The 56,318-nt window shown below is 72.4% G+C and carries 36 protein-coding genes and 2 pseudogenes; 11 read left to right on the top strand and 27 right to left on the bottom strand.

The window, feature by feature from the left end:
• Positions 1 to 185: 185 nt before the first annotated feature.
• On the top strand, positions 186 to 467 hold the full coding sequence (locus tag ACFYZL_RS38275; RefSeq protein ID WP_384755111.1) for a hypothetical protein: 282 nt from the start codon (positions 186 to 188) through the stop codon (positions 465 to 467).
• Positions 468 to 525: 58 nt separating this feature from the next.
• On the opposite strand, the gene ACFYZL_RS38270 is transcribed toward ACFYZL_RS38275, so the two are convergent.
• Positions 526 to 1,710, bottom strand: a complete 1,185-nt coding sequence (locus ACFYZL_RS38270; RefSeq protein ID WP_384755108.1) for a CapA family protein — start codon at positions 1,708 to 1,710, stop codon at positions 526 to 528.
• 332 nt (positions 1,711 to 2,042) lie between these two features.
• Here ACFYZL_RS38270 and ACFYZL_RS38265 point away from each other — a divergent pair, with 332 nt between their 5' ends.
• The gene (locus ACFYZL_RS38265; RefSeq protein WP_384755105.1) at positions 2,043 to 2,582 is read left to right on the top strand and encodes a sigma-70 family RNA polymerase sigma factor; all 540 of its coding nucleotides are present in this window, start codon (positions 2,043 to 2,045) and stop codon (positions 2,580 to 2,582) included.
• Positions 2,583 to 2,799: 217 nt separating this feature from the next.
• Entirely contained in the window at positions 2,800 to 3,264 is a 465-nt protein-coding gene (locus ACFYZL_RS38260; protein ID WP_384755113.1) for a hypothetical protein, read from the top strand.
• Here ACFYZL_RS38260 and ACFYZL_RS38255 read toward each other — a convergent pair.
• A complete protein-coding gene (locus ACFYZL_RS38255) occupies positions 3,240 to 4,235 on the bottom strand; it encodes a hypothetical protein (RefSeq protein WP_388685548.1) in 996 nt (331 codons plus the stop codon). The genes ACFYZL_RS38260 and ACFYZL_RS38255 overlap by 25 nt on opposite strands.
• A 113-nt stretch (positions 4,236 to 4,348) precedes the next feature.
• Between ACFYZL_RS38255 and ACFYZL_RS38250 the strand changes: the two genes are divergently transcribed.
• A complete protein-coding gene (locus ACFYZL_RS38250; protein ID WP_384755100.1) occupies positions 4,349 to 5,029 on the top strand; it encodes a TetR/AcrR family transcriptional regulator in 681 nt (226 codons plus the stop codon).
• A 9-nt stretch (positions 5,030 to 5,038) separates the two neighbouring features.
• On the opposite strand, the gene ACFYZL_RS38245 is transcribed toward ACFYZL_RS38250, so the two are convergent.
• The 4 genes from ACFYZL_RS38245 to ACFYZL_RS38230 form a co-directional block, all read right to left on the bottom strand.
• Positions 5,039 to 5,431 carry a hypothetical protein gene (locus ACFYZL_RS38245; protein WP_384755097.1) on the bottom strand — a complete coding sequence of 131 codons (393 nt, stop codon included), beginning with the start codon at positions 5,429 to 5,431 and terminating at the stop codon, positions 5,039 to 5,041.
• A 26-nt stretch (positions 5,432 to 5,457) separates the two neighbouring features.
• Positions 5,458 to 6,318 carry an Fpg/Nei family DNA glycosylase gene (locus ACFYZL_RS38240; RefSeq protein WP_384755094.1) on the bottom strand — a complete coding sequence of 287 codons (861 nt, stop codon included), beginning with the start codon at positions 6,316 to 6,318 and terminating at the stop codon, positions 5,458 to 5,460.
• A gap of 192 nt (positions 6,319 to 6,510) precedes the next feature.
• The gene (locus tag ACFYZL_RS38235; RefSeq protein ID WP_384755092.1) at positions 6,511 to 8,574 is read right to left on the bottom strand and encodes a SpoIIE family protein phosphatase; all 2,064 of its coding nucleotides are present in this window, start codon (positions 8,572 to 8,574) and stop codon (positions 6,511 to 6,513) included.
• Positions 8,575 to 8,581: 7 nt separating this feature from the next.
• Positions 8,582 to 9,688 (bottom strand): DUF6777 domain-containing protein, encoded by a 1,107-nt coding sequence (locus ACFYZL_RS38230; RefSeq protein ID WP_388685545.1) that lies wholly within the window; start codon positions 9,686 to 9,688, stop codon positions 8,582 to 8,584.
• A gap of 327 nt (positions 9,689 to 10,015) precedes the next feature.
• On the opposite strand from ACFYZL_RS38230, the gene ACFYZL_RS38225 reads away from it, so the two are divergent.
• From ACFYZL_RS38225 to ACFYZL_RS38215, 3 genes are read left to right on the top strand one after another with little or no spacing between them, the layout of a single operon-like run.
• Positions 10,016 to 10,963, top strand: a complete 948-nt coding sequence (locus ACFYZL_RS38225) for a YndJ family protein (RefSeq protein WP_388685542.1) — start codon at positions 10,016 to 10,018, stop codon at positions 10,961 to 10,963.
• The gene (locus ACFYZL_RS38220; protein ID WP_384755084.1) at positions 10,960 to 11,493 is read left to right on the top strand and encodes a DUF1990 family protein; all 534 of its coding nucleotides are present in this window, start codon (positions 10,960 to 10,962) and stop codon (positions 11,491 to 11,493) included. Before ACFYZL_RS38225 ends, ACFYZL_RS38220 begins: the two co-directional genes overlap by 4 nt.
• 20 nt (positions 11,494 to 11,513) lie before the next feature.
• Positions 11,514 to 12,965, top strand: coding sequence for a lipase maturation factor family protein (locus ACFYZL_RS38215; RefSeq protein WP_384755081.1), 1,452 nt, complete (start codon positions 11,514 to 11,516; stop codon positions 12,963 to 12,965).
• Here the strand turns inward: ACFYZL_RS38215 and ACFYZL_RS38210 are convergent.
• Complete coding sequence (locus ACFYZL_RS38210; RefSeq protein ID WP_388685537.1) at positions 12,951 to 13,934, bottom strand: NAD-dependent epimerase/dehydratase family protein; 984 nt, start codon at positions 13,932 to 13,934, stop codon at positions 12,951 to 12,953. The genes ACFYZL_RS38215 and ACFYZL_RS38210 overlap by 15 nt on opposite strands.
• A 253-nt stretch (positions 13,935 to 14,187) precedes the next feature.
• Positions 14,188 to 14,361, bottom strand: coding sequence for a hypothetical protein (locus ACFYZL_RS38205; RefSeq protein WP_384589656.1), 174 nt, complete (start codon positions 14,359 to 14,361; stop codon positions 14,188 to 14,190).
• A gap of 338 nt (positions 14,362 to 14,699) precedes the next feature.
• Here ACFYZL_RS38205 and ACFYZL_RS38200 point away from each other — a divergent pair, with 338 nt between their 5' ends.
• Positions 14,700 to 15,188: a hypothetical protein gene (locus ACFYZL_RS38200; protein ID WP_388685534.1), complete on the top strand. Its 489-nt coding sequence runs from the start codon at positions 14,700 to 14,702 to the stop codon at positions 15,186 to 15,188.
• A 45-nt stretch (positions 15,189 to 15,233) separates the two neighbouring features.
• Here the strand turns inward: ACFYZL_RS38200 and ACFYZL_RS38195 are convergent, their stop codons facing one another.
• Positions 15,234 to 16,721 carry an SDR family NAD(P)-dependent oxidoreductase gene (locus tag ACFYZL_RS38195; protein WP_384746590.1) on the bottom strand — a complete coding sequence of 496 codons (1,488 nt, stop codon included), beginning with the start codon at positions 16,719 to 16,721 and terminating at the stop codon, positions 15,234 to 15,236.
• A gap of 269 nt (positions 16,722 to 16,990) precedes the next feature.
• Between ACFYZL_RS38195 and ACFYZL_RS38190 the strand changes: the two are divergent.
• Positions 16,991 to 17,803, top strand: a pseudogene (locus ACFYZL_RS38190) (DMT family transporter); the annotation flags it as partial.
• A gap of 24 nt (positions 17,804 to 17,827) precedes the next feature.
• Here ACFYZL_RS38190 and ACFYZL_RS38185 read toward each other — a convergent pair.
• Positions 17,828 to 19,075: a transglycosylase family protein gene (locus ACFYZL_RS38185; RefSeq protein WP_384746589.1), complete on the bottom strand. Its 1,248-nt coding sequence runs from the start codon at positions 19,073 to 19,075 to the stop codon at positions 17,828 to 17,830.
• Positions 19,076 to 19,260: 185 nt separating this feature from the next.
• Between ACFYZL_RS38185 and gndA the strand changes: the two genes are divergently transcribed.
• On the top strand, positions 19,261 to 20,706 hold the full coding sequence (gene gndA, locus ACFYZL_RS38180) for an NADP-dependent phosphogluconate dehydrogenase (protein WP_384746588.1): 1,446 nt from the start codon (positions 19,261 to 19,263) through the stop codon (positions 20,704 to 20,706).
• Positions 20,707 to 20,950: 244 nt separating this feature from the next.
• On the opposite strand, the gene ACFYZL_RS38175 is transcribed toward gndA, so the two are convergent.
• From ACFYZL_RS38175 to panD, 3 genes are read right to left on the bottom strand one after another with little or no spacing between them, the layout of a single operon-like run.
• Positions 20,951 to 21,685, bottom strand: a complete 735-nt coding sequence (locus ACFYZL_RS38175) for an arylsulfatase (protein WP_388685530.1) — start codon at positions 21,683 to 21,685, stop codon at positions 20,951 to 20,953.
• Positions 21,682 to 22,026 (bottom strand): GNAT family N-acetyltransferase, encoded by a 345-nt coding sequence (locus ACFYZL_RS38170; protein ID WP_384746593.1) that lies wholly within the window; start codon positions 22,024 to 22,026, stop codon positions 21,682 to 21,684. Before ACFYZL_RS38170 ends, ACFYZL_RS38175 begins: the two co-directional genes overlap by 4 nt.
• An 11-nt stretch (positions 22,027 to 22,037) precedes the next feature.
• The gene (panD, locus tag ACFYZL_RS38165; RefSeq protein ID WP_388685528.1) at positions 22,038 to 22,457 is read right to left on the bottom strand and encodes an aspartate 1-decarboxylase; all 420 of its coding nucleotides are present in this window, start codon (positions 22,455 to 22,457) and stop codon (positions 22,038 to 22,040) included.
• 311 nt (positions 22,458 to 22,768) lie between these two features.
• Here panD and ACFYZL_RS38160 point away from each other — a divergent pair.
• Positions 22,769 to 22,954, top strand: a pseudogene (locus ACFYZL_RS38160) (thioredoxin-disulfide reductase); the annotation flags it as partial.
• 307 nt (positions 22,955 to 23,261) lie between these two features.
• On the opposite strand, the gene ACFYZL_RS38155 reads toward ACFYZL_RS38160, so the two are convergent.
• The 14 genes from ACFYZL_RS38155 to ACFYZL_RS38090 form a co-directional block, all read right to left on the bottom strand.
• Positions 23,262 to 23,516, bottom strand: coding sequence for a hypothetical protein (locus ACFYZL_RS38155; RefSeq protein WP_388685525.1), 255 nt, complete (start codon positions 23,514 to 23,516; stop codon positions 23,262 to 23,264).
• 838 nt (positions 23,517 to 24,354) lie between these two features.
• Positions 24,355 to 25,221 (bottom strand): 3-hydroxybutyryl-CoA dehydrogenase, encoded by an 867-nt coding sequence (locus ACFYZL_RS38150; protein WP_388685522.1) that lies wholly within the window; start codon positions 25,219 to 25,221, stop codon positions 24,355 to 24,357.
• Positions 25,214 to 26,242: a 3-oxoacyl-ACP synthase III family protein gene (locus tag ACFYZL_RS38145; protein ID WP_388685519.1), complete on the bottom strand. Its 1,029-nt coding sequence runs from the start codon at positions 26,240 to 26,242 to the stop codon at positions 25,214 to 25,216. Before ACFYZL_RS38145 ends, ACFYZL_RS38150 begins: the two co-directional genes overlap by 8 nt.
• Before the next feature lie 8 nt (positions 26,243 to 26,250).
• The gene (gene ccrA, locus ACFYZL_RS38140; protein WP_388685516.1) at positions 26,251 to 27,612 is read right to left on the bottom strand and encodes a crotonyl-CoA carboxylase/reductase; all 1,362 of its coding nucleotides are present in this window, start codon (positions 27,610 to 27,612) and stop codon (positions 26,251 to 26,253) included.
• A gap of 204 nt (positions 27,613 to 27,816) precedes the next feature.
• Positions 27,817 to 28,473 (bottom strand): ATP-dependent Clp protease proteolytic subunit, encoded by a 657-nt coding sequence (locus ACFYZL_RS38135; RefSeq protein ID WP_388685552.1) that lies wholly within the window; start codon positions 28,471 to 28,473, stop codon positions 27,817 to 27,819.
• Between the two features lie 139 nt (positions 28,474 to 28,612).
• Positions 28,613 to 31,876: an amino acid adenylation domain-containing protein gene (locus ACFYZL_RS38130; protein ID WP_388685513.1), complete on the bottom strand. Its 3,264-nt coding sequence runs from the start codon at positions 31,874 to 31,876 to the stop codon at positions 28,613 to 28,615.
• Between the two features lie 173 nt (positions 31,877 to 32,049).
• On the bottom strand, positions 32,050 to 32,352 hold the full coding sequence (locus tag ACFYZL_RS38125) for a hypothetical protein (RefSeq protein ID WP_388685510.1): 303 nt from the start codon (positions 32,350 to 32,352) through the stop codon (positions 32,050 to 32,052).
• On the bottom strand, positions 32,349 to 33,143 hold the full coding sequence (locus tag ACFYZL_RS38120; RefSeq protein ID WP_388685507.1) for a thioesterase II family protein: 795 nt from the start codon (positions 33,141 to 33,143) through the stop codon (positions 32,349 to 32,351). The genes ACFYZL_RS38125 and ACFYZL_RS38120 overlap by 4 nt, the downstream gene beginning before the upstream one ends.
• Entirely contained in the window at positions 33,140 to 33,370 is a 231-nt protein-coding gene (locus ACFYZL_RS38115; RefSeq protein ID WP_388685504.1) for an MbtH family protein, read from the bottom strand. Before ACFYZL_RS38115 ends, ACFYZL_RS38120 begins: the two co-directional genes overlap by 4 nt.
• A 54-nt stretch (positions 33,371 to 33,424) precedes the next feature.
• Positions 33,425 to 36,661, bottom strand: a complete 3,237-nt coding sequence (locus ACFYZL_RS38110; protein ID WP_388685502.1) for an amino acid adenylation domain-containing protein — start codon at positions 36,659 to 36,661, stop codon at positions 33,425 to 33,427.
• Positions 36,658 to 42,348 (bottom strand): SDR family NAD(P)-dependent oxidoreductase, encoded by a 5,691-nt coding sequence (locus ACFYZL_RS38105; protein ID WP_388685500.1) that lies wholly within the window; start codon positions 42,346 to 42,348, stop codon positions 36,658 to 36,660. The genes ACFYZL_RS38110 and ACFYZL_RS38105 overlap by 4 nt, the downstream gene beginning before the upstream one ends.
• Positions 42,345 to 48,671 carry an SDR family NAD(P)-dependent oxidoreductase gene (locus ACFYZL_RS38100; protein ID WP_388685498.1) on the bottom strand — a complete coding sequence of 2,109 codons (6,327 nt, stop codon included), beginning with the start codon at positions 48,669 to 48,671 and terminating at the stop codon, positions 42,345 to 42,347. Before ACFYZL_RS38100 ends, ACFYZL_RS38105 begins: the two co-directional genes overlap by 4 nt.
• Complete coding sequence (locus ACFYZL_RS38095; RefSeq protein WP_388685496.1) at positions 48,668 to 54,682, bottom strand: amino acid adenylation domain-containing protein; 6,015 nt, start codon at positions 54,680 to 54,682, stop codon at positions 48,668 to 48,670. The genes ACFYZL_RS38100 and ACFYZL_RS38095 overlap by 4 nt, the downstream gene beginning before the upstream one ends.
• The coding region (locus ACFYZL_RS38090) for an acyltransferase domain-containing protein (protein ID WP_388685494.1) at positions 54,679 to 56,318 on the bottom strand (1,640 nt) is incomplete at its 5' end. The genes ACFYZL_RS38090 and ACFYZL_RS38095, both read right to left, overlap by 4 nt.

Below are 56,318 nucleotides of genomic sequence, written 5' to 3'. Positions count from 1 at the left end.
ATCAACACCAGGCAGCAGGGGTGCTATCCGCTCCCACGCCACATCCGTCAGCTCACCACGACCCACCACAAGATCAATTATCAGACAGTGCCTAGGGCCCTTTTCCGGATGGGGCCCTCGGCGGGGACGTGCGTACGCGGCGCAATCGCCTTGCCGTCCTGACGCCGGCGCGCGATTCTGGGCCGATGCCAGGACAGCGGAGCAGACGGCGACGACGAGAGGCCGAGCAGCAGCGGCTCGCCGCGCTCACCTCACCGGACGCGGGACGGTGGGAACTGGTGCTCGTGACCGGTGACCAGGAGGAGCTGCGCACGCAACTGCGCCGTCTTCGGCAGGTGGGAGTCGACGAGCGGATGATCCGGATCGACACACTGTGCGGGCGCCTGGCGGCGCCGACCGTTCACCGGCTGAGCCGGTTCGTCACGAACCCCGAGCGGGAGTCCGGGCACGAGCACTCCGGTCCGTGATCTCGCGGCAGGTCGATGCCGCCCGGACCGGGGCCCGGTGCACGGACCGGAAGGCCCCTCACTTCGCCATGGTGAGCCCGTCCTTCGCGGCGCCCCGGCCCAGGACCGCTTCGGTGACGGCCTCCTTGGCGCTCTCGTGCTCCTCCCCTTCGGAGTGGAGCGCGAGGTTGACGACGCGGCCGGTGGACAGGTCCATCATCTGCGGGACGAACTCGGCCTTGGTGACCTGCCAGCGCTGCCCGGCGGCGGCCGGCGGCGCGAAGGTGAAGCGGCCGATCGAGCCGTAGTTGCCGCGCATGTCCCGCGCGCCCGAGTAGTTGAACATCTCGCCCGCGACCTGGTCGCCCATGCCGTAGACGATCCACGTGCCGTTGACCTTCTCGTACGCCTGCGGGATGTGCGCGTGGGTGCCGAGGATCAGGTCGATGTCGGGGCGGCCTGCGGTCTGCGAGGCGGTCAGCGCCTTGCCGAGGGAGAGCTGGGTCTCGTCCGGCTCGGTCTGCCATTCCGTGCCCCAGTGCACGCTCACCAGCACCACGTCCGCGCCGGCCTTCCGGGCGGCCCGGGCGTCGGCGATGATCTTGTCCTGCTTCATCAGGTTGACCGCCCACGGCTGGCCTTCCGGCATCGGGTAGCCGTTGGTGTCGTAGGTGTAGGCGAGGTGCGCGACCTTCGCGGAGCCCGCCTTGTACATGGTCACGGTGGTCGCCTCGGCGGCCGTACGGGCCGAGCCGGCGTGCTTCAGCCCGACCTTGTCGAAGCGGTCCAGGGTGCGGCGCAGTCCGTCGCCGCCGTCGTCGAGGGTGTGGTTCGAAGCCGTGGAGCAGCCGTCGTAGCCGGTCGCCTTGAGCGCGTCGGCGACCTCGGGCGGGGAGGTGAAGGCCGGGTAGCCGGAGAAGGGGCCGCCCTCCTCGCCGTAGATGGTCTCCATGTGGCAGAGGGCGAGATCGGCGGCCGAGACCACGGACTTGACGTCGGAGAACATCGGCTTGAAGTCGTAACCGTCGCCGTTCGCGTCGTTCGCGGCGCGCTGGATGACCGAGGTGTGCGGCAGCACGTCACCGCTCGCGACGAGGGTGAAGCCCTGGGCCGAGGGGGATCCGGCGGCGTGGGAGGGCGTGGGTCGGCCGGTGTCCGCCAGGCGGGCCGGACCGGACTTCCCGGCGGCCGAGCAGCCGGCCGCGGCCGCCGACAGCAGGAGTGCGGACAGGAGGGCGGCCGTTCTCCGGGTGGGCTTGGTCATCTGCCCCAGCTCTCGTTAGTACGACTATCTGATATCCGATCACCTGCAATCCACATAACAGGACGTCCCAAGTCAAGGAACGGATCCGTCCGCCTGCCGCGCACTCACCCCGACGGCCGATGCGGAGCCCTCCCGCGCCACCCCCCGGCCCCTCGGCCCCCTGCCGTTCGCCGCGCCGTTCGACCGTTCGCCGACCGGCACTGCCGCCCACCGGCCGACCGGGGTGCTTGGGCGCACGGACTGGACGGGACGGTTCCGAGGCGGCCCGCCGCAGGTCAGGGTGAACGGGACGCCTGACCGTCGGCCCCCACACCCCCCGGAAGGAGCCCCTCGTGCCGCTCTCCCCCACCCGCCGGCACACGGCCCCCGAGGCCCTGGCCGAACTCCAACGCGAACACGGGCGGGCGCTGTTCGGATTCCTGCTCGGACTCACGGCCGGTGACGCCCAACGCGCCGAGGACCTCGTACAGGAGACCCTCGTACGGGTCTGGCAGCACCCGGAGGTCCTGTCCACGGAGCACGAATCGATGCGGCCCTGGCTGTTCACGGTCGCCCGGCGGCTCGCGATCGACGCACGGCGGGCCCGGCTGTCCCGGCCGCAGGAGGTGGACCCGGAAGGACTGGAGCAGGCGCCCGCCCCCGAGGACGCGGTGGCCGGCTCGGTCACGGCGATCGACGTCCGCCGCGCGGTCGGCTCACTGGGCGCGGAGCACCGAGAGGTGCTGATGCAGGTGTACTTCCAGGACCGGTCCGTGGCCGAGGCCGCCGCCGAACTCGGCATCCCGGCCGGCACCGTGAAGTCCCGTACGCACTACGCCCTGCGCGCCCTCAGGAAGGGCCTGCAAGGGTACGGGTACGGGCTCGGCGCCTGACGGCCCCGGTCAGGGAGTGCCTCGAACGTACGTGAACCGGACAGAAAATGCATCGAATTCGGCATCAGAGCGCGCAAGTTGAGTAAACATCCCCCGCTCCACGAGCCGCCGGGTGAAGGCTCGTGGCTGACGGCGGGACGCTGGACGCGTGGGAGAAGGTGGAACGGTGCAGCCCGAGGGTACGAACGGCACCAGTGACGGCGGGCTCGCGGTGCCCATGGCGTGGCTCTATGCCGAGTACATCGCGGACGAACTGCTGCGCACGGGCCGGCTGATCCCGGTCAGCACGTTGGAATTCCGGGCCGGCCGCGACACGCTCGCCCTGACGATCTACCTCTCGGACGCGGCCGGCGAGCTGTCCGGGATCCGGGTGGTCTCCCAACTCGACGAGTGGCTGTCGCTGACGGCGTACGGCCATCCGTGGCGCGACTGGGTCCACACCCGGTTCCTCGCGCTGGGCGAGGAGGCCAGGGAGCGCGGCCGCGGCGAGGACCCCGATCTGGAACTGGCCCGGGCGGCCTGGCGCTGGCTCGACAGCACCGAACTCTTCGCCACCAACCTCGACCCCGGCCGCCACGGCCACGCGGACACCCCGGCGGGCCTGGACGAGAACGCCCGCGTGTGGACCCCGGCCTGGCAACTCGGACTGCCGCTCGGTCACTTGGCGATGCACTTGTTCTGACCTACCGGGCCCACGGCAGTCGTCGCGGCGCGGCGGGCGGCGGCGACCACGCGTACCGCCGCCGCGGCGCAAGCCGTCAGGACCGCGGCGAGGGCCGCGAGGGTCGCGGCGTCCGGGTGGATCAGTGACTGGCCGCGACCGGCCTGCCAGGTCACGACCGCGACGAAGCCGGCGTAACCGAGCGCGGCGATGCCCACGAGGCGGGCGCGGACGCGCTCGTCGCGGAGCCAGGCGTGGCGGGCCGAGAGGGCGATCAGCACGGCGGTGAGCACGAGCAGGATCTGGATGCCGTGCAGGGCGAAGAAGTGCGGGACCCTGAAGTCGCCGCCGGTGACGCTCCAGTTGGTGAGGGGCATGCCGTGCCCGTCGGGGTCCCCGATGCCGTGGCCCTGGTACATCGGGATCCCGTGGCCGTTGGCGTCCGTGACGGTGCGCTCGTGGATGCCCGTCACCATCCAGTACACCGGGATGAGCATGCCGGCGGTGGCGAGGCCGATGCCGGCTCGGATGGCCCGGTTCAGGTCCCTGCCGCCGGTGCGCTGGACCAGCACGACGACGCCGACGACCAACTGCGCGATGACGATGACCATCACGCCGAGGGTGAGGACCGGCACCAGGGCCAGGGTGACGGGGTCGCCGCGGTCCGCGTTGAAGTGGCTGATCGTGCCGCGCGCCGCCTGCACGGTGATGGCTCCGACCTCGGCGGTCGTGGCCAGTGCGAAGACGGTGCCGGCCCACCATGCGAGGCGCCTGCCCTTGTGGAGCCCGGTCAGCAGCCGGGCGAGCGTTGCTCCGTAGAGGGCGAAGGCGAAACCGAACTTCATGGGCTTGGCCCACACCGACTCGCCCAGCAGGGTCCGCCCGTCCACGGCCATGGCGACGCCGCAGAGGAGCACGAGACCCGCCATCAGGGCCGCGCAGGCCGTGAGCGGGCGGTGCCAGGTGCGCCGGACTTCGGTCGACGTACTCACGAGAGCTCCTTTTACAGTGTTCAACTCGGCGACTTGCACACCGTAAAAGAAGCCCCACCCCCACCACAACCCCTTTGTTGAACACCGTGCAAGACGTTGGCTACCCTGTGGCCATGCCGCGTGAGACCTTGAGCCGTGACCAGATCGTCCGGGCCGCCGTCGACCTCCTCGACAGCGAGGGCATCGACGGCCTGAGCATGCGTCGCCTCGGGCAGCGGATGGGCTCGGCGGCGACCGCGATGTACTGGCACGTCGCCGGCAAGGAGAGCCTCGTGGTCCTCGCCGCCGACGAGGTGTGGGGCGAACTGGACTTCCGGGACCCGGCCGTGGTCGGCTGGCGGGCCGCGGCCCGCGCGCTGGTGCACGACACGTACGCACTGGGCCGACGCCACCCGTGGCTCGTACCCGCCATCAGCACGCACTTCGTCTACGGCACGGGGATGGCCGCCTTCCAGGAACACTCGTACGCGATCTACGAGGCGGCCGGGTTCAGCGGTCGGGAGCTGGACCGGGCCGTGAACGCGTCCTTCACCTTCGTGGTCGGCACCCTGCTCGCCGAAGCCTCCCGGGCGACGATCGCCGACGCCCGGGTACCCCGCGGAAAGGGCGACCAGGAACCGCCGCCGAGCGTCGCCGAGTGGGCGCGGGACATCGCGTCGCAGTTCCCGCGGCTGCGCGCCCGCATGGAGGAGCAGCAGGCCGAGGACCCCGCCGTGGCGGCCGCGGAGGCGTTCGAGTTCGGCGTGGAGGCCATCCTCGACGGCCTGGAGGCCCGCCTCGGCGCACGCGGTTGACGGCCGGCGCTACCGGTCCGGGGAACGCTCCGCGGGATCCATCACCAGGCCCGTGAAGTCCGCCTCGTTGCGCTCCGCCCGGGTGACGTACCAGCGTGCGACGAGCCACATCACCGGATACACCAGCACGCCGAGCGCCGGCCAGACCAGCGTCCGCGAACTCCCCCTCGGCAGTACGAACACCAGCGGCAGCGAGCCGACCAGCAACCCGAGCGCGGCCAGCGCGCCCAGTCCGGCCCGGAGCTGGCTGCGCATCAGGGCCCGTACGTAGGTGGCGCCGAGGGTGGTCTGCTCGGAGATCTCCGAGCGCGCCGGCGCGTGCGCGGGCGGCCGGCGGCGATCGCCCCGGGGCACCCCGGTGACGACCTCACGCCGGGGCGGCGACTGCTGCTCCTCGGGCATGGTGCCGGAGTCTACGCAGCGCGGGGCTATTTGAGGAGGCGGGAGAGCCGCCGGTCGGCGAGCGGCTTGCCACCCGTCTGGCAGGTCGGGCAGTACTCCAGCGAGGAATCGGCGAAGGACACCGACCGGACCGTGTCCCCGCACACCGGACATGGCTCCCCGGCCCGGCCGTGCACGCGCAGGCCGCTCTTCTTCTCCGCCTTCAGCTCACCCGCCGCCAGCCCGTGCGCCCGTGCGACGGCCTCGCGCAGTGTGTCCCGCACGGCCGCGTGGAGCTCGGTGACCTGCTCGTCCCCGAAGGACGCGGCCAGTTTGAACGGGGAGACCTTGGCCCGGTGCAGGATTTCGTCGCTGTAGGCGTTCCCGATGCCCGCGATGACGCTCTGGTCCCTCAGCACGCCCTTGATCTGGCGCCGCTCCCCCTCCAGGAGGGCGGCGAAGGCGTCCCGGTCGAAATCCTCGGCCAGGGGATCGGGGCCGAGGCGGGCGATTCCGGGCACCTCCTGGGGGTCGCGCACCACGTACACGGCGAGACGCTTCTGGGTGCCCGCCTCGGTGAGGTCGAACCCGCCGCCGCCCTCCAGTACGAGGCGCAGCGCGAGCGGCCCCTTGCCGGGGCGGGGCGGCGCCGCGGGCAGGGTCTCGTGCCAGCGCAGCCACCCGGCGCGGGCCAGGTGGGTGACCAGGTGGAGCTCCCCGATCCGCACGGCCAGGAACTTGCCGAAGCGGGAGGTACCGGCGGCGGTCCGCCCTTCGAGCGCGGTCAGGGGCGGGTCGTAGGTCTTGAGCACGCTGACGGCGAGCGGATGGACGCGCTCGACCGTCCGGCCGGGCAGGTGCGCGTCGAGGTACTCCCTCAGGGCCTCGACCTCGGGCAGCTCGGGCATGGCTCCAGCCTGCCGCCGGCCAGCGCGAAGCGCGAGCGGGCCGGCGGCGGGCAGCAGGCGGCAGGCGGCAGGCGGATCCGGCCTCGCCTGCGTGCGAGGCGCGGGGTCCGGCGCGGAGCCCCGAGGACGCGGCGCGCAGGCCGCCCTCCGCGCACGGCCCCCGACACCTTTCCGCACCCCGCAGGGGAACGGTCAGCCCATGACGAACTCGCACCACACGCACTTGCCGCTCCCCCTCGGCTCCACCCCCCACACGTCCGCCAGCCGGTCCACCAGCATCAGACCCCGCCCCGAGACCCCCGCCTCCCCCGCCTCCCGGCGCCTCGGCAGGGCGCTGGAGCGGTCTTCCACTTCCACTCGGAGCCGGCGCTGCGGGCCCTCCAGGACCCGGAGGGTCACGATCGCCGGGCCGTCCGTGTGCATCAGCGCGTTCACGATGAGCTCGTCCGCGACGAGCTCGATCTCGTCGGCCCGTTCGCGCGCGCCCCACGCGCGCACCGCCGCGCCGATCATGTGCCGCGCCGCGACGAGCGCCTCCGGGTCGCCCGGGGCCACGTGCTGCTGGAGGCGGCCCCCGCCCCCCGGGGTGGTCGGCGCGTGGCGGCGCAGCAGGAGCAGCGCCATGTCGTCGTCGCCCCCGCGTTCGTCGATGACCCCGCACAGCAGGTCCGCCAACCGATGGAGGTCCCCGGGGCCGCGCCGGACCAGCGAGGTCAGCAGCTGGATCCCGTCGTCGAGGTCGGCTCCGGGCTGTTCCACGAGGCCGTCCGTACACAGCAGGAGCGTTTCTCCCGGGTCCAGTTCCACCGTGGTCACCGGGTATTCGAGGCGGCCGAATTCCGCGGAGAGCCCGAGCGGCATGCCGCCGCTCACCGGGAGGCGCCGGCAGTCCCCGTCCGGGGTGCGCAGCAGCGGATCGATGTGGCCGGCCCGTACGAGTTGCAGCACGCCCGTCGAAAGGTCGGCCTCCACGTACGTACAGGTCGCGAAGCGGTCGGTGTCCAGTTCGTGCAGGAAGACGGAGGCCCGCGCCATCACCGTCCCCGGCGAGTGCCCCTCCGCCGCGTACGCGCGCAGCACGATCCGGAGCTGGCCCATCACCGCCGCCGCGTGCGTGTCGTGGCCCTGGACGTCGCCGATGACCGCGCCGACCCGGCCGCCCGGCAGCGGGATGACGTCGTACCAGTCGCCGCCGATGTCCTGGCCCATCCGGGCGGAGCGGTAGCGGACCGCGATCTCGCCGCCCTGCACCGACGGGATCCGGCGCGGCAGCATCGCCTGCTGCAGCCCCTCGGCGAGGTCGTGCTCCTGCTCCAGCAGCATGGCCCGCTGGAGGCTCTGCGCGATGCTGCTTCCCAGGGCCACGAGCAGGTTGCGCTCGTCCTGGGTGAAGCCGTCCTTGTCCTGGTAGAGGAGGCCGATCGCGCCGATGGGCCTGGCCTGGGCGATCAGCGGCAGGTAGGCGGCCGCCGAGATGTCCATGTACGAGATCTTCGCCCAGAGCTCGGGATAGTCCTCGGCGAACTCCTGCGCGGAATCGAGGAACCGCGGCTGGAGCGAGCGGACGACCTCGCTCATGGGGTACTGCTCGTCGATCCGGGTGTAGCGGGTGCCGGGGACGAAGCTGCCTTCGGGGCCTTCGGCGACGAGGTGGATCCGGCCGGCCTCCACGAGGCCCATCACCATGCCCATCGAGCCGAGCCGTTCCAGGCCGTGGGCGTCGCCCAGGGCGTCGATGACGTCCTGGACGGTACGCGCGTGGGCGAGGGCGGCGGTGGTGGACTCCACCACCGAGGTCTGCCGGCGCCGTTCCTCGTCGAGGCCGAGCCGCTCCGCCGAGTGGCTGAGCTCCTCGGTGGCGTCCCGCACGATGCCGATGATCCGGTACGGGCGCCCGTCCTGGCCGCGCATGACGCGGCCCTGCGTGTGCGTCCAGCGCAGCCGTCCGTCGTGGCAGCGGATGCGGAAGTATGCGCCGTAGCTGTCCACGCCGCTCTTGAGGGCGGAGGAGACCAGGGCGTCGAGCCGGGCCCCCTCGTCGGGCGGGACGCGCGGAGAGAGGGACTCGGGCCGGCCTTCGTACTCGTCCGGGGTGGTGTCGAAGACGTCGAGGGCGGCTTCGTCCATGTGCATGAGACCGGTGATCAGGTCCCAGTCGAAACTGCCCATGCGGTTGAGTGACAGCGACCGGTCCGGGTGTGCGGGCCAGTCGTCCGGCAGCGATACGGTGGTCGGCACCGATCCACCATGACACACCCGCCGGTCAGGCGCTCTCCAGCGGGTACCCCGGGTCCGAGGGCGGTGGCATGAGGTTCGGGTCCGCGTTCGGGTCGCCGTTCGGGGTGGAGTACGGGTCCGCGTAGGGATCGGCGGGCGGGTTGGCGAAGGGGTCGCCCGGGTCGGTCGGCAGCGGCGTCGAGCCGTCGGGCTCCAGGGGGGCTCCGGACTCGGACGGGAACTGCGGCGGCAGGTCGGACGGGATGTCCGTCGGCGTGTCGGAGGGCGGCAGCGGTTGTGGCTGCTGCTGTGGGGAGGCCGGCTTCGACGGCGCGGCCGGGTCCTGCGAGAGCGGTGCGCCCGGCGGGCAGTCCGTCGGCGTGGGCGCCGGGGTGGCCGGCGGGGAGGTGCGGGCCGGACCGTTGTCGCCGGGGCCCGTGCACGGGTCGCCCGGTGCGGTGCCCGGCTGTCTGCCCCCCGGGTCGGTCGAGGGACCGGACGGGATGCCGTCGGCGGGATCGAACGGGGGCACCACCTGCGGCGGGCGGTCCTGGGCTCCGTCGTCGCCGTGCTTGCGTTCGAGCCAGGTGTTGTCGGCGATGTTGACGATCACCAGGTGGTTGATCACGTGGATGGTGGGCTCGATGACGACGACCTGGTTCGGCTGGTAGCCGTTCCACGCATCGCCCTTGTGCACCGGGGCACCCTTCGCCGCCCGCGGGGAACCCAGCGGGTTCCCGCATCCGCAACGGACCCGGGGCATTCCGTGTTCGTCGACGAGCACGGCCGTGCCGGCCTGGAGGACGGACTGGTAGCCGTCGGCGCGGCCGTCGCGGAATCCGTGGTTGGTGACCCGGGTGTCGGCGCGGAGCACGACCGGGGTCAGGCCCCGCAGGAACTCGGGGATCTTCGCCTGTTCGATGTCGGCCGCCTCGGCGAAGGCACGGGCCTTGGCGTTGTCCTCCGTGAGGTGGCGGACCTGCTGTTCCACGTCGCAGCTGCCCAGCCGCTGGGTCCCTCCGTACAGGCCGGGGGTGTCGGCGCTGACGGTGCGGATGCCGCGTCCGGTCGGATTCGGCAGCGGGGGCTGTACGGGCGCGGACTCGGCGGTGGCCGAGGAGGTGGTGAAGGGGTCGGGACCGGCCGAGGCCACGGGCTGGAGGTATACCTCCTGGCTCTCGGGTCCGGCGTTCGCCGTGGCTTTGTCGTGTCCGCCGCAGCCTGCCGCGAGCAGGCCCAGCGCGGCGAACAGGGCAGCGCCCGCCGGTACCTGACGACGTGGTGCCTGACGAGGTGTCGGAGGTGTCGGTCCGTACACGTGGGTCTCCCTTTTCGCCCCGGTTGCTCACTCTTGTCTGACGCATGCCCGGGAGTGTCGCAACCGGAGAGCCACTTGAACATGTTCAAGCAACCTCGTAAGGTCAGCATCGCGAGTTGAACGCGTTCAATGCGTTGGCCGCGCACATGGGGGGAGTCCAGGGTGACGGTACTGGTGAACACGATCGTCACCCTGGGCATGTTCTACGTGGTCCCCGCAGGCCTGCGCCTGATCGACCCGGCCGGACTGCGCCGGGTCGCCCGGCTCTGGCCCCTGCCGGCCGCCGCCGGGGCCGTCTCCCTCTGGCTGCCGCGCGGGGCGGTCGCCACCGCGCTCGCCGCACTGTACGCCGCGGCCTGCCTGGCCCTCGCGGCGCGGGCCCCGGCCCGGCTGCTGCGCGGCCGCTCCCTCCCCCGCCCGCCCGAGATCGCGGTGGCCACCGCGCTGGTCTCGCCCTCGATCGCCGGGACCGCCCTGGTGGCCGAGCGCGCCGGGATCCGACTCTTCGGCTTCGACCTCGACGTCCTGGCGCTGACCGTTCCGCACTTCCACTTCGCCGGATTCACGGCCGCCCTGGTCGCCGGGCTGGTGTGCCGGGCGGTCGGCACCGGGTCCCCGGACCGGCTGTCGCGAGGGGCGGCGTACAGCGTCCCCGCCGGTACCGCGCTGGTGCTGCTCGGCTACTTCGTCGACGACTGGGCCGAGCTGGTGGGCGCCGTGGTCCTGACCGCCGGCATGTGGGCCGTGGCCCTGCCGACCTGGCGGGAGATCCGGCCCGGGGCGCGCGACCGGACCACACGGGCGCTCCTGTCCACCTCGGCGGTGGTCCTGGTGGCGACCATGCTGCTCGCCCTGTGGTGGGCGGCCGGCGAGGCCACCGACATCGTGCACCCCACCCTGACCTGGATGGCCGCCACCCACGGCCTCGGGAACGCCCTCGGGTTCGCCCTGTGCTCGCTGCTTGCCTGGCACCGGCTGAGCGCGGAGACCGCCCCGAGCGGGGGCCCGGGCGAAGGCCCGGACACCGGACCGGTCGTCCACCGGAACGTCCGCTCCGGCATCCACCCCGACACCCACCCGACCGCACACTTCGAGGAGTTCTCGCCATGACCCGCCTCATCAGCGCCGGACGGGAAACGGTCTGCTACCCCGACCGGGGAGCCACGGCCCGCCTGCCGCTGCCCGCCGGCTACAACCACCTGCGTCACCGCACCCGGGTCGGCCACGGCCGGGCCGCCTTCGAGGCCGCCGGCACCGCGGTGACCACGTTCCACGCCCACCGCACCTCGGGCATGCGGGTGCGGGCGGCGGACGGCGCCGTCCGCCCCGGCAGCCGGGCGGTCGTCGGGATAGGAGTGGGGCCACTGCGGATCGAGGCCCCGTGCGAGGTGATCTGGACCGCGTACGAACCGGCCCGGGTGGGATTCGCGTACGGGACCCTGACCGGCCATCCGGAATGCGGCGAGGAGTCCTTCGTCGTGGAGATCGACCCCGACGGCACGGTGTGGTTCACGGTGACCGCCTTCAGCCGCCCGAACAGCTGGTACACGCGGCTCGCGGGTCCGGTGATCCCCTTCCTCCAGCTCCGCTACGCCCGATGGCTGGGCAGGCACGTGCGCAGGCTGGCCGCGGCCGCCTGACCCGTCCGATACTGGAGGCGATGGACTGGTTCACGGCGCCCGGCTACTGGCTGGCCCGGTTGGTCTTCCAGCGGGCCCTGGCCGGCGTCTACGTCTTCGCCTTCGTCGGAGCCGCCCTTCAGTTCAGGGCCCTGATCGGGGCGCACGGCATGCTGCCCGTGCCGCGCTACGTGCGGTACGTGCCCTTCCGGCGCGCGCCCAGCCTGTTCCAACTGCGCTACTCGGACCGGCTCTTCGCCTGGTGCGCCTGGGCCGGGGCCGCTCTCGCCGCGGCCCTCGCCGTCGGTGCGGGCGACGAGGTGCCACTGCCTGCGGCCATGGGAATGTGGGCCGTGCTGTGGCTGCTCTACCTCTCCATCGTGAACGTGGGGCAGACCTGGTACTCCTTCGGTTGGGAGTCGCTGCTGCTGGAGGTGGGCTTCCTCGCCGTCTTCCTCGGCAACGCGCGCGCCGGGCCGCCGGTGCTGGTGCTGTGGCTGCTGCGGTGGTTGCTGTTCCGCGTCGAGTTCGGGGCGGGGCTGATCAAGATGCGCGGGGACTCCTGCTGGCGCAAGCTCACCTGCCTGTACTTCCACCACGAGACGCAGCCGATGCCGGGGCCGCTCAGCTGGTTCTTCCACCATCTGCCCAAACCCCTCCACCGGGTGGAGTGCGCCGCGAACCACGTGACCCAACTGGTCGTCCCGGTCCTGCTCTTCACCCCGCAGCCCGTGGCCTCGTACGCGGCCGGGATCGTCATCGCGACGCAACTGTGGCTGGTGCTGTCGGGGAACTTCGCCTGGCTGAACTGGATCACCATCACGGTGGCGGTCGCCGCCGTGGACTTCACCGGGATCGCGGGGGCTCCCCCGGCCGCCGCCTCGCGGGAGGCGCCGCTCTGGTACGTGGTGGTGGTGTGCGCGGTGACCGCCCTGGTGCTGTTCCTCAGCCGTCACCCGGTGCTCAACATGATCTCCCGCCGGCAGGTGATGAACCGCTCCTTCGACTCCCTGCACCTGGTCAACACCTACGGGGCCTTCGGCTCGGTCGGCCGGGTCCGGATGGAGGTGGCGGTCGAGGGCACGAGCGCGGGCAGCGCCCACCGGGCGCCCCTGGACGAGGACTCCTGGCGGGAGTACGGCTTCAAGGGCAAGCCGGGGGAACCGCACAGACTGCCGCGCCAGTTCGCCCCCTACCACCTGCGGTTGGACTGGCTGATGTGGTTCGCGGCGATCTCTCCCGGTTACGCGGAGGACTGGTTCGGGCCGTTCGTGGAGCGGCTGCTGGCGGGCGACCGCGACACGCTGCGACTGCTGCGCCACAACCCGTTCCCCGACGCCCCGCCCCGGTACGTCCGGGCTCGGCTCTACCGCTACCGCTACACGACCTGGCGGGAGCTGCGCGAGACGGGCGACTGGTGGCACCGCACGCTGGTGCGCGAGTACCTGCCGCCGACCCGGCTCGCGCAGGCCGCCCGGTCAGAGCCCCAGTAGCGCCGCCTCCCGCTCGGCCGATATGCCCTTCTGCGGGCGGTCGGACCGTTGCGGGGCGACTCCGCCCAGTGACCGGAGCCAGGCCCAGGTGTCGGCCACGGTCTCCTCCACGGGGCGGCAGACGAGACCCGCCTCCAGGGCCTTGGTCACGTCACCGCGACACATGTAGTCGTGCAGCTCGCCCTCGGGGAGCCAGACGGGCAGCTCGGTCCACGGCTCGATGCCGGCCTTCTCGATGACCGCGGCGTCGGTCCAGCGCGGTTCGGCCTGCGCGCCGGTGGCGGTGACGCAGGCGTCGAGGAAGCCGCCCATGGTGGTGTGGTCGGCAGGGGAGACCACGTTGTAGGCGCCACCGAGCCCGGCCGCGCCGGCATCGAGGGAGAAGCGCGCGAGGTCGCGCACGTCGATGTACTGGAGCGGCTGCCCAGGGCGTCCGGGCGCGAGGAAGGGGCCACCGCGGGCAATCCGGTTCAGCCACCAGGGCAGTCGGCCGACGTTCTCGTAGGGGCCGAGTATCAGCCCGGCGCGCACCAGCAGGGCGCGCTCGCCGAAGGCGTCCAGGGCGGCGAGTTCACCGCCCCGCTTGTCCTGCGCGTAGGCGGTCTCGGGCGCGTCGGGCGAGCCGTCGACGACCGGCCCGTCCTCGGCGAGCCCGGGCGGAGCGGGATAGGCGTACACGGAGCGGGTGGATATGTAGACGTACCCGCCGGCCCGGCCGCGCAGCAGTCGGGCGCTGTCCCGTACGGCGGTGGGGGCGCCGCCCCAGGTGTCGACGACGAGGTCCCACTCCCCCTCGGCGAGGGCGTCCAGGCCTCCGGGGGCCGTCCGGTCCCCGTGCACGGCGGTGGTGCCCGGTGGGGGCGCGTGGTGTCCGCGGTGGAAGACGGTCACCTCCCAGCCCCGGGCGAGGGCGTCCTCGGTGATCGCGCGTCCGACGAATTCGGTACCACCCAGCATCAGGAGTTTCATGCAGGCAGCCTGCCCGGGCGGAGGGGGCGACGGAACCCGTGATCGCTCTGGGCGATGACGCTCACGGCGTACGGCTTCGGGGAACTCGACGGCCCGCTCGGACGATCGACCCTCGCGCCGACCAGGCCTGACCCCGGGCAGCCCGGGAGTCGGGACGCCCTGGGACGGGACGCCGGGGTGGGGACGGTCGGGGTCCGGGCAGGGGCAGCGCCCCCGGCGCGGGAGGCACGGGGGCGCTTGGTGCTGCTTCGCGTCAGTCGATGCCGGGCAGGATGTGCGATTCCGCCAGGTCGTCCTCGTACCCCGCCAAACGGATCGGGGCGGAGCGTGCCCACACTTCGAGGCTTCCGAGCTCGTCGGACCGCGTCTTGCGGCGCGAGGCCGGTCGCTCCAGCAACTCCGGTTCGGGCTTCGTCTTCTCAGTCACCGCGCACTCCTTCGTGTCGCGTAACCCGGCGGGCTGACCGCGCCGGGCAGGGAGGGAATGGGTTCCGGACGCGGTGGCGCCTTTATGGAGCGCGGCCCGGATGGGGCCGTCTTGATGCCCCAGAGTACACATATGAGCGGACCCCCGCTCGATGGAAAGGCAAAATCCGCTCCGTCCACCCAGTTTCGCCGCGAATTCAGCAAGTCGTAGGACGGCGGGTCCCGGGCGGGTGGTCTGCTCGATGGCGGGTGTACGCGGTGCTACGGAGAGGAACGGCAGTGGCCAGGTCCGGGGTGTCGGGGTCCGAAGTCCCTTGCGTCACAAGCGTGGTGGAGCTCATGGATCTTCTGCACGCGTGCCGCGGCGGCCGGGGTCTCGGGACCGCCGCCCTGTTGCGGCGCTCGCATCCCTTCGACAAGGAACTCCAGGTCGCGGGCTTGGTGCACGAGATCGGAACGCTGCTCTGTCCGGGTGACCGCGCGTTTCGCGCCGACTACGCGGCGGCGATGGCGGTCCGGCCCCTGCTCGGCGCACGGGTGGCCCTGCTCCTCGCTCTCGCCGGGAACGCCGGCGACGCCGGGATCACGGGGATCGAGCCGGCGGGAGCGACGGCGGAGGTCCGGGAGGCGGCCGCGACCCTGCGCCAGGCCCGGGACGTCGCCGCGGCGACCGGCCTCGACGCGGGCGTGCTGGAGGACTGGCAGCCGGTACTGGAGCTGGTCGCGGCCGGGGCCTACCGGCCCGCCCGGCACGCCCGCCCGGCACGGCCCCTGAACGGCGACGACCCCCTCGGTTCGCCGAGGGGGTCGATCGCGGGGATCCCGTAGGCCGGGGGCCGGGCCCGGGGCCCGAGGGCCGGGGGCCGGGGCGGACTACCAGTTCGCGGGGGCGTAGTCCTTCAGGAAGACGCCGAACAGGTCCTCGCCGGCCTCGCCGCGGACGACCGGGTCGTAGACGCGGGCGGCGCCGTCGACCAGGTCGAGGGGGGCGTGGAAACCCTCCTCGGCGAGGCGCAGCTTGTCGAAGTGCGGGCGCTCGTCGGTGATCCAGCCGGTGTCGACCGAGGTCATCAGGATGCGGTCGGTCTGGAACATCTCCTGGCCGCTGGTCCGCGTCACCATGTTCATGGCGGCCTTGGCGGCATTGGTGTTCGGGTGCCCCGCGCCCTTGTAGCCGCGGCTGAAGACGCCCTCCATCGCCGAGACGTTCACGACGTACGCCCGCCCGCTGGCCGCCTTGCGGGCGGCCTCGGCCATCGACGGCCGCAGCGCGCTGATCAGGATGAACGGCGACGTGTAGTTGCACAGCTGGGTCTCGAGCAGCTCCACCGGGGAGATCTGGTCGATGGTCTGCACCCAGGTGTTGGTGTCGACGACGTCCGGCAGCAGGCCGCCCGCGTCGATGGCGGTGCCGGCGATGTGCCGTTCCAGGCTGGCGTTGCCCGCGACCAGGGCGAGGTCGGCGACCTTCTGCGCCTCGAGTCCGCTCACGCCGACGGGCAGCGCCGCCAGGCCGTCGACCGCGCCGGAGTTGAAGGCGCCGATGACGTGGTGGGCGGGGAGCTCGCCGGCGGGCAGCGGGGCGCTCTCGCCCTCGACCAGCGCCGCGTAGGCGGTGGGCAGGCGGCGCACGGTCTGCGTCGCGTTGTTGATCAGGATGTCGAGCGGGCCGGCCGCCGCGACCTGCTCGGCGAGCGCCACGGACTGGGCCGGGTCGCGCAGGTCGATGCCGACGACCTCCAGGCGGTGCATCCAGTCCGCGGAGTCCTCCATCGCCTTGAAGCGGCGGATGGCGTCCTTGGGGAAGCGCGTGGTGATCGTGGTGTGGGCGCCGTCGCGCAGCAGTCGCAGCGCGATGTACATGCCGATCTTGGCCCGGCCGCCGGTGAGGAGCGCGCGCTTGCCGGTGAGGTCGGCGCGGGCCTCCCGCTTGCCGCGGTTCTCGACGGCGCAGCCCGGGCAGAGCTGGTGGTAGAAGTAGTCGACCTCGACGTACCGCGTCTTGCAGATGTAGCAGGAGCGCGGGCGCTGGAGTATCCCGGCGATCCGGCCGGCCTCGGTGACCGAGGAGGGCAGGATGCCCTCGGTCTCGTCGTCGATGCGCTCGGCGGAGCCGGTCGCGGTGGCCTCGGTGACGGCCTTGTCGTTGGCGGTCTTGGCGGCGCGGCGCTCCTGGCGGCGGCGCTGCTTGACCGTCCGGTAGATGCCCGCGGTGGCGCGGCGTACGGTGATGGCGTCCGGGTGGTCGACGTCGATCTTGTCGAGCTCGTCGAGCACGCTGAGGCAGACGGCGAGGCGCTCGGGATCGATGCCGGGCCCGTACGCCTGCGCGTGGTCGTTGGTTTCGTCGGTCACCGTCATGGCCGCTGCCCGTTCCTTGATCACTCGTCCGCATCCGCCTGCTGCGGAAGTCCCAAAAGGGAAACTGTACGGATCCGATGCGGCCGGAACCAAACCCGTCACGCGACCCTCACGCACCGCGACCGGAGCGTCACCCCGTGCGCCGGATCCGGCGCCGCGCGCCCTTCCGGGAGCGCGTGATCGAGTACTCCTGTACTACGTCCGGAGTACGACTCGTGACCCCCTGTGGGCGGAGGAATAGCGCAGTTGGGTCGGGCATTGTGGACTTCATGAGTGCACTGGCGCTGTCGGTCCTGCTCTGTCTCGTGTCCGCCGTCGCGTACGCGGGCGGCGCGATCGTCCAGGAACGGGTGGCGGTGAGCACGCCGGACCGGCCCTACGCGCCCCTGCGCCGTGCCGGCTGGTGGGTGGCGGTCGGGCTCAACGGCCTCGGTGCGCTGCTGCACGTGGCGGCCCTCGCGTACGGTCCGCTCAGTCTCGTCCAGCCGCTCGGCGCCCTCACCATCGTCTTCGCGCTGCCCATGGCGGCCGTCTTCGTGGGGCGCCGCGCGGGTGCGGCGGCGTGGCGCGGTGCGGTGCTGGCCACGGTGGGTCTGGCCGGCCTGTTGGCCCTGACCGGCGGGAACGCACGCGCGGAACGGACGCCGGCGCACTCCGAGTCGAGTCTGCTGCTCGTGGTGACCGCGTCGGTCGTGGCCGTGCTGTTCCTGGCGGCGCACCGGGTGCACCGGGCGGTGCTGCGCGCCGTGCTGATGGCCGCGGCGGCGGGCACCTCCTTCGGCATGGCCTCGGTGTTCACCAAGTCCGTGGCCGAGTCCGCGGGCCGGGGTGCGTTCGGGGCGCTGTGGCCGGACCTCGCGGCGATAGCGGTACTGGCGGCCGGCGGCCTGCTGCTCTCACAGGCCGCCTACCGGGGCGCCGGGCTGACCGCGCCGCTGGCCACGGTGACCGTGGTCAATCCGGTGGTCGCGGCAACGGTCGGCATAACGCTGTTCGGCGAGGGCTTCCGGTTCGGGGCCCTGGGCACGACGGCGGCGCTGTTCAGCGCGTTGACGGCGGCCGCGGGCCTGATCCTGCTGACTTCGGTGCCGCCGCACGTGCGGGGGTCAGATGTCGACCCCGTGCGAGCGGAGGTACTTGAGCGGGTCGATGTCGGTGCCGTAGCCGGGTCCCGTGCGCATCTCGAAGTGGAGGTGGGGGCCGGTGGTGTTGCCCGTCGAGCCGGAGCGGCCGATGCGCTGGCCGCCGGAGACCTGTTGGCCGGCCTTGACGCCGAGCGCGGAGAGGTGGGCGTACTGGGAGTACCGGCCGTCGGTGTGCCGGATGACGACCTGGTATCCGTAGGCCCCGGCCCAACCGGCGGAGACGACCTGGCCCGGGCCGACGGACTTGACGGTCGTACCGGTCGCCACCGGGAAGTCGACGCCCGTGTGGTAGCCGCTGGACCACGAGGATCCCGCCACGTGGTAGCGCGTGCCGATGGCGGCGTCGACGGGGGCGGAGAAACCGCCGGCGGACTGCTGCTTCGCTGACTCCGGCTTTTCGGCGGGCTTCTCGGCCGGCTTTTCGGCGGGCTTCTCGGCGGGTTTCGCGGCCGCAGGCTCCACCGGTTTCACGGGTTCCGCGGTGCGCGGCGGCTTCTCGGGGTTCTGCGACGGCGGCGCGGCCGGCGCCGGGCCGGCGGTCACGCGCAGGGTGAGGCGCTGCCCCGGGAAGATCAGGTCCGGGTTGCCGCCGACGGTGGCCCGGTTGGTCTCGTACAACGCCTGCCAGCCGCCCTCGACGTGCTGTTCGGTGGCGATCGCGGAGAGCGAGTCGCCGGGCGCGACGACGTACGGGTTCGGCAGCACGGAGGTCCCGGTGGGGCGCGGCGTCGTGCCCTGCGCCGGGACCGCCTTGGTCTGCGGCCGCGCGGACTGCCCGTTCTGCTGCGGCTGCGGGGACTTGCCCTGGGGGGTGACCGTGGGTGTCTGTCCCCCTCGCGACAACCCGGCCGCCTTGCCGCAGTTCGGCCAGGCTCCCGGCCCCTGGCCCTTCAGCACCTTCTCCGCCACCGCGATCTGCTGGTCCTTGGTGGCCAGGTCGGCGCGGGCGGCGTAGGCGGTGCCGCCGAAGGCCCGCCAGGTGCTCTGGCTGAACTGGAGGCCGCCGTAGTAGCCGTTGCCGGTGTTGATGTGCCAGTTGTTCGACGACTCGCAGGCGGCGACCTTGTTCCAGGTGTCCACGGAGGCGGCGTGCGCGGATCCGGCGCCGATGAAGGGGAGCGCGATCCCGGCCCCGCCCGCGGTGACGACGAGCGAAGCGCGGTTGATGCTGCTCGGCTGATACCGGCGGTGCCGGCCCCGTACACCCATGGGAGCCCCCATCGAAGACATCAGGAATCCCACAACCTAACGATCCGACCAGGGCATGACAAGGGGCGCAACAGGGCGCACTCCAGCGGGATTTGACCCCGCCACGACGCGTTGGAGATCCATCGGGCCCGGCACCGGGGTAGCGTCGGTGTTCCCCGCACACCGACGCACGCAGGAGCGCAACGATGAGCACGAGCACAGCCCAGATCGGCGTCACCGGGCTCGCGGTCATGGGCAGCAACCTCGCCCGCAACTTCGCCCGCAACGGTTTCACCGTGGCCGTCCACAACCGCACCGCCTCGAAGACCACGGCCCTGGTCGAGGAGTTCGGGCACGAGGGCACCTTCGTGGCGGCCGAGTCGGCGAAGGAGTTCGTCGACGCGCTGGAACGCCCCCGCCGCCTGGTCGTCATGGTGAAGGCCGGCGAGCCGACCGATGCCGTGATCCGCGAGTTCGCCCCGCTGCTGGAGGAGGGCGACGTCATCATCGACGGTGGCAACGCCCACTTCGAGGACACCCGCCGCCGCGAGAAGGAGCTGCGCGAGCAGGGCATCCACTTCGTGGGCGCGGGCATCTCGGGCGGCGAGGAGGGCGCGCTGCTCGGTCCGAGCATCATGCCGGGCGGCTCGGCGGAGTCGTACGCGTCGCTCGGTCCGATGCTGGAGAAGATCTCGGCGAAGGCGAAGGACGGCACGCCGTGCGTCTCGCACGTGGGCCCCGACGGCGCCGGACACTTCGTCAAGATGGTGCACAACGGCATCGAGTACGCCGACATGCAGCTGATCGCCGAGGCATACCACCTGCTGCGCGAGGTGGCGGGCTACTCCCCCGACAAGATCGCGGAGACCTTCCGCACCTGGAACCGGGGGCGCCTGGACTCGTACCTGATCGAGATCACGGCGGAGGTGCTGGCGCACACGGACGCCGCGACCGGCCGCCCGTTCGTCGACGTCGTGGCCGATGCCGCCGAGCAGAAGGGCACCGGCCGCTGGACGGTGCAGATCGCCCTGGACCTGGGCGTTCCCGTCTCGGGCATCGCCGAGGCGGTCTTCGCCCGCTCCGTTTCGGGCCACGCGGACCTGCGCGCGGCCTCGCGCGGGCTCCCGGGACCGGCCGCCGCCCCGCTGTCCCCGGAGGCGGCGGACGCGTTCGCGGCCCAGGTGGAGCAGGCCCTGTACGCATCGAAGATCGTTTCGTACACGCAGGGCTTCCACCAGATCCGGGCCGGCAGCGAGGAGTACGGCTGGGGCGTGGACCTGGGCGCGGTGGCCTCGCTGTGGCGCGGCGGGTGCATCATCCGGGCCGCGTTCCTGGACCGGATCCGCGCGGCGTACGACGCGCGGCCCGATCTGCCGAGCCTGCTGGCGGACGCGGAGTTCGCGGGCGAGATCGGGGCGGCGCAGCAGGACTGGCGGGCCGTTCTGGTCGCGGCCGTGCAGCACGGCATCCCGGTTCCCGCCTTCTCCGCCTCACTGGCGTACTACGACGCGCTGCGCGCGGAGCGGCTCCCGGCCGCCCTCACCCAGGGGCAGCGCGACTTCTTCGGGGCGCACACCTACCGGCGCACCGACCGTGCCGGCTCGTTCCACACGCTCTGGAGCGGCGACCGCTCGGAGGTCCAGACGAACTGAGCGTCCTCGGCTCCAGGGCCCGGGTTGCGGTACCGGCGCGGGTCCTGGCGGCGGAGGCACCGGGTCCGGCTCCGGGAAGGGGCCGGGCACGGGTGGGACCGGGCGCGGGATCGGCCCGGGGTCCGGGAAGGGGTTGGGGTCCGGAGTCGGCTCGGGCTCGGGGACCGGCGGCTGCGTCTCTTCGGGTTTTCGCACCATTCGCACCATAGGAACCACCTTCCCGCGTTGCCCCGAGGAATGCCCCCTACGACGCCGCCACCTGGCGCAGCCCCTCCGCCAGGCCGGCGGCGGGGCTGGACAGGACCGGGATCCGCGTGGCGGCGAGCTCCGCGGCCCCGGCCATGGAGACCTGGGCCAGCACGATGGCGTCCGCGCCGGTGACCGCGTCGACGGCGGCCGCCACCAGGGCGAGGGAGCCGACGGCGTCGCCGGCCGCGAAGCGCTCCCAGGCCCCGTCGACCAGGTGCGTACGGATCGACACGGGCCGCCCGCCGGCCTCCTCGGCCAGCAGCTCCGCCGTCGGGGCGAGGGTCGACTCCACGGTGGCCAGTACGACGATCCGCGCACCCGTGCGCACGGCGGCGGCCGCCATGGGCCGGTCCACGCGCAGCACCGGGGCGCCGAGCGCCGGAGTCAGGCCCTCCGCGATCGCCCCGATCGTGGAACAGGTGACCAACACGGGCCCGCAGCCACGCCCGGCCACGGCACCCGCCCCGCCCCCGGCTCCGACCCCGGCTCCGGCTCCGACTCCGGCTCCGACCCCGGCTCCGGCTCCGGCTCCGGCTCCGGTGAGCACTTCCCGCAGCGCCGGAGCCACCGCCCTCGGCCCCTCGACCCGGGCCCGGTCCAGCAGCTCCGGAACCACCAGGTGGCGCAGGACGGCCCCCGGGTGGTTCCGGTCCCGCAGGGCGTCGAAGACCGGGACGTGCGCGGCCGAGGTGTGCAGCAGGACGAGACCGGGGGCCGTCGGGTCCCTCACCAGAGGTCGGAGTCCGCGTCGAGCCGGGCCTTGGCCGCCGCCACGACCTCGGCCGGCGCCTGGGGCGCCTGGTCGGGGTGTTTGGCGGCCCACCCGGCCGCGTACGGGCAGAGCGGGACCACGGGCACCCCTTCGGCGGCGGCGATCCCGTAGAAGGTCTTCACCAACCCCCCGGCGATGCCCCGGCCCTCGTGGTCGGGCTCGACGATGGTGTGCACCGCCACCAGGGCGTGGGGCGCCTCGGCGAGCACGAAGTAGGCGATGAATCCGACCACCGCCCCGTCCTCGACCGCGAAGAGCCGCCCGGCCTTGCGCTCGTCCTGGAACTCGATCGCCACGATTCCCGCTCCCCTCAGACAGCGACCGCGTGGGGGCTGCGCTCCTGATCCGTACCCGGCACCGGAGCGGAGGGATCCGCACCCAGCTCGATGATCCGGTTGTCGCCGTCGACGTGCACGACACGGGGCTTGAGCGCCCGCGCCTCCACGTCCTCGACCTGCGCGTAGCTGATGAGGATGACCAGGTCCCCGGGGTGCACGAGATGCGCCGCGGCCCCGTTGATCCCGACGACCCCCGACCCGCGCTCGCCCTCGATGACGTAGGTCTCCAGCCGCGCGCCGTTGGTGATGTCCACGATGTGCACGAGCTCACCGGGCAGCAGGTCCGCCGCGTCGAGCAGATCGGCGTCGACGGTCACGGAGCCGACGTAGTGCAGGTCGGCCTGGGTGACGGTGGCCCGGTGGATCTTGGACTTGATCATGGTGCGCAGCAATTTGAGCTCCTAGAAGACGGCTCCCTGCCAGCTTTCTGCAGGTCAAGGGCGTTCTGCACTCTACACCGGCAGGCATCGGAACGGAGATCGAAGGGAAAATCCACTGCCTCGGACGAGAGGGCTTCTGGCCTGCGCTTCCGTGGACACCAGGCCGTTGTGACGCTGCCGACCGGGCTTCCTATCGGCCAGCCTGTCCGGAACGTGGGGGGACTGTTGCTGACCAGATGCTGACTTATCTGACGGCACATCACGCAGGTGTGTCGGTCCCCAGCGGCCGACCGTAAGGGCCCACAGGACCGGTCCCTGTGCCTGCCTCCCCCTCCACCCGTACGAACATCCCTGGCGTCTTCGCCGCAGGCGACATCGTCGACTACCCCCACCGCCAAGCCATCACCGCAGCCGGCTCGGGCTGCGCAGCCGCCCTGGACGCCGAGCGCTGCCTCGCCGCCCTGTGCGACAGCAGCACGGACGCCGGCATGGCGGAGGACAACGCCTGACTGGCTGGCCCCGGCCCAGGGTGGGACCGACTCCGACGATGTGCGCGCTTACGCCCTTCATGCGCCCCTGCTCCCCCACGTAACTTGCGACACCGGCCTGTACCACCCGTACGAACGTAGGGGGAAGCAGCTTGAAGCGAGCAGCGTGCTGAGGGATCTCGCGCAGCCGTGGACCGTCGCCGTTCACTCGACATCGGACCTCGCGGGCAGCGTTGCCAAGGCTGCGACCGCGGACGACAAGGCCAAGCGGGAGAAGAACCAGGCCCCTCTGCGCCGCAAACCAGAGCTTCGGCCGCTGCCCGTGAAGTCACTCGGTCTGTCGCTCCAACTGACTCCATGGGACGTACTCCACGCTCTGGGCCCGGCACCGCGCCAGACCCGCTCGCGGGACACCACCCGCCCTCTGGAAGCCCAGTGAGCCGTCGTTGGCCATCCCGATCGCCTTCAAAGGCAACCAGAGCAACGCCGCAATGTCGCACACCCAGCTGGCGTCCGCTTCCGCCCATGTCCAGGCGGTCCACATCGGCGCATGGAACCAGACGCTGGCCTTGGTGTTCAGCACGGAGCTTCCGGCCGAGGGCCCCTCACGGTGCACGCCTTGCAGCCGCGTGGAACCGGCGGCCGACTGAGCAGCGCGCTGGACACTCCCGACAACCACCTCGATCAACCCACGGACGACGAGAACATCTACCCGGGAATCCAGCGACCCCACGAGGGCGACGACCGCCTGCGCCCGAGCCGGGTTCCACGTCCAGCCCCGAGCACTATCCGTGGTTTCGGTGCGTCCTCGCCCGGACTGCAGCCGTCGGCCTGACGGCCCTCGTCGGCGATGGCAGGGCCACCGCGCACTACCTGACCAAGAGGCAGGGACAGCGCCGCTTCACGGGCCTGATCCATGCCGCCAGCGACACGTCCAAGACGCCTACGCTCAGCTCCAGGGCATCGACTTCGTCGGCACCGATCACGTCTTCCGCCTCAACAGGACCCGGGGCGAGGCGTTCTCCGGAGCTACCAAGGACCTCTTCCACCGTCTCGAGAACGGCCAGTTGGAGCGGTACCGCACCGAGGTCCACGCCCAGCGGAGGACGTGGCCCCTTCTCGAATGGGACTCGAAGTGGGAGGGCCCCGTCTCCATCCATCAGGAAGGCTCCGTACTCGCGATGCGCGTCCTGCCCTGCCCCTGCCCGGACAGATGTGATGGTGTCGCGCCCGGGTCACTCGGGCGCGACACCCGTCCATCGCCGCTGGTGTGAGTGGCAGCGAAAGGGCTCCGACCGGGAAGAGTGCCAGCAGCTTACGGGACCGGCTGTCAGGCGTCCCGTCGCTCCAAGTGCCCGGCCAGGGCGCGGATTAGATCTTCACTCCTGGATGCGGATCAGGAACGTCCTGGTGGGTCGCCATTATGGCCCGTACCGGAAGAAACCGTGGCCGGCCTTGCGGCCGGTCCGCCCCTCCTCGACCATCTCGATCAGCGACGGCGGCACCTCCGCCACCAGATCGTCCGAGCCTGCGATCATGCTCTGGACGACCGACACCATCGTGTCCAGACCGATCATGTCCAACAGTGCCAACGGCCCCATCGGGTGGCCACAGCCGAGGGTCATGCCCCGGTCTATGTCCTCCGCGCTGGCCACGCCCTGCTCGTACATCCGCACGGCTGCCATGAGGTAGGGCACCAGCAGGGCATTGACGACGAAGCCGCACCGGTCCTGAACGTGGATGACTTGCTTTCCGAGGAATTCCCTGACGAAGACCTCCGCCGCGGCCTCGGTCTTCGCACTCGTGTGGGCCGTCCGGACCACCTCGACCAGTGGCATCGCAGTGACTGGGTTGAAGAAGTGCAGGCCGATGACCGACGGGAGACGGGTGGTGCAATCGGCCAGGTCGGCCACCAGGAGACTGGAGGTCGTGGTGGCGAGCACGGAGTCGGGGTCCCCCAGGACCGCGTCGAGCGCCTTGAACACCGAGCTCTTGACCGCCGGGTCCTCGACGACCGCCTCCACCACGAGTTGCCTGTCCGCCAACTCGTACAGGTCCGGGACGATGCTCAGCCTGTTCTCGCAGTCGGCGCGCTCCTCGGCGGTCATGCGCTTCTTAGCAACGGCACGGTCGAAGGCCTTGGAGAGCCGGTCCCTCGCACGGCCGACGGCGTCCGCCGAGGATACGGCGACGCGGACGTCCAGCCCGGCCGAGAGAGCGGACTCGGCGATACCGGCACCCATGGTGCCGCACCCGACCACACCGATCCGCTGCAACCGGTCATCCATCGGAGCCTCCGTTCGGCACGGACCACCGGAGCAGTCCCGCCCCCGCTGCCATCCCGGCACCGAAGCCCGCGAGCAGAACGACGTCGCCGGTCTTCAGCTCCCCGGACCGGTGCGCCTCGTCCAGGGCGACGGGGACCGAAGCGGAGCCGATGTTGCCGGTGTGTCGCAGCGGAAGGTGCATCCGGGCGCCGCCCAGACCGCTCCTCTCGGCGAGTTCGCCGAGGAGTACGGCGTTCGCCTGGTGCGGGACGAAATGGTCGACGTCAGTGGGTTCGTAGCCGGATCGTTTTATCAGGTCCGTGAGGACGGGCGGCACCTCGGCCAGGACGAACTCACTGACCGCTCTTCCCTGCATGTGCAGCACATGGCCGCCGTCCGACACCGTCGCCGCGGATGCCGGCCGCCGGCTGCCGCCGGCCGGCATTCCGATCAGGTGGTGGGCGTCACCGCGGCCGACCAGCTCGATGTCGAGGATCCCGGGCGCCCCGGCCTCCCGGCTGCCCACGACAACGGCGCCGGCGGCATCGCCGAACAGCACGGCGGTGGCGCGGTCCTGGAAGTCGACGAAGCGGGTGTAGACGTCCGTCCCGATCACGAGTGCCCGTGTCTCAGGACGGACTCTGACGAAGGCCCGTGCTATCTCCAGGCTCGTGAGGAACCCGGTGCAGGCGATGTTGACGTCGAAGGCCGCTGCCCTGTGCGCACCCAAGGCGTGTTGCACGAGGGAGGAGGTGGCGGGGATCGGCGCATCGCCGGTGGTGGTGGAGACGATGATGTAGTCGATCTGTCCCGCGTCGAGTCCGGCCCCTGCAAGGGCCGACCGGGCCGCGTGCACCGCGAGGTCCGACGCGGCCTCATCGGGTGCGGCGTACCTGCGCTCGACAATGCCCGTCCTGCGGCGGATCCACTCGGCGTCGGTGTTCGGAACCCGGGCCGCGATGTCGTCGTTCGTGACGACCTTCTCGGGTAAATAGGAGCCGGTGCCGAGGATATGGACCGGTTGGGTTCCCGGCGCGTCCACGGCCGCCCTCATATCGTCGCTCCGGCCGCCGCGGCGAACGAGCGGAGCCGGGTCAGCCGCTCCTCCCCGATCCGTTCGCGCAGCGCTCGGTCGGTGACGCCGAGTCCGGACTCCTCGGCCATGCACAGGACCCCGACCTTGCCGATGTGCTCGTTGAGCTGGACGAGGCGGGTCGCCTCGCCGACCTGGTCCAACGGGTACAGGGCGGTCAGCGCCGGAACGATGCCGCCCTGCGTGAACAGCCGTGCGCACTCGACCTGTTCCTGGAGGTTCGCGACGTGGCTTCCGATGATGCGCTTGAGACGCATCCACAGGTAGCGGTTGTCGAACTGGTGCTGGTATCCGGTGCTCGACCCGCAGGTGACGACGGACCCGCCTCTCCGGACGACGAACACGGAGATACCGAAGGTGGACCGTCCCACGTGGTCGAAGGCGATGTGGGGGTCCTCTCCGACTCCCTCACGTATCAGCCGCCCCAGCGCCCGTCCCTGAGCCAGGACTTGCTCGGGGTCCTCACCCGTTCCGTCGCCGATGCCGATCTGCTGTCTGTTGATCACGAGATCGCAGCCCAGCGCCTTCGCCGCCCGCGCCTTCTCCTCGGAGCCGACGACCCCGACCGCTACGCCACCTCCGTTCTTGACGAGCTGGACCGCGTAGGCTCCGAGACCACCGGCGGCCCCCCAGATCAGAACGACATCGCCCTGCTTCATCCGGGCACCGCGATCGCTCACCAGCATCCGGTAGGCGGTTCCGGCACAAGCGGGTGTGCTGGCCGCCTCCTCCCACGTCAGGTGAGCGGGCTTGGGTATCAGCTGGCTGGCACGGGCCAGGGTGTAGTGCGCCAGGCCTCCGTAGTTGGTTTCGTAGCCCCAGGCGAGCTGATGCTCGCCGAGCATGCCGTCCGCCTGGACGGCGGCCTCCTGGTCGTCCACGCAGGCGGCGTTGACCATGACGTGGTCGCCCGGCTTCCAGCGGCGCACCGCACTGCCGGCCCGCACGACCACACCCGCCGCATCGGACCCCAGGACGTGGAAGGGCTGGTCGTGCCTGGACGCCCAACCCCCCTGCTTGCCAGTCGACCTGAGGAACCTGAAGGTGGACATCGGCTCGAACGTGGCGGACCAGACGGTGTTGTAGTTGATCGAACTCGCCATGACGGCGATCAGCACCTCATCGGGCGCCGGCTCGGGCATCGGCACCATTCCGACGTGCAGGGTCTTGCGGACGTCCCGGTCCTCGACGCCATCGAACACGGTCTCGTCCTCAACCCGCAGGTGGGCGGCCGTGAACTCGTCCGGCAGCGGCGTTCGGGCCAGTACCTCCGGTGGCGCACCCGCGTGTATCGCCTCGGACATGGTCATTGCTTGCATCCCCTTCTCCGGGCAGCACGGAGCCGGCCCGTGGAAGACGGGCCGAGCCGTGCGCCTGCTGGGCTTCGGTGACGTATCGGTGGCCGGAGGCGCCGCAAGACACCTCGACAGCGAGGAGAGAAGCCCCGCCCGCAGCCCTCGTGAGGCCGCACACGTCCGGCCGAGCGGATGACGGACTCGGCCGGACGGCTTGCCGGGGCGGCTCTAGCGCGCGGACATCGCCGCGTCGCGCGTGCTGAGGATCTGGTCGATCAGGCCGTAGGCGAGGGCCTCTTCGGCGGTGAGAATCTTGTCACGCTCGATGTCCGCGCTGATCTCCTCCTCGCTCTTGTAGGAGTGCCGGGCGAGCATCACCTCCAGCTGCGAGCGCATCCGGATGATCTCCTTGGCGGCGATCTCCAGGTCGGACAACTGCTCCCGGCCGGTGCCACCGGAGGGCTGGTGGATCAGGACCCGCGAGTGGGGCAGTGCCATGCGCTTGCCCGGTGTACCAGCGGCGAGCAGGACAGCCGCGGCGGACGCCGCCTGCCCCATGCAGACCGTCTGGATGTCCGGCTTCACGTACTGCATCGTGTCGTAGATCGCGGTCAGAGCGGTGAATGAGCCGCCGGGCGAGTTGATGTAGACGGAGATGTCGCGGTCCGGGTCCATGGACTCGAGGCAGATGAGCTGAGCCATGATGTCGTTCGCCGACACATCGTCGATCTGGGAACCGAGAAAGATTACCCGCTCTTCGAACAGCTTCGCGTAGGGGTCGTACTCACGGATTCCCTGCGAGGTCCGCTCCGTGAATCGCGGGACGACATATCGCGCGGCCGGCCCTAAAGCGTTCCGGTATCCACCCGAACCCCACGGCTGCATTTCGGCCATTTCCTTCTCCTCCTGTACGTAGAACACGGGTTGCCCATGTCGAGCACCCCCACGAGGTGACCCCTACCCTAGTCACGGGTATGCGGACACGCTGCCGCCGGGCAAGATATTTCGCTCTGGGCTCAGTAGGTCACGCCGAACCCCCAACCGTGCGATCAGTACGCACCCTTGCCCTGGAGAGCCCGGCACGGCGCCTCTCCTGCCATTGGTGTCCTGCCTGTTCCGCCACCGGCCCGCCCGTTCCGGAACCGGCCTCCGTTACGCTCCGGGCGTAAGCTGCCAGAGCAGCCACGGTCGGATACTGAAAGAGCGCCACCACGGGTACTTCACCGCAGATTTCACGCAGTCTGGTCTGGACTTGCAGTGCAAGGAAAGAATGCCCACCCAGGTCGAAGAAGTTTTCGTGGGCGCCGACCCGGGCCGTACCCAGGACACTGCACCATATCTCTGCTATGCGCTCTTCCAAAGGGCCCCGCGGAGGTTCGCTGTCCGCGGCCTCATCGAGGACGGACAGAGAATTGCCGAGTGCTCGGCGGTCCAGCTTGCCGTGAACGGTCAGCGGCAGCACCTGCTCGACGGTGAAGCGGCTCGGCACCATGTACGACGGCACCCGGTGCCGAAGGTGCTGGCGGAGTTCCGTCGGCGAGGGGACCGACGCCTCGTCCCGGGGGACGACATGACCGGTGAGGGTGCGTTCCCGTGTGTCCCCGTCCCGGAGCGTGACGGCGGCGTCGGCCACGGCGGGGTGGCTCCGCAGCGCCGCCTCGACCTCTCCCAGCTCGATGCGGAAGCCGCGGATCTTCACCTGCCCGTCGCTGCGGCCGACGAACTCGAGCCGGCCATCCGGCAGTAGGCGCGCGTGGTCCCCGGTGCGGTAGAGGCGGCCGCCGTCGGTGCGGAACGGGTCGGGGACGAAGCAGTCGGCAGTCTGGCGGGGAGCGCCCAGGTAGCCTCTCGCCACCTGGGCACCGCCCAGGTACAGCTCTCCCACCACGCCGGCCGGCACCGGCCGCAGACGTCCGTCCAGAACGTACGCCTGAGTCCCCGCTACGGGGCGCCCGATGTCTGGCCGTGGCCCGGCGGCGGACCCGCCCACCGCCACGGCGCCCGCCGTCGCGACGACGGTGTTCTCCGTGGGGCCGTAGTGGTTGATCAGGCGGAAGGGCGCGTCCGGCGCCGGCCGGGCGGCCAGCGCGTCACCGCCGGTCAGCAGCGCCCTCAGTGTCGACCCGGCCGGCCACGCGCGGTCGAGCAGGGCCTCGGCGAGTGGGGTGGGCAGGAAGCAGATTTCGACGGACTCGTCGGCGAGCCAGCGGGCCAGCGCATCGGGGTCCGCGCGTACGCCGTCGTCCGGGACGTGGAGAGTGGAGCCGGCCACCAGGGCCGGCCAGATCTCCCACACTGCCGCGTCGAAGCCCGGGCTCGCGACCAGTGTGGTCCGGGTGCCGCGGCGCAGCCCGTAGGCGTCGATGTGCCAGGAGACGAGATTGGCCAGATTGCGGTGGGTCACGGCGACGCCCTTGGGCCTGCCCGTGGAACCGGACGTGTGGATCACGTAAGCCAGGCGGTCCGGATGGGTTCCGTGCGGGATCGGCGCACTCGCCGTCGGCTCTTCGGCCGTGGGCGCGGCCGTCTCCGGCTCCTGCTCGTCCACGCACAGGACCGAGAGCCTGGCCATCGGGAAGCGGGGGCGCAGCCGACGGTCGGTGACCACGACGGCAAGGCCCGTGTTCTCGCGGATGGCGCCGAGCCGGTCGGCCGGGTACTGCGGATCCAGCGGTACGTAGGCCGCTCCGCTCATGAGGACGGCGAGGCAGGCGACGATCTGCTCGGCGGACCGTTCCAGACAAACGCCGACGAGCTGTTCGGGGCCGGCTCCGTGTTCCCGCAGCCGGGCGGCCAGAACCGCCGCGCGGCCCTGCAGTTCGGCGTAGGTGATGCTGCGGCCGCCTGCGACGACGGCCGGGGTGTCCGGAGCCTCCCGGGCGATCCGGGCCACGTGCTCGTGCACGGGTGCGGAGACCGACGGGACGAGATCGCTCCCCCGGCCTGCGGCGAGCAGGGCGTGCGTCTCCTCCTCCGTGGTCATCGTCAACTCCGCGGCGCGTGCCATCGGCGTGCGCACGGCGCTGCCGAGCAGGGTAAGGAAGTGTCCCGCGAAACGCCGTACGGTGGCTGCCTCGAAGAGGTCGGTGCTGTACTCCAGTTCGCCGGTCAGTGCGCCTTCGGTCTCCAACACGGTCAGCGACAGATCGAACTTGGCGGTGGCCCCCTCCATGTCCAGGAACCTCATGGAGGTCCCGCCCATCTGCAGGTGCGTGAACGGCGGGACGTTCTGCAGGGTGAAGGTGGTCTGCACGAGCGGGTGACGGCTGGGGTCCCGATGCCCGTCCAGTACGTCGACCAGGCTCTCGAAGGGCGTCGACTGGTGGTCGTGGGCGTCCAGCAGGGCGTCCGCCGCGCGTTCGACCACCGTTTCGAAGGAGGGATCGTCCGACAGATCGGTGCGCAGGACGAGGGTGTTCGCGACCAGGCCGGCCATCGTCTCCAGTTCCGGGGTGACGCGGCCCGCCACGGGTGTGCCCACCGCCGGTGCGAGCCGTCCGCTCCAGCGGGACAGGGCGATCTGGTACACGGCCAGGAGCACCGGGAAGAGGGTGGTCCCGGTGCGGTCGGCGAGGGCTCGGGCCCCGGTCGCGAGCGCGGCCGGTACGTCGAAGCGGATACGGGCGCCCGCCCACCCCTGGGTCGGCGGCCTGGGCCTGTCGGCGGGGAGTTCCAGCGGGGTGACGTCGCGGAGGTTGCGAACCCACCAGTCCAGGTCGGCGCGTGCGTCGGGGCCGGAAAGCCATGCGCGTTCCCGCAGCGCGTGCTGCGGGTACTGGAGCGCGGGTGCCGCGAGCGAGCCCTCGTCGTATCCGGCGGCGAACGCCTCGTAGAGGTTGACGCATTCACGGACGAGCAGGCTCAAGGTCCACCCGTCGGTGTAGATGTGGTGAAGCACCAGCACGAGGCGATGGGTGTCGGGGCCGGTGCGGAGCAGCGAGGTCCGGAAGAGCGGTCCGCGGGCCAGGTCCATCGGCTCCTGGTGCTCGGCGGCAGCCGCCCGGTGCAGCCGTTCGGCGCGCTCGGCCGGTGCGAGGGAGGTCAGGTCGGCGTAGCCCAGCTCCACCGGCTGCGGGTCGCCGGTGATCTGGAACAGCTCGCCGTCGCGCTCTTCGTAGGTCGTACGGAGTGCCTGATGGCGCCGCACGAGCTCGCTGAGCGCCCGTTCCAGGACGGCCCGGTCCAGGGCTCCGTGTAACTCGAACGCCGCCGGGACGAGGTAGGCGGGCGATCCCGGCTGGTACCGGTCGAGGAAGTACAGGCGGCGCTGGGCCGACGACGCTGGCACCAGGCGTCCGTCGGCTGTTCGGGCCGGGTCCGCGGGTCCTTGCTCCGTCGTGGGGCGCGCGGCCCGGAGCCTCGCCGCCAGCACCGCTCTCCGGGCGTCGGCGAGCGGGCCGCGTGCGGCGGATGAGGCGGCGGGCCGGAGAGGGTCCGGTGCCTCGGCGGGTCGCTGTGTGGTCATCGGCCTTCCTCGGGAATGGCGAGGCGCTGCACGCGGCGTGCACCGTCCAGCTCTCGGATAGCCCGCAGCAGAGTGGAACTGAAGACCTCGGTCTCTCCCCGGGTGTGCATGGTGATGAGGGCGTCCCGCAGTGCCTCGGCCTCCCGGACGAGCGTCTGAGCGGCACGCAGGGCAGCGTACGTGTGTTCCGCGCGGGTCGGGTTGACCCGGGCCAGGGAGTCGATCACGGCGAGGTACCGGTCGATGAATTCGCCCTCGGCCTGGGTCAGGGGCGGCAACGGCCGCTGTTCGTCCTTCATGCTCGTACCTCCGGACGGGTCCAGCGCTGGAACAGCGGCAGGATCCGGTCGCTGTGCGAATCTGCGAAGAAGTGGCCGGCGCCGTCGAGCAGCCGGTACTCGAACGGGCCCTCGGAGCACTCCTCCCAAGCAGCCACGTCGTCGGGTGCGACCAGGTGGTCCCGGGCTCCGGCGAGGGCGATGAGAGGACAGCGGACCTTCAGCGCCTCGGACGGTGCCCGGTAGGCGTCGAACAGGGTGAAGTCCGCTTCCAGCACGGGGAGTACGACACCGAGCAGTTCGTCGTTGTCGAAGACCTCTGCCGGCGTGCCCCCGTAGTCACGCAGGACCTCCACGAGATCGGCCCTGGTGTGGCCGTCCGGCAGTCTGGGCCGGAGGCCGTCCCTGCGCTGCGGGGCCGCGGTCGCGCCGACCACGAGGCAGCGGGGCTCGGGCAGGCCGAGACCTGTCGTCGCGCGGTAGACCTCGTACGCCAGCATGCCTCCCATGCTGTGGCCGTACAGGCACCACGGTGCCGGCTCGAGTCGGGCCAGGACGTCCACGATCTCGGCAACCGCTTCGGTGTGGTCGCGGTACGGGGTCTCCCGGACCCGCGATTCCCGCCCGGGCAGCCGCACGGCACAGAGTTCGACGTCCGGCGGCAGGTGGCGGATCCAGGGGGCGAAGGCCCCGGCTCCGCCCCCTGCGTGGTGCAGCGCGACGAGGCGGTACCGCGGCGTGCCGCCGGCGGCACGCTGGATCAGGACCCGGTCACCGACGTCGGCGCGGGTGGGAAGTGCGAGCTCGCTCATGCGTGGGCTTCCTCGACGACGTCGCCGTCCATGGCCTCGCGCAGGCTGCGCGGCCGCATGTCCGTCCAGAGCTCGTCGATGCGGTCCAGGCAGTGGGTTCGCGTTCCCCGGACGCCCACCTCGTGCCAGCCGGCGGGAACGGTCCGGCCGACGGGCCAGACCGAGTACTGCTCTTCGCCGTTGATGACGACCGCGTACTCCTCGAACGGGTCCTTGTTCTGGTCCATCCTGCTTCTCCTCGTCACTGCGTCGTGTTTAGGGTCTCGCCGGGACTGCCGGGGCTATGACAGGTCCCGGGTGAGGGACTTCAGTTCATCCTCCGTCATGTCCTGCAGCTCCAGGGCGAGGGCTGCGTCGACCAGAGCTGCACAGTTCTCGATGGTCCTGGCCTTGAGGACGTCGCGCAGGGGGATGTCCACCTGTACGGCCCTGCTGATGCGCGAACTCATCTGTGTGGCCTTGATCGAGTTGCCGCCCGCGGCGAAGAAGTCGTCGGTGACGGAGGGGTCCTGCACACCGAGTACCGAGCACCAGATCTCGGCGACGAACTCCTCGGTCTCGTTGCGCGGGCCGATGCGGTCCGGTCGTCCGGCGGCCCGGTCGGGTTCGGGCAGCGCGGCGCGGTCGAGTTTGCCGTTGACGGTGAGCGGCAACCGGTCGAGGACGACGATGGTGGAGGGAAGCATGTGGTCGGGCAGACGGGTTTCCAGACGCTCCCGCAGACCGGCGCCGTCCTCGCTGTCCGCGGCCACGGCGTAGGCGACGATGCGGGAGCCGGCGGACCCTTCCTCGGATGCGCCCCCGGCGCCGGACCCGCGTACGACGGCGACGGCTTCGCGGACTCCGGGGAGGCCGGCCAGGGCCGCCTCGATCTCGCCGAGCTCGATCCGGAATCCTCTGAGCTTGACCTGGTCGTCGGACCGGCCGACGAAGTCGAGGGTGCCGTCGTCGCGCCACCGCACGAGGTCGCCCGTGCGGTAGAGGCGGGATCCGGGCGGTCCGTACGGGTCGGGGACGAACGCGGCCGCGGTCCTGACGGGCTGGGCGTGGTAACCGCGCGCGAGTCCGACGCCTCCGAGGAACAGCTCACCGACCGCGCCGACGGGCACGGGCAGCAGGCCGGAGTCGAGGACGCGGCAGCGGAAACCGGGCACGGGAGTACCGATCGAGGGAGCCCGACCGACGACGGCCGTGTCTGCGGTGGCCCAGACGCTGGTCTCGGTGGGACCGTACGCGTTGAGCATGCGCCTCGATCCCGCCCAGCGGTCGACGAGGGCCTGCGGGAGGGCCTCTCCCGCGGCGACGAGCAGGCGGAGGTCCGGCAGGTCCGCCTCCGGGAGTGCCGCGAGTGCCGTCGGCGGGATGGTCAGGGCGGTGATCCCGGCTTCCCTCAGGAGGGTCAGCAGTCCGTCTCCCGGCATGACCTCGTCCGTGCCGGCCAGGTGCAGGCGCGCGCCCGCTCCAAGGGCCATGACCATGTCGAAGATGGACGCGTCGAAGCTCGCGGAGGCCCACTGGAGCACCCGGTCCTCGGGGGTGATCCCCAGTTCTGTCCGCTGGGCGCTGATCAGGTTCGCCAGTCCGCGATGGGTAAGCATGGTCCCCTTGGGCGTCCCCGAGGAGCCGGAGGTGTAGATGAGGTACGCGAGGTTGTCGGGGTGGACGCCGGTGTCGTCCAGAGGATCCGCGCTCTCCCGCCTGATGGCCCGGGCGTGCGCGTCGAGGAGCACCGTCCTGCGCCCTTCCCTCGGGAGTTTGTCGCGCAGCCGCTTGTGGGTGAGGACGACGGGCGGGTTGGCGTCCCGGAGCATGAGGTGGAGGCGTTCGTCCGGGTACGACGGGTCGAGCGGCATGTAGGCGCCGCCTGCCAGCAGTACGGCGAGGAAGGCGACGGGAAGGTCCACCCCCCGCTCCAGGCAGACCCCGACTGGGGTTTCGGGGCCCACACCCAGTCCTCGCAGGTAGCGGGCCAGGCGGGCCGAGCGCTCGGACAGCTCCCGGTACGTGAGACGGTCGCTGCCGTGAACGAGAGCCGCGGCGTCCGGCATGCGGCGCGCGATGTCCATGACCGCCTCGTGGGCGGCGCTGCCGGCGGTCTCCGGGACCGGATCCGCGGCTCGGTCTGTGGCGTCGCCCCAGGTGTCGAGGAGAAGGTCTTCCTGCTCAGTCGGCACGACGGGGATGTCGCGGAGCAGCACCAGCGGGTCGTGGACCACGGCCTCCAGGATGGTCCGCAGCTGCTGGACGAGGCGTGCGGCCCCCGGCTGGTCGTACTGCGCCCGGTCGTAGCCCAGGCGGAAGGTGAGCTCCGTACCGGGCAGCACCATCACGGACAGCGGGTAGTTGGTGCGGTAGCGGTATGCGCCGCCGGTGACGTGGAGCTCTCCTTCGCGGCCGTCCAGCACGCTGATGCCCGGCACGTTCAGGAAGGTCATGATGGTGTCGAACAGCGGGGTGCCGGAAGGCAGATCGCTCCAGGACTGCACTTCCATGAGCGGGCTGCCGTCGAACGCCCGCCGCTCGGCCTCGGCCTTCTGGAGGCGCTCGCAGCAGTCCGCGAACGTGACGGAGGGATCCAGGCCGACGCGGACGGGGAGCGTGTTGATGAACAGTCCGGCGGTGCGTTCGATGCCGTCGAGCTCGACCGGGCGGTTCGCCACGGTCGCTCCGAACACCACGTCGTCGCGGCCGCCGTGCCGACCGAGCAGGAGGCCCCACGCCGACTGGAGGACGGTGTTCAGGGTGAGCCGCCGCTCGCGGGCCATGTCCACCAGCGCGGAGGTCAGGGATGCGGGGAGGCTGAGCACTTCCTCCGGGTTCTCGCGCTCGCCGGCGCCGGTGGCGCGGGTGGCGGGGTCGGGCGCGGGGTGGAGACGGCCGGGCAGCGGCGTCGGTTCCCCGAATCCCCGCAGTGCGGTGCGCCAGTGCGCTTCCGCCTCCGTCAGGTCGCGGCTGTGCAGCCAGGCGACGTACGAACGGTAGGGCGGAGGCGCCTGACGGTCCACCGGCAGACCCGCGCCCTCCCTCTCGTAGTCGTCGAACACTTCGTCGAGTACCAGCAGCGCGGACCAGGCATCGAGCAGCAGGTGGTGATAGCGGAACGCGAAGGCCCACTGCTCGTCCGCGAGCCGCACCGTACTGAGCCTGAACAGGGGGTGGCTGTCGAGGTCGAAACCGCGTAGGCGGTCCTTGGTGAGGAAGTCCTCCAGATCGGCTGTCTGCTGCCCGGTGGGGCGGTCCCGCCAGTCGAGGCGCTGGTAGGGCAGCTCGCAGGACGGGTGGACCACCTGGACGAGTTCCTCGATGTCCTCCCAGTGGAAGGACGTGCGCAGGGTCTCGTGTCGCTGCGTCGCCCGCTGCCAGGCGCGGGCGAAGCGCTCCTCGTCCAGGTTCCCGTTCAGGGTGTACAGGACTTGGTCGACGTAGAAGGCGGCGTCGGGGTCCGCGAGGCTGTGGTAGAGCAGCCCCTGCTGCATGAAGGAGAGACGGTACATGCCCGTCGTGGGCTCGGGGGTCATGATGCCCCTCCGTTTTCTTGCGTGGGCTGGATGGAGGTCCGCAGGTGCGCGGAGTTCCCCGGACCGGCGGCCGTGCGCAGCCGGCGCGCCAGGAACGGGTGCGGCGGCGCGCTCGCCGCGTCCTCCGGGACGGCGTCGCCACTGAGCAGGCGGCGGCTGGCTTCGGTCAGAACGGGTGTCGCGCTGTCGCCCCCACCGGCGGGCCGTCCGGGGCCGCCGCCGGAGGCACCGGGTTCCGTTGCGCGGTCCAGGGCCCGGACCAGGTCGCGGATGGTCGGATGGCGGAAGAAGTCGGACTCCTTCAGGGGCAGGCCCTTCCGGCGGAGCCTGGCCGTGACGGTGAGCGCCAGCATGGAGTCGCCCCCCAGGGCGAAGAAGTCGTCCTCCACCCCGAGCGGCCTCATCCGGAACGCGTCTTCCCAAACGGCCGTGACCAGTTCCTCCTGAGGCCCGTCGGGCTTCACCCGCGGTCCGAGCCCCGCGTCGCGCGGGTGCCAGTCCGGCTGCCGCCCCGCCGGTTCGTGCCCGGCCGGCCCGGCGGGCTCGGGTGCCGTGCGCAGGGCGAGCACATGAGCCGGCACGGGTCCGGCCAGCACCCGGTCGAGCAGGTCGAGTGCCTGGTCCGGATCGAGTCGGCCCACGCCCTGTCCGGCGAGCCGCGCGATGTCCGCCCGGTCCAGCCCGGCTGCCATCCCGGTGTCCGCCCAGGCACCCCAGCCGATCGAGGTGGCGGGCAGTCCTTCCTGCCGCCACCGCTGTGCGAGGGCGTCGAGTTCGGCGTTCGCCGCCGCGTAGGCACCCTGCCCGAGGGTTCCGGCCCATGCCGCGGCGGAGGAGAAGAGCGCCAGGAAGTCCAGGCTGCGCCCGGCCAGTGCCTGCCTCAGATGTACTGCCCCCGGCGCCTTGGGGGCGCGGACCGCGGAGAGCCGCCCGGCGTCCTGGCGGACCAAGGTCGCGTCGTGCAGTACTCCCGCCGCGTGGACGACCCCCCTGATCGGCCATGCGTCCGCCTCCAGTGCCGCGATCGCGGCGTCCAGTGACGCACGGTCGGTGACGTCGGCGTGGACCACGTGCACCCGGACACCGGCGGCCCGGAGCTCCTGGACCGCGCGTTCGGCCTCCGGACCCGGGGTCCGCCGTGCCAGGAGCGCGAGGTGGCGTGCCCCGCGGTCCGCGAGGCGGCGCGCCACGTGCAGCCCGACCCCGCCCGTGCCTCCGGTGACGAGGTACGTGGCGTCCGGTCGCAGGACCGGTGCCCGCTCGGGGCCGTGCGGCAGGGCCCGCAGCCGCCGGGTGTAGCGCTGTCCGCCGCGATGGGCGATGCGGAGCGGGACGGACGGCGCGGCCCCGGTCAGCTCGGCGAGGAGCAGGAGCAGGTCGGCGCTCCCCCGGGGGTCGAGGTCGACGAGGTCGCAGCGGAGGTGCGGGGCTTCCGCCGAGGCGACCGCTCCGAGGCCCCACAGCGCCGCGAACTCCGGGCGCGGCCCGGCTTCGTCCGTCGTGACGAGCTGGCCGCCGCGTGTGACGAGCGCGAGACCGGGCGCGCCGGGCGCCTCGGCGACCGCCTGGATGAGGTGGAGGGAGGCCGCGGCGGCGGGTGAGTTATGGGGCGCGCCGTCCGGGGAGAGCTCCGGAGCGGCGGTCAGCCAGAGGCCGACGACGCGGTCCAGCGGACCGGCGGCGGACGCCCGGGCGACGAGCTCCCGTACGTCCTCGGACCGCGTGGGATCGAGCCCGGGCCGGCCGTCCGGTCCCTCCGGAACGGCCGTGGCCCGTTGGACGTCCGCGGCGCAGGTCTCCCGGAGCAGCCGGGCGAGTTCACCGGCCGCTGCGGGGTCATCGGCCAGGATCAGCCACCGCTCGGTGGCGCCCGCGCGGCGTGCACGGCCCGGGGTTCCGGCCCGCTCCCAGTGCACGGTGTGCAGGCCTGCGCCAGGCGGAGCGGTGGGCCCGTCGACGAGTGCCGCGCGCGGTACCCTGCCCAGCCGGACGGCCGACATCTCCAGCACGAGGCCGCCGTCCTCACCGCTCAGGGTTATGTCGACGACCAGGCCGTCCTCGTCACGGCCAGCCGGCTGTTCCTCGATGTGGAGCCAGAGGGTTTCCGCGGGGGCGGGCGTCCGATGGTGGCGGAGGCCGTCCATCCGCAGCGGTACGTGCAGGGACTGGGATTCCCCGGCCGTGCGCTGGAGAGCGTGCGGGACGAGCACGGTGACGGCCTGGAAGCAGGCGTCGATCAGGCCCGGGTGCAGCGGGTGGCTGCCATCCGCCGCGGCGGGGCGGCGGAGTTCGGCGATCGCCTCGCCGTCCCGGTGCCGTACGGAGCGCACCCACTGGAAGCCGGGGCCGAGGCCGTAACCGGCCCGCAGCATCCCCTCGTACAGCTCGTCCCCCGAGAGCAGGGTTCGGCAGCGGGCGAGGACGGCGGGCACCTCCCCCGCAGTCCGCCCGCTGCGGGTCGGCAGGGGGCCCGTCGCCACCGCTCCGGAGGCGTGGGCCGTCCAGTCGGCCTCCGCGTCTTCGGCGGGTGCGGACACGACGCGGAAGGACCGCGTCTCCTGTCCGGGTTCAGCGGGCCCCAGTATGACCTGCACCTCCCGGGCCCGGTCCGCCGGAAGCACGAGGGCGTGAGGGAAGACCACCTCGTGCACCTGGGTGGGACTGTCTCCCCTCACCTCCCGTACGGCGCCCAACAGGCAGGCCAGATGGGCGGCGCCGGGGACCACGACCGTATCGAACAGCAGGTGGTCCGCGAGCCAGGGGGGCGACGACGCGTCGTACCGGTTGTGGAAGACGGTGTCCGCCAGGCCGGGCGAGCGCAGCCGGTGACCGGGGAAGGGGGCTTCCGCCCTCGCTCCCGAGGCCCCGGGCGCCACCGTGCCGGTCCGGCCGCGCGTGTCGCGCCAGTGGCGCCGGCGCTGGAAGGGATAGGTGGGCAGCGCGACTCCCGGGGACGGGGCCCGGCCTTCGCCGTCCGGCCTGACTGCGGCGCCCAGGACGTAGAGGCGGCCCAGCGATCCGAGGATCCGCGCGTGGCCGTCGCCTTCCGGGGTGAGAGCGCCGACCCAGTTGTCGGGCCGGTCTCCCTGGAGTCCGGCGCGGCGTGCCGTGCCGGTCAGGACCGGGCGGGGGCCGATTTCCACGAAGGCGTCGCAGCCGTCATCGAGGAGGGCGCTCAGGGCCTGTTCGTAGCGGACGGGTTCGCGGATGTTGCTCAGCCAGTAGGACGTGTCCGCCACATCGGCGGGTGCGGTGCGGGCTCCGGTCACCGTGGAGTAGAAGGGCAGGGCGGCGGGCCGGAGCGTCACCCCGCCGAGGTGGTCGGCGTAGGGGCCGAGTACCGGCTCCATCAGCGGTGAGTGGAAGCCGTGAGAGACCTCGAGACGCCTGCCGGCCACGCCTTCCTCGTCGAGGAGGCCGAGCAGGGCGTCGAGTTCGTCCGCGTCGCCCGACACCACGGTCTCCGCCGGTCCGTTGTGGGCGGCCACGGCGAGCCGGTCCGTGCGCCGCAGCGCCAGGAGCCGTTCCACGTGGTCCGTGTCCGTGCGGACCACGGCCATCGCGCCGCCGACCGGCAGTCCGGCCATGAGCCGGGCGCGTTCGGCGACCAATCGTGCCGCGTCACGCGGGTCGAGCACGCCGGCGGCGCACGCGGCGGCGTACTCTCCCACGCTGTGGCCCAGCACGGCGGCGGGCCGCACCCCCCAGGAGGCCCAGAGTTCGGTCAGCGCGTACTGGAGGGCGAAGAGGGCCGGTTGGGCGAGCCCGGTGCCGTGCGGATCCGGGGCGGCGGGTCCACCGCTGCCGGAGATCACGCTGGTGACGTCCGCGCCCAGCGGGTCGCCCAGCCACTGGGCGCATAGGTCGACGGCCTGCCTGAAGACCGGCTCGCGGCGATACAGGTCCTGCCCCATGCCGAAGTACTGGGCACCCTGCCCGGTGTACAGGAAGGCGGTCCGCGGCGGGCCCCCGGGCGGGACCGTGCCGTGCAGCACCCCCGGCCGGACGGTACCGCCGGCCCAGTCCGCGAGTTTGCTCCTGGCGTCGGCACTGCTGGACGCGACGACGGCCAGCCGGTCACCGAAGTGGTCGCGTCCGGTCGCCGCGGTGCGCACCACGTCGGACAGGGGCTGGTGATCGTCGAGCCGGTCGGCGTACCGTGCCGCCAGCGAGTCGAGTGCGGGCCGGCCCTTCGCCGAGAGGAGCAGCAGTCCCGGTACGTCGCCGGCCGTGGGGTGGGCGTCGTGCGGGCCGGCAGGGGTCTCCCGGACCGTCGGCCCCGGAGCCTCGGCGACCACGAGGTGGGCGTTGGTGCCGCCGATCCCGAACGAGCTGATCCCGGCGGTGCGGGGACGCTGCGCCCGGCGCCAGGGTGTGGGTTCGGTGGGGACGCGCAAGGCGAGGTCGGCCCAGGGGATGTGGGGGTTCGGGGTGTCGAAGTGCAGGTGGGGCGGGATCTCCTCGTGTCCCAGTGCGAGTACGACCTTGATCAGCGAGGCGATCCCGGCAGCGGCCTCCAGGTGGCCGATGTTCGTCTTGACCGACCCGGCCAGCAAGGGATCGCGGCGCGGCCGGCCAGCCGCGAGGACGGCGCTGAACGCGGCCGCTTCGACGGGGTCCCCGAGCCGGGTTCCGGTGCCGTGCGCCTCCAAGTAGCCGATGTCGTGCGGTCGCAGGCCGGCATCGGCGAGGGCGGTGCGCAGCAGAGCCTGCTGTGAGGTGCCGTTGGGCACGGTCAGCCCGGCGCTGGGGCCGTCGTGGTTCACGGCGGAGCCCCGGATGACCGCCAGGACCCGGTCGCCGGCGGCGCGGGCGTCCGAGAGCCGCTTCAGGACGACGGCGCCGCATCCCTCACCGCGGGCGTACCCGTCCGCTGCGGCGTCGAAGGTGCGGCACCTGCCCTCGGGGGACAGCGCCCTGGCCCGGGACAGGAACAGAGTGATCTCCGGAGAGAGCATCAGGTGGACACCGGCGGCCACGGCCATGTCCGACTCGCCCTGCCGCAGGCTGCGTACCGCCAGGTGTACGGCCACCAGGGAGGACGAACAGCCGGTGTCGACAGCCATGCTGGGCCCGGTGAGGCCGAAGACGTGGGAAATCCGGCCAGCTGCCGCGCAGAACAGGTTGCCCGTTCCCGTGTAGGCGTCGATGGCTTCCGGGTCCGCCGTCTGCAGCGTCTTGTAGTCGTCGATGCCGATACCGACGTAGACACCGGTGCGGGAGCCCTTGAGCCCGGCGGGGGCCGTGGCGGCGTGCTCCAGCGCCTCCCAGACGACTTCCAGCAGCAGCCGCTGCTGGGGGTCGAGGCTCTGCGCCTCCCGGGGGCTGATCCCGAAGAAGGCCGCGTCGAAGCCGTCCACGGGCTCGGACAGGAATCCGCCGCGCCGGGCGTAGATCCGCCCCGGGCGCTGCGAGTCCTCGTCGTACAGCCGGTCGGCGTCCCAGCGGTCCGATGGAACGGGGCCGGTGGCGTCGACGCCCTTGCGTAGCAGTTCCCAGAACGCGTCCGGGCCGTCCGCGCCACCGGGGAACCGGCAGCCCATCCCGATGACGGCGATCGGTTCGCCGGCCGGGTCCGCGTCACCGTCCGGGTTCGCTCCAGGGGCCTGGGAACGTACCCGGTCCAGCAGTGCCCGCTTCTCCGGTGACAGTCCCGCGAGCCGGGCAGCCAGGTCGTTCTTCGTCATCGCCCCTCCTCTCCTGTGAACGGTGCGTGTTCTGTGAGTGCTTGCAGCCTGAGGGCGGCCTCGCTGTCCGAGAGGTCCTCGATCTCGCTCAGCAGCGCCTCCAGAGCGGCCTGTGCGGCGTCCTCGGGTTCGGCAGCCGGTCCGGCGCCCGCTCCCGCGCCCGTGGCCAGGTGCGCCGCGAGGGCGCTGACGGACGGGTGGTCGAACACTGCGGTGGGGGCCAGCGCCGACCTCTCCCCGAGGTCTTTGGCAAGACGCTGGGCCAGGGTCATCGCGCCCATCGAGTCGAGGCCGAGGTCGAACAGCCCGGCATCGCGCTCCAGCCGCCGGGCGTCGCTGATCCCCAGGGCCTCGGCGACCCTGCGGGCGACGTGGTCGGCGATGAGCCCGTGGTGCTCCTCCGCCGGCGCTCCGTCGAGGATCAGGGCGAGTCCGGGCTGTGCGGGGGCACCTGTGCGGGGGCGGCCCTCCCCGGTGGTCGGCTCCCTCACCAGGTGGAGGAACGGCCGAGGGCCTTTGTCCCCGAGGAGGGCGGCGTACGCCTCCCAATCGGCCGCCAGCACCATCTCGTAGCCGTTCGTCCCGCCGGACAGCGCCCTGTCGAACACGTCGAGGCATGCGATCGGGGTCAGTGGCTCCAAGCCGTGCCGCCTCCACCGCTCCGCGTCGTCGCCGCTGGTCATGCCGACGCCCTGCCACGGGCCCCAGCCGAGGCTCGTCGCCGGAACGCCGTGCGCGCGCAGGTGCAGCGCGGTGACGTCCAGGACGGCGTTGGCCGCGGTGTACCCCGCCTGGCCGCCGGCCCCGAGGGATCCGGAGTAGGAGGAACAGAGCACGAAGAAGTCCAGTCGGTGCGGTTCGGCCAGGTCCAGGAGGTGGCCCACGCCGTCCGCCTTGGGCGCCATGACGCGTCGCAACCGGTCCGCCGTCTGGTGGATCAGGATCCCGTCGTCGAGGACGCCCGCCGCGTGCACGATGCCCGCCAGCCGGCCCCCTTCCTCGCCGAGCCTGCGCGCGAGATGCTCGACGTCGGAGCGGAGCGCCAGGTCCGCCTGTACGACGACGACACGCACACCACGCTCGGTGAAGCCGTCCAGTTCCCCGCGGGCCCTCTGCGACGGCTCCGAACGGCCGGCGAGGACCAGGGTCCGGGCTCCGCGGTCCACGAGCCGGCCAGCCAGGTGCAGTCCCACCCCTCCGAGGCCGCCGGTGATCAGGTAGACCGCCTCCGGGTCCAGCGCCGGCCATTCCCGGGCTGTCCGCGGGGAGTCGGACGGGATCAGCCGGGCCCCATGGCGGGCGCCTCCCCGCAGGGCGATCCGGTCCTCTCCGGAGCCGTCGTCGGTGAGCTCACGGGCCAGCAGGTCCGCCGTGTGCTCCGGACCCGTCCCGTCGGTGTCCACAAGGGCGCCCCAGAGATCGGGGTGTTCGCGGGCGACAGTTGCCCCGAAGCCCCAGAGTGCCGCCGCGTTCCGGCGCGGGGTGGAGAGCCGCTTCCAGGGGGCCACCGTGCCGCCAGCGTCGGGCCGGACGTCCCGGGTGACGAAGGAGAGACGGGCCGGGGCGGTGCCGGGCCGGCGGGCCATCCAGTGGACGAGGGTCAGCGCGGACTGCAGGACGTCGTCAAAGGCGTCGGACGTGTCTCCGTCCGAGTCCTGCGCGCAGTGCAGGTGGACGGCCTGCAGCGGGGCGTCGGCTTCGGTGCCGAGGGCGGCGAGGACGTCGGCCAGTTCGGCCGGTTCGGCCGGCGCCGTGGTCACTGACCACGCCCCCGCCGCGTCGAGCCTGCGGGCCAGGGCGTCGGTCAGCGGCCCCGTGCCGACCAGGAGCCAGTGACCGGCGGGGGTACGCGGTGCGGCGGGGGGAAGCTCCCGCCAGGTCCAGGTGTAGGTCTGCGGACTCGCGCCCGCGGCGGAGCCGGTGGCGGCACCGGCGGAACGAGCTTCCTCAAGGAGCTCCATCAGCCTCGGCAGCAGGGCCTGCTCGTCCGCGGAGAGCGGGTGGCGTTCCACGACCGTCGCGAAGAGCGCCCGAAGGCCGTCCCCGTCCACCGCAGGCCGGCCGGCTGCTGCGGGCGCCGCCGTCGCCCCGTGTCCGACGGGCGCCTCCTCGATCCAGTGGCGTTCACGCTGCCACGGGTAGGCAGGCAGGCGCACTCCATGCGCGGGTGTACGGCCGGCCGTGGAGGCCGGAGCCGCACGGCCCGCCGACCACAGGGCGGCGCGCGACACGAGCGGGGCGGACGTGTCGTCGCCGCGCCGGAGGGTGGGCACGATGAGCAGCTGCCGATCGTCGGCGTCCGGGCCGGCCGGCGACGTACCGAGGGAGGCGGCGACGGACGCCCCGAGCACAGGGTGCGCGCCGATCTCGACGTAGGCCGAGCATCCCAGCCCGGCGAGGGCGGTGACGGCGTCGGCGAACCGTACGGGTTCTCGCACGGACCGCGCCCAGTGGGCGGCACCGGCCCGCGTCCCTTCCAGGATCCGGCCGGTGACCGTGGATACCAGGGGCACGCGGCCGGCCCCGGGGGTCAGCCAGAGCAGCCTGTCGTGCAGCTCCGCCTCGAAGGTGCCGGTCAGCGGGCTGTGGAAGGCGTAGTCGACCGGCAGGCGCCGGACCCGCAGTCCCCGGGTCCCGGGAGCGGCCAGCAGCTCCTCCACGGCCACGGTGTCGCCCGCGACCACCGTGTCGTACGGGGAGTTGACCGCCGCGATCCCGATCCGGTCCGTACGCCCGGCGATCAGGGCCTTGGCCTCCGCCTCGGGCAGAGCCAGCGACACCATCAGCCCGCGGCCCGCCGAGCCCTCCATGACACGGCCCCGCTCCACGGCGAGCCGGAGGGCTTCCTCTGTGGTGAGCACACCCGCCGCGCTCGCCGCCGCGATCTCGCCGACGCTGTGGCCGGCGACCGCGTCCGGGGTGACGCCCCAGTCCTGCCACAGGTGCACCAGAGCCAGCTGAAGTGCGCACAGGACGGGCTGCGCGTACGCCGTCTCGCCGAGCCGGGACGGTGAAGCTCCGAGTTCCTCCCGCAACGACCATCCCGCAAGCTCACGGAGGATCTCCTCATGGTGCTCCATCGCATGCCGGAACGCCGGCTCGCGCCGCATCAGGGCGAGGCCCGCTCCGGCCCAGAGCGTCCCCTGTCCGGAGAACACGAACGCGGTGCCCGCGTGGGCGCGCGCGACGGTACCCGTGCGCAGCTGGGGGTGCTCCTGCCCGGCCGCTGCCGTGCGCAGGAGCCCCGCCGCTTCCGTCCGGTCCCGGACGACGGCCGCGATGCGGTGCCGCCCGTCGGTCCGGAGCTCCGCCGTCGCCTCCGTCAGGGCCTCCAGGTCGGTCGCCGGTGCGGTGTCCAGGAGGTGTGCCACGTCCTTCGCCTGCTGCCGGACGGCGTCCTCACTGTGCGCGGACAGCATCATCAGCCTCTCGCGCCGTTCGTCCCCGGGCAGCGGCGGAACCGGGTTCAGCCCCGCCTCGTACAGCCGTGCCGCTGTTTCGAGGAGACAGGTCCGCGCGTCGCGGTGCCGGCGCAGCGTGGGCAGTACGGGTGTGCCGACCGGGTCGTGGCCCAGGGCCTCGGCGGTTTCGGCCAGCGGGCGTCCCAGCACGGGATGCGGGCCGATCTCCATGAAGACGGCCGGTCCGTCGTCCAGGACATGGCGCACCGCACCGGAGAACCGCACCGGCCGGCGGAGGTTGCGCTGCCAGTACTCCGCGTCCGGCGGGCCGTCGGCTGGGCCGGCGGTGACCGTGGAGACCATGGGGATCCGTGCGGGGAGCGGACGGAGGGTGGCCAGGGCGTCTCCGAGTTCGGCGAGCAGCGGGTCGCAGTGGTCGGTGTGCGAGGCCACCCGCATGTCCACGAGGTGGCAGTCGACACCCTGTCGCCCGAGGGCGGCCAGGCAGTCCTGCAGTGCCTCCGGGTCGCCGGCGAGAACCGTGGTGAGGGGACCGTTCTCGGCGACGGTCACGACCCGTCCCCGGCCGTGCCGGGCCGCGGCCTCGGCGGCCCGGAGCGGGTCGAGCCGGACGACCCCTACCGCGCCCTTGCCGTCGATCCGGGCCATCAGTCGGCTGCGGTGGTGCACGACGCGGACCGCGTCGCGGAGGCCGAGCCGTCCCGCCGCCCAGGCGGCGGCCGCCTCGCCCAGGCTGTGTCCGAGCACCGTGTCGGGCCGGACTCCCCAGAAGTCCCACAGCGCGGTGAGGCCCACCTGGACGGCGAAGACCAGCGGTTGGAGCACGTCGGTCCGGGCCAGGCGGGCGGGATCCGCGGTCCGCAGGGCGTCGACCAGCGACCAGCCGGCCAGTTCGGCGAAGGCGCGGTCGCAGTCCTCCACCGCCGTGCGGAACACCCGGTCCTGCCGGAGCAGGTCCCGGCCCATCCCGGGCCACTGCGAACCCTGGCCGGAGTAGACGAACACCGTACGGGGCGTGGGCCGGTCGCCCCGGCCGGGGTGCGCGGACGCGCGGGCCGTGCTCTCCACGTCCGTGAGGGCGCCCAGCGCCCCGGCCCGGTCGGTGACGACGGCAGCGGCCCGGCGGGCTCCCGGAGCGGCCGGTCCGTGCCGCCGCGCGAGGAGTTCGTGGAGGGGCGTGCCCGGGGCGGACCGATCGACGACGTGGCGCAGTTCGGCCGCCGTGGCCGCGAGGGCGTCGTCATCGGAGGCCGACAGGGTCAGGAGGGCCGCAGGAGTCGCTGCCGCCTCGAGCACGACGTGGCAGTTGGTGCCACCGAAGCCGAAGGAGCTGACGCCGGCGAGGAGGCGGCCGTCGGCGTCCCGGCGCGGCTCGGGCCAGTGCCGTGCTTCCGTGACGACCTCCAGGCCGTCGGCGCGGAAGTCGATGTGCGGGTTGGGCTGTTCGAAGTGCAGGCTCGGAGGCACGGCCCGGTGGTGGAGGGCGAGTGCGGTCTTGATGAGTCCGGCGGCCCCGGCGGCGGCTTCGAGGTGGCCGAGGTTGGTCTTGGCCGAGCCGACGAGGAGCGGCTGGTCCTGCGGTCGTCCTCGGCCGAGGACGCGGCCGAGGGCACCCGCCTCGATCGGGTCGCCGAGGGGTGTGCCCGTGCCGTGTGCCTCGACGTACTGGATGTGGCGGGGGTCGACTCCGGCCCGGTCACAGGCCCGGCGCAGCATGTCCTCCTGGGCCTGCGGGTTCGGGGCGGTCAGGCCGTTGCTGTACCCGTCGTTGTTGACGGCGCTGCCCCGGATCACGCAGTACACCCGGTCGCCGTCGGCGAGCGCTCTGGAGAGCGGCTTGAGGACGAGCAGCCCGGCGCCCTCCGCACGGACGTAGCCGTCGGCGTCCGCGGCGAAGGCCCGTGAACGGCCTCTGGGGGACATCGCCCCGAACTTCGTCATGGCGACGGTGCTCTCGGGTGCGAGGAGCAGGTTGACGCCGCCGGCCAGCGCCACCTCGGACTCCCCATCCCTGAGGCTCTGGCAGGCCAGGTGCACCGCCACCAGGGATCCCGAGCAGGCGGTGGTGACGCCGATGCTCGGGCCGCGCAGGCCCAGTGCGTAGCTGATCCGCGCGGGGATGATGCTGAGGTCCTCGCCCGTCGCGGTGTGCTGTCCGATCGCGTCGAGGTCGCGGCCGGCCAGCCTGGCGTAGTCGTTCCACAGGGCGGCGGTGAAGACCCCGATCCGCCGGTCGCGCAGACCGCCCGGCGCTCTGCCCCAGTCCTCCAGGGCGGTCCAGGCGAGTTCCAGCATGATCCGCTGCTGGGGGTCCATCAGCCGGGCCTCGCGTGGCGAGATCCCGAAGAAGGCCGGGTCGAACCGGTCGACGCCGTCGAGGAACCCGCCCCACCGGGTGGCGGCCCTCCCGACGGCCGCCGGATCCGGCGCGTAGAGGGCGTCGGCGTCCCAGCGGTCGGCCGGTACGTCGGTGACGGCGTCGCCCCCGTTCAGCAGCAACTGCCAGTACGATTCGAGGTCCGGTGCACCGGGGAACCGGCAGGCCATGCCGACGACCGCGATCGGCTCGCGGTCACCGTCGGCGGCCGACCCGTCGGCCGGTGCCTCGGCGGGCGGGCGGCGTCGGCCGGCGTCGGCGAGGTGCCGGGCCAGGGCCTCGGGGGTGGGGTGGTCCCAGCCGGCGGTGGGCGGCAGCTGGACGCCCAGGGTGCGTCCGACCTCACTGCCCAGCGCGGTGAGCCCGAGGGAGTCCATCCCGAGCTCGGAGAACCGGGCGTTCGGGTCGAGTGTCTCCTTCGCGGTCCCCGTCCTGGCCGCGACCGCGGCCAGGATCCGGTCCAGGGCATCCGCGGTCGAGATCCCGGGGGTGTGCCCGCCCTCGGACGGGTGTCGTTCGGTCATTGTTCGGCTCCGAGAACGGGGGATTCGTCGAGCTGGCCGACAGTCAGCTCCCCTTCGACGATGAGGCGTGGTGTGCCCGGCAGGGGGGCCGTGCCGGCGCGGACTCCGGACACCAGGGTGGCCACCGTGCAATGCGGCTGCGCCGTCGCGGCAGCCAGCACCCCGGAGAGGTCGGCGAGCACCCGCCGGGCGCCCGCGTCGCTCAGGACCTCCCGCCGATAGGAGAGCGCGATCCCGATGCTGCGGCCCGGGAAGACGTCCAGCCGCAGCGGGTGGGTCATGCGGGAGAAGAACGCCGGGACTCCCGCCGTGGAGCCGAAGGCCGCAGGGTCGAGGTTCTGGAACACCACGTAGTTGTCGAACAGTTCGGCAGTGTCCTGGCAACCGGCCCAGCGCGCGACGTCCGCGGGCGGGGTCTGCGCGTGCACGTCCAGGTCCAGGGCCTGGCGTGCGAGGGCGTCGACCGAGTCGGTGAACGTGCCCCCGGTGAATTCCCGTACCCGGACGGGGAGCATGTTCATCGTCGGCCCCCTCAGGGCGACGATGCCTTCCACCGCTGCGGGGCGCCCGTTGACGAACGCTCCGAAGACCACATCGTCCCGCTGGGCGTAGGCGGCCAGCAGAACCGCCCATGCGGCCTGGAAGAGGGTGTTCGGCGTGCGCCGGAGCGTGCGCGCGGCCGCCAGCAGGTCGTCGGTCAGGCTGGTCGGGAGCCGGACGTCCAACCTGACGAGTCCGGTGCCGTGCCCCGGCAGGTTGTGGGGCACGGTCGGTGCGAGCGCGGTCTGCGGGAGGTCCCGCAAGGTGCGCCGCCAGTGGCTCTCGGCGTCCGTCCGGGTCCCCTGGGTGCGGACCCACCCGATGAACTCCCGGTAGGCCGGGCCCTCGTCGACGGTCGTTGGGGAGCCGCCGGTGCGCCGGGCGTAGTCCGCGAGCAGGGCCTCGGTGAAGAGTCCGAGGCTCCAGCCGTCCACCCTCAGGTAGCTGAAACTGAGCACGACGACGTGGCTGTCGTCACCGGTCCGGGCAGTGAGGAGGCGCATGGAACCCGGGCGGTCGGGGGGCAGCCCTTCGGCCTTGTCCTGGGCGAGGTACGCGCGCAGGGCTGCGTCGCGTTCGGCGGTGCCGAGCCCCGTCCAGTCCTCGTTACGGACCGGCAGCGTGCCGTCGGCGTGCACAACCTGGAAGGGCGCGGCGCCTTCCCCGTGGACGAACCGGGTGCGCAGGATCGGGAACCGGCCGGCGAGCTCCCGCCACACCGCGGCGAACGCCTCGGTGTCCAGCGGTCCGCGCAGGATCTCGACCCGCTGGACGAGGAACTGGTCCGGTCGGGGATCGGCCGCCCAGTGCGCGAGCATGTGTTCCTGAAAGGGGGAGAGGCCGTAGGCGTCGCTGTGCCCCGGCAGCCCCGCCAGTTCGATGGCGCGCTGCCGGTCCGGCTCGTCCAGTCCGGCCAGGGCCGGGTCGAGCGCGGACGGCTCGGGCCGCTGTCGGTCTTCCCGGGCGGTGACGGCCGCGGCCAGTTCGGCGACCGTCGGGTGCTGGAACAGGTCCCGCAGCTCCAGTTCGAGGCCTTCGCGGCGGGCACGGGAGACGACCTGGATGCCCCGGATGGAGTCCCCTCCCAGTGCGAAGTAGTTCTGGTGCACACCGAGAGCGTCCAGGCCGAGTACGTCGGACACCACCTTGGCGAGCAGGGTCTCCTCGGGGGTGCGGGGCTGGACCGCGTCGGCCCGGTCGTCCCGGGGGCCGGAGGTGAGCCCGGGCAGCGCGTTGTGGTCGCACTTGCCACTCGGGGTCAGCGGGAGCCGCGGCACGACGACGAAGAACGATGGCACCATGTAGGCTGGCAGCCGCTCCTTGAGACGGGTCCGCAGGTGCGCGGACAGCTCCTGGGTGAGGCGCTGGTCCAGCGGCTTGTTGACCAGACCGGTAGAGCCGGGGCCTGCCGTGGCGGGGGCCGCTTCGGGGAAGGCGGCCGGCGAGCGGTCCTGCGGCGCGTGGAAGAGGATGTCGTAGCGGTCTGCCCGGTCTCCCGGGGAGCGCCGGATCTCGGTCTCCCAGCCCTGCTCGTCGCCCAGGGCGCGCAACGACTCCGGATCGGGTCCGGCGGGAGCCGAAGGCACGGGGGCGATCCGCGGTTCGCCCGCGCGGAGCGCGGCCGCGGTGGCGACGTGCGCCGCGGTCCGGGGATTAAGTACGCCCAGCACACCGAGGGACCGGCCGGAGGCCGAGGCGGCCGCCAGTGCGTCCCGGACGGTGGCGAGGGCCGGGGCGGCGCTGTTCCAGTCGAGCCAGTCCGCGGCTGCGGCGTCCCCGCGGTCCGTGTCGAGGTGCAGGATCACGTCGTACCGGAAACGGTTCAGCTCGTTGTCGTACCCACCGCCCTTGAGCTGTATCTCGACCCGCCCGATGCGGGGCAGTTCGTCCCTCAGCACACGGAAGAACTCCGGGTCGACGGCCAGTTCCCGCTCCTCGCGCACCTGCTGGACCACCCGGGCCCGGAGCCAGTCGGTGCTGGTGTCCTCGTCGGCGCGGAACGTCTCGACGGAGGCGTGCAGTGCTTCGAGCAGTCCGAGGTCCCTCAGGTCCCCCAGGAAGATCCGGCCGCGGGGCGCGGTGTAGCGCACCGCCTGCCGCAGGACGTCCGTCAGGTAGTCGGCGTCCGGGAAGTACTGGACCACCGAGTTGACGACGACGGTGTCGACGGAGCCCGGCTCGACCAGGTCAGGACTGTGCGCCGGGGCGTGGACCAGGGACACCGGGTGTCCGGGTGCGCCCTCCAGCCCCCTGCGGATGGTGTCGAGGCCGGTACGGGAAACGTCCGCGCCGGTATAGCTCTCGACGTGCGGGGCGAGGGGGAAGAGCAGCAGACCGGTCCCGCAGCCGAGTTCCAGGACGCGGCGGGGCCGCAGCGCGCGGATGCGCCGCACGGTGTCGTCGACCCAGCACCGCATATCGGCGGCGGGCAGGGCCTCACCGGTGTAGCTGCTGTTCCAGCCGGACAGATCGAAGTCAGGTTCGCTCCCGGCCTCTGCGGCGCCGCGGTCGTAAGCGCTGTCGAAGACCCCGGCCCATTCGCCGACGTACTCGTCCTCCTCCCGGGGACCGGTTCCGACGGCCCGCCGGGCCCGCGGACCGTCGAGCACGACGTAGGCGATGAGCTGGCGGTCGTCCACCAGGTCCGTGGTGCGGTCCGCCGCCGAGGCCTTGGTGCGCGGCGTCGGGCGGCGGACGACGACCGCGGCGTCCTCGACGACGTCCTCGGCGCGCAGCGCCGACTCGATTTCACCGGGCTCGATGCGCAGGCCGCGCAGCTTGACCTGGTGGTCGCGGCGGCCCAGGAAGTCGACGGTTCCGTCCGGGAGCCGGCGGGCGAGATCGCCGGTGCGGTAGAGCCTGGCGCCCGGCTCCGGAGCGAACGGGTCGGGTGCGAACCGCTCCGCGGTCAGGCCGGGCCTGCCGTGGTAGCCGCGGGCCAGCTGCACGCCGCCGATCCACAGCTCGCCCGGGACTCCCACCGGAACCGGCTCCATGGCGTCGTCCAGGAGGTGGATGCGGGTGTTGGCGATGGGGGCACCGATGGGCACGATGCCCCGCTGGTCGTTCGGGCGGCAGCTCCAGCGGGTGACGTCCACCGCGGCTTCGGTGGGGCCGTAGAGGTTCTCCAGGGCGAGGTGCGGCCAGCGGGCGGCGAACGCCTCCTGGAGCGCGTGGGGCAGGGCTTCGCCGCTGCACACGACCAGGCGCAGGGACGCCGGGTCGGGGATGTCGTCCTCGGCGAGGAACAGGCGGAGCATGGACGGAACGAAGTGGACCACGGTGACGCCATGCTCCGCGACGGTCTCGGCGATGCGGCGGTTGTCGCGGTGCGCGTCCGGATCGGCGAGTACGAGCCGGGCTCCGGTCGCAAGCGGCAGGAAGAACTCCCAGACGGACACGTCGAAGCCGGAGGGGGTCTTCTGCAGCACCCGGTCGGCCGCGGCCAGCCGGTAGGCCTCCTGCATCCACCGAAGCCGGTTGACGATTCCGCGGTGCGTGTTGACGACGCCCTTGGGCAGGCCGGTGGAGCCGGACGTGTAGATGACGTACGCGGCGTTGTCGGGCCGGGCGGCCTCGGTCCGGGGGCCCGGCTCCGGTGCCTCGGCGAGCGCGGAGGCGATGGTCACGGTCTCCCCCGCGAACCGGGGGCCGCCGCCGGGAAGGCCGTCCCCGACGAGCAGGACCGCAGCACCGGAGTCACCGAGCATGAACTCCAGGCGCTCGGCGGGGTACGACGGGTCCAGAGGGAGGTAGGCGCCCCCTGCCTTGAGGACGCCGAGCAGTGCTGCGACGAGGCCGGGGGAGCGTTCGGCCGCGACCGCGACGACGGTCTCGGGCCCGGCGCCGCGGCGGCGCAGGCATGCCGCGATCCGCTCGGCCGCGTCCTCGAGCTCACGGTAGGTGAGGGTGCCGCCGGCACCCGTCACGGCCACGGCGTCCGGGGTGCGGTCGGCCTGCTCCTCGAACAGGACGTGCAGGAGCCGGGTGCCGGGGAACGCCGTCCCGGTCGCGTTCCAGCCGTGGACGAGCTGCACGCGCTCGTCCACCCCCAGGAGCGTGAGCCCCGAGAGCGGCAGGTCGGGGGAGCTGACAACGGATGCCAGCAGGTTCGTGAGATGCCCCACGACGCGTTCGGCGGTCTGCCGGTCGAAGAGGTCGGTCGAGAACTCCAGCACTCCGCGGGCGCCGTCGTCCGTCTCCACCGTGGACAGCCAGAGGTCGAACTTCGCGGAGTTCGTGCTGCCGTGCAGCGGAGCCGCGCTGAGGCCCGTGTCCAGCTCCACTGCGGGCGCGGGGGTGTTGTTGTGGGCGTACATGACCTGGAACACCGGGTTGTGGCTGGTGCTCCGGTGGTCGTGCCCCAGGTCGTCGACGAGCTTCTCGAAGGGGAGCTCCTGGTGGGCGTACGCCTCCGTGGTGACCCTCCGTACCTGGGCGAGGAGTTCCCGGAACGTCGGGTCGCCGGAGAGATCGGTCCGGATGGCCAGGGTGTTGGCGAAGAATCCGAAGACACCTTCGAGGTCCGACCGTCCCCGGTTCGCCACGGGCGTGCCGACGACGAGGTCGGCCTCTCCGTTGTAGCGGTGCAGGAGGGTCTTGAAGGCCGCCAGTACCACCATGAAGAAGGTGGTGTCGGTGGCCCTCGCGAGATCACGCAGGCGGGCCACGAGCTCCGCGGGCAGATGGAACGGGACCCAGTCCCCGCGGAAGCTCTGGACGGCCGGCCGGGGCCGGTCGGTGGGCAGCCCGATGACGGCCGGGGCTCCCGCCAAACGCTCGCGCCAGTGGGCGAGCAGCCGTTCCAGGTGTGCGCCCTGCATCGTCTCGCGCTGGCGCACCGCGTAGTCGGCGTAGGTGAGCGGGAGCGGAGTCAGCGGGCTTGGCCGGCCGGCCGTAAACGCGCGGTACAGGGCGGCCAGTTCGTGTGTGAAGAGGGCCGTCGACCAGCCGTCGGCGACGAGGTGGCTCCAGGTGAGGAGCAGTACGTGGTCCTCGGTGCCCGCCCGGAGCAGCCGGAAGCGGTACAGGGGGCCCGTCGCGAGATCGAACGGGGCCCGGGCCTCGGCGTCGATGACGGCGCCGGCCGCCGCCGGGTCCGGCAGGTCCTCGATCGCGAGGACGGACGACGGGCGTGGCGAGATCCGCTGTACGGGCTCGGCGTCCTCACCGCTCCCGCTCACGGTCATGCGGAGCGCCTCGTGCCGCTCCACCAGCTCGGTGAGCGCCCTTCGGAGGACCGTCGTTTCCAGCGGGCCGGTGAGACGGAGTACCGCCGGAATGTTGTAGGCGGGGCTGCCCGGGACGAGTCGGTCCAGGAACCACAGGCGTAACTGCTGGAAGGTGAGGGGGGCGGGGCCGGCGGGTTTCCGGGACGGCCGTACGGGCGTGGATCCGCTGCCGGGTGCGCGCTTCCAGCGCTTCAGCAGCTCTTGCTTCGCGGGGCTCAGAGCCGTGTGCTCGGATGTCATGACCGGCCTTCCTCGCCCTTCAGCAGTCCGGCTGCTTCCTCGTCCGTCAGGGAGTTCAGTTCGTCCAGCAGCAGCGTGCGGATCACGGTGGCCTGTTCCGCCGGGGTCACCGCCTGGAGGATCCGTTCGAGCGGGAGCGCGACGTCGAACGCGCTGCGCAGCTGTGCGACGACCCGGGTGGCCAGCAGGGAGTGGCCGCCGAGGCTGTAGAAGTTGTCGTCGACGCCCACCTGCTCGTAGCCGAGCAGCGGCTTCCAGACGTCGACCACCATCTGCTCCAGCTCGTCACGGGGCTCGGCATACGGGGTGCTGAGCGTCGGGCGCTCGTGCAGCGCTCCCGTCGTCTGCGCGTCTCTGGGACCTGCGGCCGTGCCGGACGCCGCGGTCGCAGCGCCCGCGGCGGGCGATGCTCCGTAGGGCCCGTCCGGGTCGGTCCCGGGCAGGCTGCCGATCCGGTAGCTCCCGCCTTCGAAGGGGTATCCGGGAAGCGGCACGCGATACCCGCCGTCCCCTCCGCCGGCGGCCCGCCAGTCTACGTCCGCGCCCAGGGCCCACAGGGTGGCGAGGGAGCTCAGGGCGTGCTGGGTGTCGTCCTGCTCGCTGAGGGGATGGCGCAGCGAGGTGACGGTGTGGGCCGGTCCGTCGCCGGTGCGGTGGAGGTCGGCGAGGGAGCTGAGACCCCGGCCGGGGCCCACCTCCAGCAGGACGGGGTCGGAGCCCTGCCGCAGGAGCTCCTGTATGCCGTCGCTGAAGCGGACCGTGCGGCGCAGGTGTGCCGTCCAGTAGGCCGGATCGGTCGCCTCGTCCCCGATCCAGGTGCCGGTGACGTTCGACAGGTACGGGATCTCGGGGGTGTTGAGCGTGATGCCGCGTACGACGTCCTCGAAGCGGCCGAGGACCAGATCGAGGGCGCGTGAGTGCCCGGCCGCCCGCACGTGGAGCGTGCGGGTCTCGATCCCCCGGGCGCGCAGTGCGTCGGCGAGCTCGGCGATGTCGCCGGTCGGGCCGGAGACGACGCAGTGCGCCGGCCCGTTCACCGCGGCCAGGTCGAGGGCGGTGCCGAGGGCGCCGGTGACCTCCGCCTCGGGGAGCGGCACGCTCAACATCGCCCCCTCCGGGACCTCCTCGATCAGCTTGCCGCGTGCGCAGACGAGTGCGAGGGCGTCCTCAAGGGTGAAGACGCCGGCCAGACAGGCGGCGACGTACTCACCGAGACTGTGCCCGATCATCGCCTCGGGGCGGATCCCCCACGACATCCACAGCCTGGCGAGCGCGTACTCGACGCTGAACAGCGTGACGACGATCGGCACCGGGTGCTTGATCCGCTCCGCCGCTTCGGCGGTGTGCTCCGGGTCCGGGTGGAGGATGTCGCGGATGTCGAAGCCGAGGTGCGCCAGCGCGGCCCGGGCGCACTGGTCGAGGTGCTCCCGGTAGACCGGCTCCTTTTCGTACAGACCCCGGCCCATCCCCGCGTACTGCGCGCCGCCGCCCGGGAACAGGAAGACCACAGGGCGGTGGGCGGTCGCGGGCCGGGCCTCGGCGGGTGTGGTGGGGGTGCGGAGTGCGGTGACCGCGTCGGCCGTGGACCGGGCCACGACCGCCCGCCGGTACGGAAACTCCCTGCGGCCCGTCCGCA

It is taken from the genome of Streptomyces sp. NPDC001717 (assembly GCF_042892775.1).
Lineage (GTDB): Bacteria > Actinomycetota > Actinomycetes > Streptomycetales > Streptomycetaceae > Streptomyces.
This window is presented reverse-complemented; position numbering and strand designations above follow the sequence as displayed.

Excerpts from the sequence above, each read along its gene's own strand:
- ACFYZL_RS38275 (WP_384755111.1), top strand. The coding sequence starts at position 186 with ATGCCAGGACAGCGGAGCAGACGGCGACGACGAGAGGCCGAGCAGCAG.
- ACFYZL_RS38270 (WP_384755108.1), bottom strand. The coding sequence starts at position 1,710 with ATGACCAAGCCCACCCGGAGAACGGCCGCCCTCCTGTCCGCACTCCTG.
- ACFYZL_RS38260 (WP_384755113.1), top strand. The coding sequence starts at position 2,800 with ATGGCGTGGCTCTATGCCGAGTACATCGCGGACGAACTGCTGCGCACG.
- ACFYZL_RS38250 (WP_384755100.1), top strand. The coding sequence starts at position 4,349 with ATGCCGCGTGAGACCTTGAGCCGTGACCAGATCGTCCGGGCCGCCGTC.
- ACFYZL_RS38245 (WP_384755097.1), bottom strand. The coding sequence starts at position 5,431 with ATGCCCGAGGAGCAGCAGTCGCCGCCCCGGCGTGAGGTCGTCACCGGG.
- ACFYZL_RS38240 (WP_384755094.1), bottom strand. The coding sequence starts at position 6,318 with ATGCCCGAGCTGCCCGAGGTCGAGGCCCTGAGGGAGTACCTCGACGCG.
- ACFYZL_RS38220 (WP_384755084.1), top strand. The coding sequence starts at position 10,960 with ATGACCCGCCTCATCAGCGCCGGACGGGAAACGGTCTGCTACCCCGAC.
- ACFYZL_RS38215 (WP_384755081.1), top strand. The coding sequence starts at position 11,514 with ATGGACTGGTTCACGGCGCCCGGCTACTGGCTGGCCCGGTTGGTCTTC.
- ACFYZL_RS38210 (WP_388685537.1), bottom strand. The coding sequence starts at position 13,934 with ATGAAACTCCTGATGCTGGGTGGTACCGAATTCGTCGGACGCGCGATC.
- ACFYZL_RS38200 (WP_388685534.1), top strand. The coding sequence starts at position 14,700 with ATGGATCTTCTGCACGCGTGCCGCGGCGGCCGGGGTCTCGGGACCGCC.
- ACFYZL_RS38195 (WP_384746590.1), bottom strand. The coding sequence starts at position 16,721 with ATGACGGTGACCGACGAAACCAACGACCACGCGCAGGCGTACGGGCCC.
- ACFYZL_RS38185 (WP_384746589.1), bottom strand. The coding sequence starts at position 19,075 with ATGGGTGTACGGGGCCGGCACCGCCGGTATCAGCCGAGCAGCATCAAC.
- gndA (WP_384746588.1), top strand. The coding sequence starts at position 19,261 with ATGAGCACGAGCACAGCCCAGATCGGCGTCACCGGGCTCGCGGTCATG.
- ACFYZL_RS38150 (WP_388685522.1), bottom strand. The coding sequence starts at position 25,221 with ATGGATGACCGGTTGCAGCGGATCGGTGTGGTCGGGTGCGGCACCATG.
- ccrA (WP_388685516.1), bottom strand. The coding sequence starts at position 27,612 with ATGCAAGCAATGACCATGTCCGAGGCGATACACGCGGGTGCGCCACCG.
- ACFYZL_RS38135 (WP_388685552.1), bottom strand. The coding sequence starts at position 28,473 with ATGCAGCCGTGGGGTTCGGGTGGATACCGGAACGCTTTAGGGCCGGCC.
- ACFYZL_RS38125 (WP_388685510.1), bottom strand. The coding sequence starts at position 32,352 with ATGAAGGACGAACAGCGGCCGTTGCCGCCCCTGACCCAGGCCGAGGGC.
- ACFYZL_RS38120 (WP_388685507.1), bottom strand. The coding sequence starts at position 33,143 with ATGAGCGAGCTCGCACTTCCCACCCGCGCCGACGTCGGTGACCGGGTC.
- ACFYZL_RS38115 (WP_388685504.1), bottom strand. The coding sequence starts at position 33,370 with ATGGACCAGAACAAGGACCCGTTCGAGGAGTACGCGGTCGTCATCAAC.
- ACFYZL_RS38110 (WP_388685502.1), bottom strand. The coding sequence starts at position 36,661 with ATGACCCCCGAGCCCACGACGGGCATGTACCGTCTCTCCTTCATGCAG.
- ACFYZL_RS38105 (WP_388685500.1), bottom strand. The coding sequence starts at position 42,348 with ATGACGAAGAACGACCTGGCTGCCCGGCTCGCGGGACTGTCACCGGAG.
- ACFYZL_RS38100 (WP_388685498.1), bottom strand. The coding sequence starts at position 48,671 with ATGACCGAACGACACCCGTCCGAGGGCGGGCACACCCCCGGGATCTCG.
- ACFYZL_RS38095 (WP_388685496.1), bottom strand. The coding sequence starts at position 54,682 with ATGACATCCGAGCACACGGCTCTGAGCCCCGCGAAGCAAGAGCTGCTG.